General features: G+C 38.5%; 57 protein-coding genes, 1 other RNA gene and 3 pseudogenes (1 of these 61 running past the window's edge). 31 read left to right on the top strand and 30 right to left on the bottom strand.

The window, feature by feature from the left end; translation table 11 throughout:
- Together recN and ligA are read left to right on the top strand one after the other, a co-directional pair.
- Positions 1-1,587, top strand: partial view of a DNA repair protein RecN gene (recN, locus tag ACFIKQ_RS06640; protein WP_375636169.1) — the 3' portion only. Its footprint begins 75 nt before the window's first position; only the last 1,587 of its 1,662 coding nucleotides appear in the window; its start codon lies beyond the left edge, outside the window; its stop codon occupies positions 1,585-1,587.
- Between the two features lie 113 nt (positions 1,588-1,700).
- Positions 1,701-3,860 carry an NAD-dependent DNA ligase LigA gene (gene ligA, locus ACFIKQ_RS06635; RefSeq protein ID WP_375636170.1) on the top strand — a complete coding sequence of 720 codons (2,160 nt, stop codon included), beginning with the start codon at positions 1,701-1,703 and terminating at the stop codon, positions 3,858-3,860.
- Positions 3,861-4,464: 604 nt separating this feature from the next.
- Here ligA and ACFIKQ_RS06630 read toward each other — a convergent pair.
- Genes ACFIKQ_RS06630 through ACFIKQ_RS06620 form a run of 3 tightly spaced genes read right to left on the bottom strand, consistent with a single transcriptional unit; the run spans position 4,465 to position 7,792 of the window.
- On the bottom strand, positions 4,465-6,291 hold the full coding sequence (locus ACFIKQ_RS06630) for an aminopeptidase P family protein (RefSeq protein WP_375656166.1): 1,827 nt from the start codon (positions 6,289-6,291) through the stop codon (positions 4,465-4,467).
- 22 nt (positions 6,292-6,313) lie between these two features.
- Entirely contained in the window at positions 6,314-7,183 is an 870-nt protein-coding gene (locus ACFIKQ_RS06625; RefSeq protein WP_375656165.1) for a 50S ribosomal protein L11 methyltransferase, read from the bottom strand.
- 27 nt (positions 7,184-7,210) lie between these two features.
- Positions 7,211-7,792 carry an SCO family protein gene (locus tag ACFIKQ_RS06620; protein WP_015856628.1) on the bottom strand — a complete coding sequence of 194 codons (582 nt, stop codon included), beginning with the start codon at positions 7,790-7,792 and terminating at the stop codon, positions 7,211-7,213.
- A gap of 136 nt (positions 7,793-7,928) precedes the next feature.
- On the opposite strand from ACFIKQ_RS06620, the gene ACFIKQ_RS06615 reads away from it, so the two are divergent.
- The gene (locus tag ACFIKQ_RS06615; RefSeq protein WP_375656164.1) at positions 7,929-8,558 is read left to right on the top strand and encodes a chloramphenicol acetyltransferase; all 630 of its coding nucleotides are present in this window, start codon (positions 7,929-7,931) and stop codon (positions 8,556-8,558) included.
- A gap of 55 nt (positions 8,559-8,613) precedes the next feature.
- Here ACFIKQ_RS06615 and ACFIKQ_RS06610 read toward each other — a convergent pair whose 3' ends face one another.
- The 5 genes from ACFIKQ_RS06610 to ssrA form a co-directional block, all read right to left on the bottom strand.
- Positions 8,614-10,953: an ATP-dependent helicase gene (locus ACFIKQ_RS06610; RefSeq protein WP_375656163.1), complete on the bottom strand. Its 2,340-nt coding sequence runs from the start codon at positions 10,951-10,953 to the stop codon at positions 8,614-8,616.
- A gap of 121 nt (positions 10,954-11,074) precedes the next feature.
- Positions 11,075-11,326, bottom strand: coding sequence for a ribbon-helix-helix domain-containing protein (locus tag ACFIKQ_RS06605; RefSeq protein WP_273788067.1), 252 nt, complete (start codon positions 11,324-11,326; stop codon positions 11,075-11,077).
- Between the two features lie 10 nt (positions 11,327-11,336).
- A complete protein-coding gene (locus tag ACFIKQ_RS06600) occupies positions 11,337-11,519 on the bottom strand; it encodes a DUF4169 family protein (RefSeq protein WP_375647248.1) in 183 nt (60 codons plus the stop codon).
- Between the two features lie 8 nt (positions 11,520-11,527).
- Entirely contained in the window at positions 11,528-12,073 is a 546-nt protein-coding gene (locus ACFIKQ_RS06595; protein WP_375656162.1) for an SspB family protein, read from the bottom strand.
- A 181-nt stretch (positions 12,074-12,254) separates the two neighbouring features.
- Positions 12,255-12,611, bottom strand: a transfer-messenger RNA (tmRNA) gene (ssrA, locus tag ACFIKQ_RS06590).
- Positions 12,612-12,708: 97 nt separating this feature from the next.
- Here ssrA and ACFIKQ_RS06585 point away from each other — a divergent pair.
- Positions 12,709-13,014: a DUF2853 family protein gene (locus tag ACFIKQ_RS06585; RefSeq protein WP_015856622.1), complete on the top strand. Its 306-nt coding sequence runs from the start codon at positions 12,709-12,711 to the stop codon at positions 13,012-13,014.
- 75 nt (positions 13,015-13,089) lie between these two features.
- Here the strand turns inward: ACFIKQ_RS06585 and ACFIKQ_RS06580 are convergent, their stop codons facing one another.
- The 3 genes from ACFIKQ_RS06580 to ACFIKQ_RS06570 form a co-directional block, all read right to left on the bottom strand.
- Positions 13,090-14,397, bottom strand: coding sequence for an MFS family transporter (locus ACFIKQ_RS06580; RefSeq protein ID WP_375656161.1), 1,308 nt, complete (start codon positions 14,395-14,397; stop codon positions 13,090-13,092).
- A 677-nt stretch (positions 14,398-15,074) separates the two neighbouring features.
- Positions 15,075-16,385 carry an MFS family transporter gene (locus ACFIKQ_RS06575; protein WP_375656160.1) on the bottom strand — a complete coding sequence of 437 codons (1,311 nt, stop codon included), beginning with the start codon at positions 16,383-16,385 and terminating at the stop codon, positions 15,075-15,077.
- Between the two features lie 601 nt (positions 16,386-16,986).
- Positions 16,987-18,294 carry an MFS family transporter gene (locus tag ACFIKQ_RS06570; protein ID WP_375636179.1) on the bottom strand — a complete coding sequence of 436 codons (1,308 nt, stop codon included), beginning with the start codon at positions 18,292-18,294 and terminating at the stop codon, positions 16,987-16,989.
- A 194-nt stretch (positions 18,295-18,488) separates the two neighbouring features.
- Here ACFIKQ_RS06570 and ACFIKQ_RS06565 point away from each other — a divergent pair, with 194 nt between their 5' ends.
- The 7 genes from ACFIKQ_RS06565 to ACFIKQ_RS06535 all read left to right on the top strand — a co-directional run bounded on the left by ACFIKQ_RS06565 (position 18,489) and on the right by ACFIKQ_RS06535 (position 27,525).
- Positions 18,489-19,283, top strand: coding sequence for a thymidylate synthase (locus ACFIKQ_RS06565; RefSeq protein ID WP_015856618.1), 795 nt, complete (start codon positions 18,489-18,491; stop codon positions 19,281-19,283).
- On the top strand, positions 19,280-19,789 hold the full coding sequence (locus ACFIKQ_RS06560) for a dihydrofolate reductase (RefSeq protein ID WP_375636180.1): 510 nt from the start codon (positions 19,280-19,282) through the stop codon (positions 19,787-19,789). The genes ACFIKQ_RS06565 and ACFIKQ_RS06560 overlap by 4 nt, the downstream gene beginning before the upstream one ends.
- Before the next feature lie 112 nt (positions 19,790-19,901).
- Positions 19,902-21,047 (top strand): FtsH protease activity modulator HflK, encoded by a 1,146-nt coding sequence (hflK, locus tag ACFIKQ_RS06555; RefSeq protein ID WP_375636181.1) that lies wholly within the window; start codon positions 19,902-19,904, stop codon positions 21,045-21,047.
- 2 nt (positions 21,048-21,049) lie between these two features.
- Positions 21,050-21,985 (top strand): protease modulator HflC, encoded by a 936-nt coding sequence (gene hflC, locus ACFIKQ_RS06550; protein WP_375636182.1) that lies wholly within the window; start codon positions 21,050-21,052, stop codon positions 21,983-21,985.
- Positions 21,986-22,118: 133 nt separating this feature from the next.
- On the top strand, positions 22,119-23,645 hold the full coding sequence (locus ACFIKQ_RS06545; protein ID WP_375636183.1) for a Do family serine endopeptidase: 1,527 nt from the start codon (positions 22,119-22,121) through the stop codon (positions 23,643-23,645).
- 939 nt (positions 23,646-24,584) lie between these two features.
- Positions 24,585-25,457 (top strand): tRNA (adenosine(37)-N6)-dimethylallyltransferase MiaA, encoded by an 873-nt coding sequence (miaA, locus tag ACFIKQ_RS06540; RefSeq protein ID WP_375656159.1) that lies wholly within the window; start codon positions 24,585-24,587, stop codon positions 25,455-25,457.
- Positions 25,458-25,725: 268 nt separating this feature from the next.
- Complete coding sequence (locus tag ACFIKQ_RS06535) at positions 25,726-27,525, top strand: acetolactate synthase 3 large subunit (protein ID WP_375636185.1); 1,800 nt, start codon at positions 25,726-25,728, stop codon at positions 27,523-27,525.
- 628 nt (positions 27,526-28,153) lie between these two features.
- Here the strand turns inward: ACFIKQ_RS06535 and ACFIKQ_RS06530 are convergent.
- From ACFIKQ_RS06530 to ACFIKQ_RS06460, 15 genes are all read right to left on the bottom strand, one after another.
- A complete protein-coding gene (locus ACFIKQ_RS06530) occupies positions 28,154-28,486 on the bottom strand; it encodes a hypothetical protein (RefSeq protein ID WP_375636186.1) in 333 nt (110 codons plus the stop codon).
- Position 28,487: 1 nt separating this feature from the next.
- On the bottom strand, positions 28,488-28,850 hold the full coding sequence (locus ACFIKQ_RS06525; protein ID WP_375636187.1) for a hypothetical protein: 363 nt from the start codon (positions 28,848-28,850) through the stop codon (positions 28,488-28,490).
- Between the two features lie 326 nt (positions 28,851-29,176).
- The gene (locus tag ACFIKQ_RS06520; protein ID WP_375653035.1) at positions 29,177-30,385 is read right to left on the bottom strand and encodes an MFS transporter; all 1,209 of its coding nucleotides are present in this window, start codon (positions 30,383-30,385) and stop codon (positions 29,177-29,179) included.
- Positions 30,386-30,619: 234 nt separating this feature from the next.
- Entirely contained in the window at positions 30,620-31,339 is a 720-nt protein-coding gene (locus ACFIKQ_RS06515; RefSeq protein ID WP_375656158.1) for a D-2-hydroxyacid dehydrogenase family protein, read from the bottom strand.
- A 75-nt stretch (positions 31,340-31,414) separates the two neighbouring features.
- Positions 31,415-32,452, bottom strand: coding sequence for a tyrosine-type recombinase/integrase (locus ACFIKQ_RS06510; RefSeq protein WP_007552581.1), 1,038 nt, complete (start codon positions 32,450-32,452; stop codon positions 31,415-31,417).
- Positions 32,453-32,460: 8 nt separating this feature from the next.
- Positions 32,461-32,679, bottom strand: a complete 219-nt coding sequence (locus ACFIKQ_RS06505; protein ID WP_012755083.1) for a hypothetical protein — start codon at positions 32,677-32,679, stop codon at positions 32,461-32,463.
- 143 nt (positions 32,680-32,822) lie between these two features.
- A complete protein-coding gene (locus tag ACFIKQ_RS06500) occupies positions 32,823-33,311 on the bottom strand; it encodes a DUF488 family protein (RefSeq protein WP_375656157.1) in 489 nt (162 codons plus the stop codon).
- 69 nt (positions 33,312-33,380) lie between these two features.
- Positions 33,381-34,004: a lambda exonuclease family protein gene (locus ACFIKQ_RS06495; protein WP_375656156.1), complete on the bottom strand. Its 624-nt coding sequence runs from the start codon at positions 34,002-34,004 to the stop codon at positions 33,381-33,383.
- 1 nt (position 34,005) lies between these two features.
- Entirely contained in the window at positions 34,006-34,833 is an 828-nt protein-coding gene (gene bet / locus ACFIKQ_RS06490; RefSeq protein WP_375656155.1) for a phage recombination protein Bet, read from the bottom strand.
- Between the two features lie 71 nt (positions 34,834-34,904).
- Positions 34,905-35,627, bottom strand: coding sequence for a hypothetical protein (locus tag ACFIKQ_RS06485; RefSeq protein ID WP_375656154.1), 723 nt, complete (start codon positions 35,625-35,627; stop codon positions 34,905-34,907).
- A 444-nt stretch (positions 35,628-36,071) separates the two neighbouring features.
- The gene (locus ACFIKQ_RS06480; protein ID WP_252619730.1) at positions 36,072-36,503 is read right to left on the bottom strand and encodes a hypothetical protein; all 432 of its coding nucleotides are present in this window, start codon (positions 36,501-36,503) and stop codon (positions 36,072-36,074) included.
- Positions 36,504-36,508: 5 nt separating this feature from the next.
- A complete protein-coding gene (locus ACFIKQ_RS06475) occupies positions 36,509-36,970 on the bottom strand; it encodes a hypothetical protein (RefSeq protein WP_114647949.1) in 462 nt (153 codons plus the stop codon).
- 8 nt (positions 36,971-36,978) lie between these two features.
- Complete coding sequence (locus ACFIKQ_RS06470; RefSeq protein ID WP_375656153.1) at positions 36,979-37,530, bottom strand: hypothetical protein; 552 nt, start codon at positions 37,528-37,530, stop codon at positions 36,979-36,981.
- Between the two features lie 113 nt (positions 37,531-37,643).
- Entirely contained in the window at positions 37,644-38,024 is a 381-nt protein-coding gene (locus tag ACFIKQ_RS06465) for a hypothetical protein (protein ID WP_375656152.1), read from the bottom strand.
- A 227-nt stretch (positions 38,025-38,251) separates the two neighbouring features.
- Entirely contained in the window at positions 38,252-38,584 is a 333-nt protein-coding gene (locus tag ACFIKQ_RS06460; protein ID WP_375626997.1) for a hypothetical protein, read from the bottom strand.
- A 105-nt stretch (positions 38,585-38,689) separates the two neighbouring features.
- On the opposite strand from ACFIKQ_RS06460, the gene ACFIKQ_RS06455 reads away from it, so the two are divergent.
- The 3 genes from ACFIKQ_RS06455 to ACFIKQ_RS06445 all read left to right on the top strand — a co-directional run bounded on the left by ACFIKQ_RS06455 (position 38,690) and on the right by ACFIKQ_RS06445 (position 40,326).
- Positions 38,690-39,007 (top strand): hypothetical protein, encoded by a 318-nt coding sequence (locus tag ACFIKQ_RS06455; RefSeq protein WP_375656176.1) that lies wholly within the window; start codon positions 38,690-38,692, stop codon positions 39,005-39,007.
- A 10-nt stretch (positions 39,008-39,017) separates the two neighbouring features.
- Positions 39,018-39,800 (top strand): dATP/dGTP diphosphohydrolase domain-containing protein, encoded by a 783-nt coding sequence (locus tag ACFIKQ_RS06450; RefSeq protein WP_375656151.1) that lies wholly within the window; start codon positions 39,018-39,020, stop codon positions 39,798-39,800.
- A 64-nt stretch (positions 39,801-39,864) separates the two neighbouring features.
- Positions 39,865-40,326, top strand: a complete 462-nt coding sequence (locus ACFIKQ_RS06445; RefSeq protein ID WP_375656150.1) for a hypothetical protein — start codon at positions 39,865-39,867, stop codon at positions 40,324-40,326.
- 152 nt (positions 40,327-40,478) lie between these two features.
- On the opposite strand, the gene ACFIKQ_RS06440 is transcribed toward ACFIKQ_RS06445, so the two are convergent.
- Positions 40,479-41,171, bottom strand: a complete 693-nt coding sequence (locus ACFIKQ_RS06440; protein ID WP_375656149.1) for a hypothetical protein — start codon at positions 41,169-41,171, stop codon at positions 40,479-40,481.
- A 75-nt stretch (positions 41,172-41,246) separates the two neighbouring features.
- Between ACFIKQ_RS06440 and ACFIKQ_RS06435 the strand changes: the two genes are divergently transcribed.
- From ACFIKQ_RS06435 to ACFIKQ_RS06390, 10 genes and pseudogenes are all read left to right on the top strand, one after another.
- Positions 41,247-41,720 carry a crossover junction endodeoxyribonuclease RuvC gene (locus ACFIKQ_RS06435; protein WP_375656148.1) on the top strand — a complete coding sequence of 158 codons (474 nt, stop codon included), beginning with the start codon at positions 41,247-41,249 and terminating at the stop codon, positions 41,718-41,720.
- Entirely contained in the window at positions 41,710-42,828 is a 1,119-nt protein-coding gene (locus ACFIKQ_RS06430; protein ID WP_375656147.1) for a hypothetical protein, read from the top strand. The genes ACFIKQ_RS06435 and ACFIKQ_RS06430 overlap by 11 nt, the downstream gene beginning before the upstream one ends.
- The gene (locus ACFIKQ_RS06425; RefSeq protein ID WP_375645007.1) at positions 42,815-43,156 is read left to right on the top strand and encodes a hypothetical protein; all 342 of its coding nucleotides are present in this window, start codon (positions 42,815-42,817) and stop codon (positions 43,154-43,156) included. The genes ACFIKQ_RS06430 and ACFIKQ_RS06425 overlap by 14 nt, the downstream gene beginning before the upstream one ends.
- Before the next feature lie 184 nt (positions 43,157-43,340).
- Positions 43,341-43,670 carry a hypothetical protein gene (locus tag ACFIKQ_RS06420; protein ID WP_375656146.1) on the top strand — a complete coding sequence of 110 codons (330 nt, stop codon included), beginning with the start codon at positions 43,341-43,343 and terminating at the stop codon, positions 43,668-43,670.
- The gene (locus ACFIKQ_RS06415) at positions 43,657-44,118 is read left to right on the top strand and encodes a hypothetical protein (RefSeq protein ID WP_375656145.1); all 462 of its coding nucleotides are present in this window, start codon (positions 43,657-43,659) and stop codon (positions 44,116-44,118) included. The genes ACFIKQ_RS06420 and ACFIKQ_RS06415 overlap by 14 nt, the downstream gene beginning before the upstream one ends.
- A gap of 341 nt (positions 44,119-44,459) precedes the next feature.
- The gene (locus tag ACFIKQ_RS06410) at positions 44,460-45,215 is read left to right on the top strand and encodes a hypothetical protein (RefSeq protein ID WP_375656144.1); all 756 of its coding nucleotides are present in this window, start codon (positions 44,460-44,462) and stop codon (positions 45,213-45,215) included.
- 249 nt (positions 45,216-45,464) lie between these two features.
- Positions 45,465-46,933: pseudogene (locus ACFIKQ_RS06405) on the top strand (replicative DNA helicase).
- Between the two features lie 85 nt (positions 46,934-47,018).
- The gene (ssb, locus tag ACFIKQ_RS06400) at positions 47,019-47,462 is read left to right on the top strand and encodes a single-stranded DNA-binding protein (protein ID WP_375656143.1); all 444 of its coding nucleotides are present in this window, start codon (positions 47,019-47,021) and stop codon (positions 47,460-47,462) included.
- A gap of 14 nt (positions 47,463-47,476) precedes the next feature.
- On the top strand, positions 47,477-47,815 hold the full coding sequence (locus ACFIKQ_RS06395) for a hypothetical protein (RefSeq protein ID WP_375647930.1): 339 nt from the start codon (positions 47,477-47,479) through the stop codon (positions 47,813-47,815).
- Positions 47,802-48,332, top strand: coding sequence for a hypothetical protein (locus ACFIKQ_RS06390; RefSeq protein ID WP_375656142.1), 531 nt, complete (start codon positions 47,802-47,804; stop codon positions 48,330-48,332). The genes ACFIKQ_RS06395 and ACFIKQ_RS06390 overlap by 14 nt, the downstream gene beginning before the upstream one ends.
- A 306-nt stretch (positions 48,333-48,638) precedes the next feature.
- Here ACFIKQ_RS06390 and ACFIKQ_RS06385 read toward each other — a convergent pair.
- Positions 48,639-48,872, bottom strand: a pseudogene (locus tag ACFIKQ_RS06385) (DnaJ domain-containing protein); the annotation flags it as partial.
- Positions 48,873-49,086: 214 nt separating this feature from the next.
- Between ACFIKQ_RS06385 and ACFIKQ_RS06380 the strand changes: the two are divergent.
- The 6 genes from ACFIKQ_RS06380 (at position 49,087) to ACFIKQ_RS06355 (ending at position 55,245) form a co-directional block, all read left to right on the top strand.
- Positions 49,087-49,419 (top strand): hypothetical protein, encoded by a 333-nt coding sequence (locus tag ACFIKQ_RS06380; RefSeq protein WP_375653389.1) that lies wholly within the window; start codon positions 49,087-49,089, stop codon positions 49,417-49,419.
- On the top strand, positions 49,400-50,728 hold the full coding sequence (locus tag ACFIKQ_RS06375) for a PBSX family phage terminase large subunit (protein WP_375656141.1): 1,329 nt from the start codon (positions 49,400-49,402) through the stop codon (positions 50,726-50,728). The genes ACFIKQ_RS06380 and ACFIKQ_RS06375 overlap by 20 nt, the downstream gene beginning before the upstream one ends.
- Complete coding sequence (locus ACFIKQ_RS06370; protein ID WP_375656140.1) at positions 50,713-52,722, top strand: portal protein; 2,010 nt, start codon at positions 50,713-50,715, stop codon at positions 52,720-52,722. Before ACFIKQ_RS06375 ends, ACFIKQ_RS06370 begins: the two co-directional genes overlap by 16 nt.
- Positions 52,723-52,735: 13 nt before the next feature.
- Positions 52,736-53,629, top strand: a complete 894-nt coding sequence (locus tag ACFIKQ_RS06365) for a hypothetical protein (RefSeq protein ID WP_375656139.1) — start codon at positions 52,736-52,738, stop codon at positions 53,627-53,629.
- 91 nt (positions 53,630-53,720) lie between these two features.
- Positions 53,721-54,845, top strand: coding sequence for a N4-gp56 family major capsid protein (locus ACFIKQ_RS06360; protein WP_375647773.1), 1,125 nt, complete (start codon positions 53,721-53,723; stop codon positions 54,843-54,845).
- Between the two features lie 19 nt (positions 54,846-54,864).
- A complete protein-coding gene (locus ACFIKQ_RS06355) occupies positions 54,865-55,245 on the top strand; it encodes a hypothetical protein (protein ID WP_114648093.1) in 381 nt (126 codons plus the stop codon).
- A gap of 34 nt (positions 55,246-55,279) precedes the next feature.
- On the opposite strand, the gene ACFIKQ_RS06350 is transcribed toward ACFIKQ_RS06355, so the two are convergent.
- Positions 55,280-55,561, bottom strand: coding sequence for an addiction module antidote protein (locus tag ACFIKQ_RS06350; RefSeq protein WP_114648092.1), 282 nt, complete (start codon positions 55,559-55,561; stop codon positions 55,280-55,282).
- Positions 55,542-55,853 carry a type II toxin-antitoxin system RelE/ParE family toxin gene (locus ACFIKQ_RS06345; RefSeq protein WP_017196508.1) on the bottom strand — a complete coding sequence of 104 codons (312 nt, stop codon included), beginning with the start codon at positions 55,851-55,853 and terminating at the stop codon, positions 55,542-55,544. The genes ACFIKQ_RS06350 and ACFIKQ_RS06345 overlap by 20 nt, the downstream gene beginning before the upstream one ends.
- A 65-nt stretch (positions 55,854-55,918) precedes the next feature.
- Between ACFIKQ_RS06345 and ACFIKQ_RS06340 the strand changes: the two are divergent.
- A pseudogene (locus ACFIKQ_RS06340) lies at positions 55,919-56,233 on the top strand (hypothetical protein); the annotation flags it as partial.
- Positions 56,234-57,671 lie beyond the last annotated feature (1,438 nt).

Below are 57,671 nucleotides of genomic sequence, written 5' to 3'. Positions count from 1 at the left end.
GTTTTAACTGGAGAAACAGGTGCGGGGAAGTCTATTCTCCTTGATGCTTTATCACTTGCTCTAGGGGGGCGGGGTGATGCTTCGCTTGTGCGTCATGGTGCTGAGCGCGGGCAGGTCACAGCTGTTTTTGATGTGTCTGTTTCACATCCTGCACGTCAACTTATTCGTGAGAATGGTCTTGATGATGAGGGTGATATTATTTTACGACGTGTGCAATCAAGTGATGGACGCAGCCGTGTTTTTATCAATGATCAGGTGTCTAGTGTTGCATTGATGCGGAGTGTTGGCCGTTTGCTGGTTGAAATCCATGGACAACATGATGATCGTGCGCTTGTTGATGTTGCTACACATCGCCAATTATTAGATGCCTTTGGTGGTCTTGAGGATGAAGTGGAAAATTTGCGTCAGTGTTATTACACATGGCGTGAATTTGAGGAGCGTTTGCAACGGCAGCGTCTTAAAGTAGAGAGTGCTGTACGTGAGGTTGATTATCTTCGTGCGTGTGTAGAAGAGCTTGAAAAGCTTGATTTTAAAGTTGGTGAAGAGGATACTCTTTCTCTTCGTCGTGCCGATATGCTTAAATTAGAAAAAATAGCGACGGATATTAAAGAAGCGGATGATCTTTTAACGGGTCAAAAATCACCAATCCCAGTGCTTTCCAATTTGGTGAGGCGTTTGGAGCGGAAAATTCCTGAAGCACAAGAGCTTATTGCACCAGTGGTGAAATCTATTGATGAGGCATTGCATGCACTTGCAACAGCGCAAGAAGGTATTGAGACGGCAATACGAGCATTAGATTTTGAACCTGATGAATTGGAACGGATAGAAGAGCGTCTTTTTTCTCTTCGGGGTTTTGCTCGTAAATATCAAGTTTCTGCGGATGAATTGGTTCAGTTACACGATAAGATGGATGCTGAATTAGCTGATTTTGAAGAGGCTCAGACTATATTGACACGTTTTGAAGATGAAGCAAAACAAGCACAAAAAAATTACGATACGTTAGCACAAGCGTTGTCAATAAAACGTCAAGAGATTGCAAAGCACTTGTCTGAAAGCGTGATGACTGAGTTACCGGCATTGAAATTAGAGAGGGCTGAATTTATTGTTGAAATGCAAAGTGATATCGAAAAGCGGAGTGCAGAGGGATGTGATCGTATTGAATATTGGGTGCGAACAAATCCTGGAACACGTGCTGGACCAATGCTTAGTGTGGCTTCTGGCGGTGAATTGTCTCGTTTTTTGTTGGCATTAAAAGTTGTTTTATCTGATCGAGGATCAGCACCGACGCTGATCTTTGATGAAATTGATACAGGCGTTGGGGGTGCTGTTGCAGCTGCTATTGGGCAACGGTTGCAACGCTTATCAGAACATGTTCAGGTTTTCGCTATTACGCATGCTCCACAGGTTGCATCGAAAGCGCATGGTCATTTTCTTATTTCAAAAATTGAGAGTCATGATAAAGGACGCTTTGTTACTGCTATTCATAAAATGGAAGAGCATGAGCGTGCAGAAGAAATTGCTCGTATGTTGGCAGGAGAACAGATTACTGAAGAAGCGCGTGCAGCGGCTCAAAAGCTTCTAGCATGAAGGTAATTAGTCAGCGATAAAAATACTGGAAAGCTTGTATTTATTGAGATTCACTTTATGAGGAGGCGCGGAGATCATCCTTGTGGCAGTGCTCGTAACTTGGAATAGATTTTATGAACAAAGATGCAGATAAAAATCTCACAGCTGTTGAAGCAGAAAGTGAATTAGAGTGGTTGGCAAAAGAGATTGCACGTCATGATGTGCTTTATAATCGTGATGATCAGCCTGAAATTTCCGATGCAGAATATGATGCTTTGCGCCGCCGTAATGCAGAAATTGAAGCTCTTTTTCCAGAGCTTATTCGTGTTGATTCTCCTTCACATAAAATTGGGGCACCAATTTCTGAAAAGTTTGAAAAATCTGTTCATGCACAGCCAATGCTTTCACTGGATAATGCGTTTAGCTCTGAAGATGTTACTGAATTTGTTGAGCGTATTCGTCGTTTTTTACGGCTTCCAGAAACACAGGTGTTGGAAATAACAGCGGAGCCAAAAATTGATGGTTTATCTTTGTCTTTACGCTATGAAAAGGGGCGGCTTGTGGGGGCGGCAACGCGTGGGGATGGAACTGTCGGTGAAAATGTGACGGCAAATGCCCGAACCATTGCTGATATTCCACAAGTTTTGCAAGGTGATTTTCCTGATATAATTGAGGTGCGTGGTGAAGTTTATATGGGGCGGGAGGATTTCCAAGCACTTAATATCAGCCAACAAGAGAAGGGCAAGTTAACCTTTGCCAATCCTCGAAATGCGGCAGCTGGTTCACTCCGTCAGCTTGATTCACGGATAACCGCTAGCAGAAAGCTTCAATTTTTTGCTTATGCTTGTGGTGAGGTGAGTGAAATATTGGCAGAAAGTCAAATGGAGATGATGAAAAAGCTAAAAGAATATGGCTTTGTTATCAATCCATTAACAAAAGCCTTTAAGACGTTAGAAGAAATTATTTCTTATTATCACGATATCGAAGAATGCCGTCATTCTTTAAGCTATGATATTGATGGGATTGTTTATAAGGTTAATGATTTGATGCTCCAAAAGCGCTTGGGGTTTGTTTCTCGTTCGCCGCGTTGGGCAATCGCGCATAAATTTCCAGCAGAAAAAGCGATAGCGCTTTTGAAAGATATTGACATTCAAGTTGGTCGCACGGGAGCTTTGACACCTGTTGCACGTCTTACACCTATTACTGTTGGTGGAGTCGTGGTGACCAATGCTAGTTTGCATAATGAGGATTATATTAAGGGAATTGGTCATAAAGGAGAGCCTATTCGTGAAGGACGTGACATCCGTGTAGGCGATAGCGTGATTGTACAACGTGCTGGTGATGTGATCCCTCAAGTTATTGATGTTATTATTGAAAAACGCCCGAAAGATGCTTCTGTCTTTATTTTTCCTCATTTGTGTCCAGCTTGTGGGAGTCATGCTGTTCGTGAAGTGGGAGAAGCCGTGCGTCGCTGTACAGGGGGGCTTATTTGTCCTGCACAGGCGATTGAGCGTATTCGTCATTTTGTTGCGCGTAATGCTTTTGATATTGAGGGCTTGGGTAAAAAACAGGTAGAGTTTTTTTTCTATGCTCAAGATGAAGCGCTTTGTATTCATACACCAGCCGATATTTTTACTTTAGAACGTCGCCAAGAAAAATCTTTGATACGTTTAGAAAATATAGAAGGTTTTGGTACTGTTTCAGTTCGCAAATTGTATGATGCCATTAATGCACGTCGCGAAATTCCTTTAAGCCGTTTTTTGTTTGCATTGGGGATTCGTCATGTTGGAGAGGTGAATGCACGCCGCCTTGCGCGTACTTATAAAAATTATACAGCTTTTGAAACTGCGGCTATGGGAGCACTTATGCCATGTGATAAGGCAAATGAAAAAGGCAATGAAGCTTGGATGGAGCTTACCAATATCGAAGGAATTGGACCACAGGTAGGGAGCGCAATTGTTGATTTTTATCAAGAAGCGCATAATCGTGAGGTTTTGTCTGTTTTACTTGAAGAAGTAACACCTCTTGATGAAGAGCCTATCACGACAGCTTCTTCCCCAATAGCGGAGAAGACAATTGTTTTTACAGGAACTTTGGCGCATATGTCACGCGATGAAGCAAAAGCATTGGCAGAGCGATTAGGGGCCAAAACATCTGGTTCACTTTCTAAAAAAACAGATCTTCTTGTTGCAGGACCTGGAGCGGGCTCCAAATTGGCTAAAGCTGAAGAATTAGGTGTTGAGGTTATCGATGAAGAGACTTGGCTACAGTTGATTGAGGAACATGATGTTTAGAGGGCGTTTTCTAGAAGATGCGTATGCTGTTTGTATGGTTATCTCTCTTACATTTTGGGGGGCTGGAATCAAAAAGGGGATAATAGGGGTTGTTTTTTTTGCAAAAATAGAGCGCCATATATTTTGATATTTATTAAGTGATTAAAAAACGTTGAATTTAAATATTAAACTTAAACTCTTATGATTAAGAATATACAAGGTTATTATTAGTAAAAGATATACGGTATCACTGTGAATCAAGGTAAAAATTGTAACTAAATATGCAGAATTTTTGAATTTAAACAGTGTAATGAGCTGGTTATAATAGGCGTTTTAGAAATGAGACGCGGAGGATTACAAAATATAATGAAAATTTCTATACAGCAGAATAAGGCTATAACTCATGTGAAGATGGTAGAGGATAGTTGATAAGCATTATCTGTTATAAGTATATCCCGTTCTGTTTCAGTTTGGGAAGAGCTTTTATCCTATCGGTAAAAAAACTTGAAGTATTTTATAGAAGCATTTTTTGTGATTGCTGATGGTAAATATGCATTTCCCTCTTTAAAAGAGAAGGGTGTGGTGTTTTTATAAGAAGCGTTAGAAGATATTTGTGTTGCCTCATTTAAAGGGGTAGTGTTGCCTCTTTTGCCCATTTTTTATCTTCTTCATTTAAGTAAGGTGCATTCATCTGATAAACGCGCGCATGGTAATCATTGAGCCATTGCCGTTCTTCTTGTGTCAAAAGCTCTGGGAGAATGAGTTTTCGATCAATAGGGCAAAGTGTAAGCGTCTCAAACGAAAGCATTTCTATATCCCCGCCATCAATTTTTTGTGCTGGCTTTACAATTATCAAATTTTCAAGACGGATACCAAAAGCACCTTCGCGATAATATCCTGGTTCGTTTGAAAGAATCATACCGGAGATGAGTTCTTGGCATCCTTTGCGGGAAATATTTTGTGGTCCTTCATGAACAGAAAGATAAGACCCGACACCATGACCGGTGCCATGAGCATAATCAAAACCAGCCTTCCACAATGCAATGCGCGCTAGAATATCAATGTCTTGTCCGCGGGTTCCTTTTGGAAAGTAAGCAGTTGAAAGAGCAATCATACCTTTGAGGACAAGCGTGAAACAGCGTTTTTCTTCTTCTCCAATATTCCCAATTGCTACTGTACGTGTGATATCTGTCGTTCCATCACGATATTGTCCGCCTGAATCAACAAGATAAAGTTCACCCGCATTGAGTTGTTTATTTGTTTGTGTTGTTACACGATAATGAATAATGGCGCCATTTTCTCCTGCTGCTGAAATTGTATCAAAAGAAAGATCTTTAAGTTCTTCTCCCATTTCTTTTGCTGTATTTATGCGAAATTCTTCTAATTTTTGCGCAGCAGAAATTTCACTTATTGACCCTGGTATTTGTTTATCTAACCAGGAAAAAAAACGGGTTAGGGCAACACCATCGCGTAGATGCGCTTTGCGTGCGCCATTGAGTTCTGTGTCATTTTTAATGGCACGTGGTAGAGCGGCAGGATCGGTAAGTGTGATGAAAGAGCTATTTTTTTCTTCAATAACAGTTCGTAATTTTTCGCATGTTAGCTGTGGATCTAAGGCAAACACTGTCCCTTTTTGAACATACTCTTTGATCTTTGGAATAAGCTGTTCTGGTTCATATAATTTTGCATAACGTTCCAGATATTGTTTCTGTTCTACACCAAGTTTTTTGCTGTTAATGAATAAGGCTGGTGTTTCTTGGATGGGAATGAAAGCAAAACAAAGGGAAAAAGGTGTGTTGGAAACATCGTTGCCACGTATATTGAATGTCCATGCAATGGAGGAAGGGTCTGTAAAAATAAAAGCATTTGCATGAGTTTTCTGTATATCTTTGTAAATCAAAGCGAGTTTTTCATCCGTATTGCACCCAGCATATTTGAGAGGGTGAATTGATAGGGCAGCTTGTGGCAATGATGGCTGATCATGCCAAAGCAGATCAATGGGATTGGAGTGAATTGCTACAAGTTTTCCACCTGCTTTCATTTCTAATGCGTTTCTCAATGCATCGGTGGCAGTGATGGTGTGGAGCCATGGATCAAAGCCAATAGAAAGTTTTTGACCATTTTTTTCAAGCCATTGTGAGGGAGGGCAAGTTATGAGATTTTCATAATCAAAAATATTAGGATCAGTTTGTTGGCGAACTTGGAGCTTATATCGCCCGTCTGTAAATATGATGGCTTTGTTTTTTAAAATCAGTGCAATCCCAGCTGATCCAGTAAAGCCGGTTAGCCAGCTAAGGCGTTGAGCATGGGGAGGGACATACTCTCCTTGATGTTCATCGCACCGCGGAACAAGAAAACCATCGAGACCAAGGCGGTCAAACTCTTTACGAAGAGAGGCAATGCGTTCTAGAGCATGGGCTGGATTTGTTGTCGCCTCAAAAGATTGATACATAATGACGTCCTTTTCTTTTACTTTATTTCAGATGTATCGTAACCCATCCTTGACGGTGGTATGTTTCAATGTGTTTCAGCCCTTGTTTTACATAAGCCTTTAAAACATCTGCATGTTGTTCTTCAAGAATTCCAGAGAGTATCAGTGATCCACCTTTTTGGAGTGCCTTTACCATTTCTTGTGCAAGTGCGATAAGAGGATTGGCAAGGATATTGGCAACAATAAGATCAAAGGGAGCACGTGAAGCAATTTCATCATGGGCAAAATCTGTTGCTGTGACAGCTGTGATATATTTTTTTACGCCATTGAGCTGGATATTGTGTTGTGTAACTTGAATAGCGATTGGATCAATATCAGATGCAAGTATAGCAATAGGTTTGAGCATTGCGATGCCGATGGCGAGTACCCCACTGCCGGTACCAAGATCAAGTGCATTTTGGGGATTTTCATGTTCCATCACTTTGGCAATCATTTCTAAACAACCAGCTGTTGTTCCATGATGTCCGGTGCCAAAAGCTTGATTTGCTTCAATTTCAATAGGAAGAACATTGGCTGGAATGGCGTTTCGGTTGTGACTTCCATGAAGAAAAAAAGGACCGGCTTGCACAGGTTTTAGTCCTTCTAGGCTTTTTTGTACCCAATCAATGTTGGGTAAAATTTCACTGTTAATTTTATTAGGATCTATAGAAAGGATTTGGGCAAAACGTTTCGAAATATGCTCGTAGTTTTCTTGGTCTACATAGAGTGAAAGTTCATATACAGCATTTTGTTCATCTATCTCTGTAAGAGCAAGAGGATAACCTTCTTCGTCAAAGGCTGTGTCTATAAGGGTATAGAACCGTTCTGCTTCATTTTTAGAAGCAGTATAATAGAGGCGAATTTGTTGCGACATGCTGTTCTTTCTTTTGATCGGCTTTTTTTAGTTTAAGATGAGTTTTTTTAACCGTTCAATGGCGATTTCATCTTTTAATTCGCTATCGCTTTCTTTCGTGTCATAACGGATAACGCCAGCTAATTTTCCACCTTTTTTGAGTAAAAAAATTGCTGCTGTATGGTTATATGTATAGTTTCCATCTGTTCCAGGGACTTTTTCAGCAACGATGTTAAAGGAATTGACCATTTTATGAACTTTATCAGGATCTCCACTGATACCCATGATTTTATTGTTAAAATTACTGAGATATTCATGGAGCACTTCTGGTGTATCACGTTCAGGGTCAACAGTAACAAACCATATGCCTAATTTATCGGCATTGGGTCCAAGGGCTGTAAGCCATCGATCAAGATTCATCAATGTCGTAGGGCAGATTTCAGGACACATAGTGAAACCGAAAAAAACTATTGAAGGCTTGCTTCGAATATCAGCCTCAGTGATATTTTTTCCATTAGAATCAGTGAGTGTAAAATTATCACCTAAAGGCTTATTTGTCAGCGCATCATAAATAAAAATACCTGCAAGAAATATGATTGTCAGCCCCAAGATGCGTATTACATTTTTCATAGTTTGACTCTCTTAGATAGATCAAGAAATTGTAACATCGGCAGGTTTGTTTTGCAATCTCTGTTTCATGGTTGATTTTATTGGCTTGATTGGTATGTCTTTCCATATCTATTGATGAAACATTGGTGAGGGATGCATGAATATTGAGAACGATCTTCGATTTCATGAAAGTGAGCCTCGTATCCATACGACAGCACGGCTGCATGGTTGTAAATTAGGGCGCTATGTGGAAATTAATGAGCGGGTGATTTTACGGGATGTAACCGTTGGAGATTTTTCTTATTTAGAACGTAATAGTGAGGCTATTTATAGCGATATTGGGCGTTTTTGTTCTATTGCATCTCATGTACGGATGAATGCGTTGGAGCATCCTATGGAGCGCGTTTCAACGCATAAAATAACCTATCGTCCAAACGAATATTTTCGTTATATGGCTCTTGATCGTTCTTTTCGCGAAAGGCGTTGTGCAAAACGTGTTATTATTGGGCATGATGTGTGGATTGGATATGGCGCGGTTATTATGCCTAGGGTGACAGTTGGACATGGAGCAATTATTGGTGCTAACGCTGTTATAACGAAAGATGTTATGCCTTATGCGGTTGTCGCTGGTGTTCCTGCTAAACGGTTGCGGATGCGTTTTCCCAATCATGTCATAGAATGCCTTTTGGAGATGGCTTGGTGGGATTGGTCGCTTGATAAAATTTACGATGCATTGCCTGATATGCAAAATTTACCCATTGAAGTTTTTGTTCGCAAATGGAAATGATAATCAGAATAAACAAAATGGTCTCTTGCAAAAACTGATCGTGGTTTGCTTTTAGTTAAGCTTTGTTGACAAAATTATCCAGTACACGCTTTTCTCCGGCTTTTTCAAACATTATTGTCAATTTATGATCGTCTATTGCTGTAATATGACCATAACCAAATTTTATGTGAAAAATCCGATCATTGATGGAAAAATCTGATGATGCATGAGAGATTGATTGAGCGATAATTTTCCCTTCAATCGTCTTGTTTTTTTGTGCATGCTTTTGTCTTGCTGTTGCATAGCCAGTATAACAGGAATCGTGATTTTGAAAGGAAGATTTTCCATAACCACCATAAGATGTTTCCATTGCTATGGCTTCTATATGTTCTGCTGGTAATTCATCTAGAAAGCGGGAGGGAAGAGTAGATTGCCAAAGTCCATGAATTCTACGATTAGATACAAACCATATATGCAGGTGTTTTTTTGCTCTTGTGAGTCCAACATAAGCAAGACGCCGTTCTTCTTCTAATCCTGAACGTCCACCTTCATCTAATGAGCGCTGATGGGGAAAAAGTCCTTCTTCCCAGCCAGGAAGAAAAACTGTTTCAAATTCAAGTCCTTTGGCTGAATGAAGTGTCATGATGTTGACTGCATCGGTATTTTCATTGTTTTCAGCATCCATAACGAGTGCAACATGTTCCAAAAAACTTTGAAGATTTTCAAATTGTTCCATGGAACGGATCATTTCTTTAAGATTTTCTAGTCGTGTAGGAGCCTCTGGTGAGCGATCTTCTAACCACATGGTTGTATAACCAGAATCATCAAGGATAATCTCGGCAAGTTCTTTATGAGGAGTATCTTGAAGCATATTTTGCCAGCGGCGGAAGTTTTCAATAAGGCTTCGTAACGCACTGCGTGCCTTAGGCTTTAACTCATCTGTTTCAATGATGTCAGCGGCTGCAGAAAAGAGAGGAACAGCACGTGCTCGCGCACTCTCATAAAGAATGCGCAGGGTTGCATCGCCTATGCCGCGTTTCGGTGTATTAATAACACGCTCAAAAGCTAAATCATCAGCAGGTTGGACAACAACGCGTAAATAAGCCATAGCATCACGTATTTCCATTCGTTCATAAAAACGAGGACCACCAATGACGCGGTAGTTAAGACCAAGCGTTACAAAGCGATCTTCAAATTCACGCATTTGGAATGATGCACGCACCAATATAGCCATATGATTTAATGCATGACCTGTTTGGTGTGCTTGTTCAATTTCTTCTCCGATGGCACGGGCCTCTTCTTGCGAATCCCATGCTGAATGAATTTTTACTTTTTCTTCCTCACTCTTTATTTGTGCAGAAAAAAGGACTTTGCCCAGTCTTTCTTCATTATGAGCAATGAGATGGGAGGCGGTTTTAAGAATATGGGATGTTGAGCGATAATTACGTTCTAGACGAATAATTTTGGCAGAAGGAAAATCTTTTTCAAAACGTAATATATTCTCGACTTTTGCACCACGCCATCCATAAATGGATTGATCATCATCGCCAACACAACAAAGATTAACATGTTGACCTTGGGGATGTTGTGCCAAAAGGCGAAGCCAAAGATATTGTGCTGTATTTGTATCTTGGTATTCATCGACAAGAATATAGCGAAATTGAGAATGGTATTCGCGAAGAATATCTGGATTATGTTGGAAGATAGAGATAGAATGAAGCAGAAGATCACCAAAATCACAAGCATTAAGATCTTTTAATCGATTTTGATAACTGTGATAAAGTTTGCGTCCCATGCCGTTGCCAAAGGAATGAGCATCACTTTTTGAGATATGTTCTGGTGAAAGTCCTTGATTTTTCCAAGAATCAATCATCATGGCAAGGTTTCGTGCGGGCCAACGCTTATCGTCTAGTCCCTCAGCTTGAATAAGCTGTTTTAAAAGTCGAAGAACATCATCGCTATCGAGAATTGTAAAGTTTCTTTTTAAACCAACAAGCTCTGCGTGACGGCGTAAAATTTTAGCACCAGTGGAGTGAAAAGTTCCAAGCCAAGGCATACTTTCAACAACTCCTCCAATAAGTTCACCAATACGTATTTTCATTTCACGTGCTGCTTTGTTGGTGAAAGTAACAGCAAGTATTTGCTGAGGAGAGGCAAGCCCAGAGCGTAAAATATGAGAAATACGGGTTGTTAAAACGCGCGTTTTTCCTGTACCAGCACCTGCAAGAACTAAAAGAGGTCCCTCAGTATTCATAACAGCTTGTTGCTGTTCTGGATTGAGTTGTTTTAAATAGTCTGTGTTATATGATTTTTGTTCTTTTAGAGTATGGGAGGAAAAACCAGAGCTCTTTTTATCATGGTCTGGAGGGGAATCTTCTTCAAAGAAAGGTATGTTGTGATCAGAAAAATTACTCATTATATCTCTTTTGTAGTCTTTTTTTCATTGAAGTTCTAGATTAAAAAAACTTCTCTAAAAAAAGTCACAACAGATTCAGTTGAATAAACAAAAAGAGAACGTAAAAAAATAAGCATAAACATTAAAGGCGTTGGGTGAGAACGCTTTGAAGGGCATAAACGCGTAAAGAAGCCGAAAGATTGACTTGTTGTGGTCTTTTGCTATCAATATCAGTGATAATAAAGGCTAAAGATTGTCCTTTTTTGCGGGCTATATCTTTTAGAATATCTAAAAATGGCGGTTCTAAAGAGACGCTTGTTGCGTGCCCATCAACGCGAACAGATATTTTTCGTGGAATGACTTTTGACCAATCGATAGAATTATTTTCGTGCATTTTTCCACCTTTATTCGTCGTTTCGTAAACGATTTTGATCAAGAAATTTTTGCGTTTTTAAAGATTTTTGTTGCTCAAAAATTTTTTCAGTTTTTGTTCGTCCAAAACGATAACGATTTTGCTCAGCACGAAGAGATTTTTCTGTACGTTTTTTTTGTTTTCGAAATTGGCGAAGATTAATCAATTCAGTCATGAGAAAAATTATTTTTTCCGAAAAGAATCTAAAGAGACAACATCAGCACTTTGTTTTGTATCGTTATTTGAAGATTCTTTATTTGTACTGAAATTTTGTTCTTTTGTAAGCGTATTTTCTTTTTTTTGTGTGTTTGATAAGGTAATGGGCGTAGTTGAGGTATTTTCTGAATTTTCACTTTCTCCAGAGGTAAGATTTGAGGGTAGATCAAATGCTGCTTCAAATGCTGCTACAGGATCATAAAAGACCTGAATGGAAGTAAAAGGAATTACGAGCTTTTCGGTTATTTCCCTGAAGGAGAGGGTTACTTCGAAAGCTGTTTCTGAAACACTGAGATCTCTAAACTGATGTTGTAAGACGATTGTCATTTGCTCAGGATAGCGATTTTTTAGCCGAGGAGAAATTTTAACGCCTGGGGCATTCGTCAAAAAAGTTATAAAAAAATGATGATTTCCCGGAAGACCTGCTTTGCTAACTTCCGATAAAACTTTACGGATAACTCCACGAAGCGCATCCTGAACGAGAATATCGTAACGGATTTGATCTTTAACCATCGAAGTTTATTCCTTTTATTTCACGTAGCAGAATGGAGCGTATTGATGTTGTGTGATAGAATATATTTTAAAATTAGCAGTATTTTGTCTACGATGCACCTCAATAAATCGAATAAAAACGAAACTCTATGGTGAATAATGTCTGATAATGTCTGAAAGATCAATCAATAACATTTAAAAAAGTGAAGGCTTCTGTTGCCAGGTGCCTCCGAACCCCGCTTAAACCTGCGACGGTTTAAGACTTAAATTGAAACATTCGCACTGCATTAAGCAGCGAGACGTGCTTCCGCATAGTTGTCATTTGCAACTACTCATTTAGTCCGATAACGGTGGTACTATGCCGAGTAAAAGAGCAATCTTTACGCCCTTGTCGATCCTATTTCGCCCCCACCAAAATATAACTTTGGTCTCTTATATTTTGGTGGAGGCGCCGGGTACTGCCCCCGGGTCCAATGAGTTTATTTCATTGTCCATTTATTACCATAGCTGGTAAACCAGCTCCTTAAATATAGATGAAGAACAGTCTTAGGAAAAGGGGGGGTTGTTAATATTTTTAATCCTCTAATTATTTATGGAGCTATATGATGCGGCTGTAAAGTATAGGCCGCTCATTTTTGGAGAGGAGATGATGCAAAATGACCAATAATCTAGCAGATATTAAACTATATGATTCAAACCCCGATGAAGCAGCAGTAGAACGGCTTAGCCGTCGTTTAGCTTTGGTGATGAAAAAGCAGGATGCAGCGCTTGTTGCTACATCGGATCCAAAAGAGTTAGAACGCGTTGAAAAATGGGTTCAAGATGTATTAGGCGCGGATGAGCAGAGGGCTAAAATGGCTGTGTCAAAAGTTGCAGAAATGATGTCTGGAGATCGCAGAAAAAGTCGTATGACTTTCTATTATTTGGTAGCCAAACAATTAAACGCACTTGATAAAATTTAAACAATTTTAAAATTCAATTTTGCTCAATAAAAAAAGCCCAAAATTCTTTGGGCTTTTTTGTTTAGCATCGAAGGTTTAATCGGTTTCGTTTTCTTGAAGATATCCTCCTTTGCTCATATCCGGTATAAAGAGGGTGGCAATGAATGCAATGATCATTACGCCGATTACGTAAAAATAAAACAGTGATTCATGTCCTATATTTTTTAATCCAAGTGCTACGTATTCGGCAGAACCACCAAATAATGCATTGCCAATAGCATGAGAGAGACCAACTCCCAGTGCTCGTACTGAAGAGGGAAACATTGCTGATTTTACGACACCAGAGATGGATGTATACATGCTCATAATACAGAGTATTCCAATAATGGCTGATAGCGCAATCCATGGATTATGTGCGTGACCGATTATAAGAAGTCCAGGAATTGTAAAGAGAGTAGAGAGTGCACTCCAAAGGATAAGTAAAGTTCTTGTCCCAATTTTATCAGCTAGGATACCAAATATGGGTTGGAGTAATATAAAAATAAAGAGTGCCGCGGTCATTACAGTTGTAGCGGTATGTTTATCAAAACCGGTAGTTGTGATCAGATATTTCTGCATATAAGTCGTACAAGTGTAAAATGTGAGAGATCCTCCAGAGGCGAAGAGAACAATCACAAAAAATGCTTTTGTGTGTTTGCTTAGAAGTTCTTTAAGACTCCCAGTGTGTTTTTGAGAGCGGCTTTCTTTGGTGGTTGTTTCATGAAGTGAACGACGTAGATAAAGTACGACGAATGCTCCCAATCCACCAATAGCAAATGGAATACGCCAGCCCCATGTTCTTAATTGGTCTTCCGTTAGATAAAGTGCCAGAATAAATATAATAAAACTGGCTAAAAGTTGACCAGTAATAAGCGTACCAGATTGGAAAGAAGCGAAGAGACCGCGGTGTTTTTTAAGGGAAATTTCGCTTATATAAGTTGCAGCTGTACCATATTCACCACCTGCTGAAAGTCCCTGCATCATACGGATTAGGAGAAGAAGAATTGCTGCAGTTCTCCCTAAAGTTTCATAAGTGGGAAGTATGGCAATGAGAAAAGAGCCCCCACACATCATAAGAATAGATATGAGCATCGAGTTTTTTCGTCCATAACGATCAGCAATAAAGCCAAAAAGCCAACTTCCAATTGGGCGCATAAGAAAACCAATAAAGAAGATTCCTGCAGTTTTAAAAAATTGGGTAACAACATCGCCATCTGAAGGGAAAAATTGTGGTGCAAAGTAAATAGAAGCAAATGAGTAAACGTAAAAATCATACCACTCTACTAGATTTCCTGATGCGCTAGATATGATAGCGAAGATACGTTTTCTTGTATCATGTTGTACTAAAGTTGTTTCATTTTTCATGAAGTGCTCCCCTTTTAAATTTATAGTTGATATTTTCTAACCATAATTGTTTATGATTTCCAGAAAAATTCAATTGTATAAATGATTATTTTTATGAAAAATATTTAAAATAAAATACTTTTTCAATTTTAAATTATTTATTCTATAGTATAAATAGTTTTATTAATTAATATAAATAATAAAAATCGTTTTAATAAATTTATAATTAAATATAATATTATTCTTTATAAGAATTAAGTAAGTTTTTATTATATTTAAATACCTTTAAGTTCATGAAAATTTGTTAAATGTAAATTACATCAATAGATTTATACATTTTTTGTAATTTAAATATTTTGTAAAATGCTGTTTTATTCTTTTATTAAATAATTTTATTCATAGCATTAACTCTGTTTCTGAGTTGCAAGAGGTATCGTTATGAGGACGAGATATAAAAGGGTAGAAATGAAAAAATCTTATGGTATTTGGGTTTCTCAATTGAGATACAAAATGATAAACAACCATTACAAATCAATATGTTATGGAAGTAATATCTGTATGTCATAGAAAATATTCGATGACTTTCCATTATTGAGAGTAAGATAATGAAATGGGTTTCATAAATAAAAATTAAGTTTTTGTGTAAATAATGATAAAAAAAAGCCCATTTTCTTGGGCTTTTTTTCCGAAAAATAAGTTTAATGAAGTTTATCGTCTTTATCGAGATATCCTCCTTTATCTATATCGGGCATAAGGAGAATAGAGATGAGTGCAATGACCATCATACCAACTATGTAAAAAAAGAAAACAGATTCGTATCCCATATTTTTTAATCCAAGCGCTACATATTCAGCAGAACCGCCAAATAGTGCATTCCCAATGGCAAAAGCAAATCCAACACCAATTGCGCGGATTGAGGCTGGGAACAATTCTGCTTTTATGATACCAGCAATGGACGTATAAAAACTCATAACACAGAGTATTCCAATGATGATTAAGAGTGCTGCCCATGCATTATGGGCATTCCCAATCATTTTAAGTACAGGAATGGTGCAGATAATGGATAAGGTACTCCAACTAATGAGTGAAGCTCTTGCTCCAATTTTATCGGCTATGAAACCAAAAAGGGGTTGGAGTAGCACAAAAATAAAGAGGGCGGCAGTCATTATCGTTGTTGCGGTTTGTTTATCAAAACCCGTGGTTGTGATCAGATATTTTTGCATATAAGTGGTGTATGTATAAAATGTGAGTGATCCACCAGCTGTAAAGCCAACAACCAAAAAGAAAGCTTTTTTATGATTGCGAAAAAGTTCTCTAAGACTACCAGCATGTTGTTCAGAGCGGCTTTTGTGGGTTGTTGTTTCATGGAGCAAACTACGCAGATAAATTGCAACAATTGCTCCAAAGCCACCAATGACAAAAGGAATACGCCAGCCCCATGCTTTTAACTGATCTTCAGTAAGGTAAAGGGATAAAATAAATATTATAAAACTTGCGAGAAGTTGACCTGTGATCGTTGTTGCATATTGAAAAGAAGCAAAGAGACCACGACGATTTTTTGGTGCAACTTCGCTCATATAAGTTGCTGCTGTACCATATTCACCGCCAACGGAAAGTCCTTGAAACATGCGGACTAAAAGGAGGAGAAATGCTGCTGTTATTCCCAAGGTTTTATAAGTGGGAAGTATGGCAATGAGAAAAGAGCCCCCACACATCATAAAAACAGAAATAAGCATTGAGCGTTTACGTCCATAACGATCCGCAATGAATCCAAAGAGCCATGCTCCAATTGGACGCATAAGAAAGCCAATAAAAAAGATTCCTGCAGTTTTTAACAGTTGTGTAACGATATCTTCATCTTCAGGAAAAAATTGTGATGCAAAATAAACCGATGCAAAGGAGTAAGCATAAAAGTCGTACCATTCTACTAGATTCCCTGATGCACTGGATATGATAGCGAAGATACGTTTCCTTGTATCATGTGGATCTAAAGTTGTTTGATTATTCATGAAGTATTCCCCTTTTAGATCGATAACTTTTCTTCTCTTTAAGGTTGTTTACAGTTTAAGCCATAAAAATTCAATTATATTGCGATGTTTCTTAAAAAAAAGGGGGGGGAAACAGCTTATTTTTATGATGTTTGCAGTTTTTTTTGTCATAGAACAAAACGGTGCTCATATTTATAGGAAGGTATGTTTTGATTTTTATTGTATCTTTAACGGTATCATTGATTATTCAGATCAGAAAGGGGTGTTGAGAGAGGATTGATTGGTGATAATAGATGCGGTTTAATTTCCATTATTAGACAAATAAGGAAACGATGTTTTGCTTATTTTTGATAAAGAAAAGAGGATCTTAATTAAAACAGATCTGATGTTTTTAAAGCTAAGTATACTGGATTTATTGGGATCATGAAAAATATACGGTCATGACATGGGATAATTTATTCATCATGGTTCATATCAAAGAAGAGGACATTGCTCCTTTATGATACGAGAGATGTTTATGCTATGAAAGGCGTGTCTATAATAAGTTGTAAATATTGATTTTACAGTATTATCATAATCAAGAAGCCCGAAAAATCGGGATTCTTGATTTAGTTTAGAAAATTTAATGGATACTATCACCTTGAAGATAACCCTCTTTCCGGGCATCGGGCATTAAGAGAACAGAAATGAATGCAATAATCATCATGCCGGTTATATAAAAATAGAAGACAGATTCATATCCAAGATCTTTTAATCCAAGCGCGACATATTCAGCAGAACCGCCAAACAGTGCGTTGGCAATAGCATAAGAGAGCCCAACTCCTATTGCTCGTACTGAAGCGGGAAACATTTCTGATTTTACAATGCCAGAGATGGACGTGTAAAAGCTCATAATGCAGAGCATTCCAATAATGACTGATAAAGCAATCCATGTATTATCAGTACTACCAATCACATTAAGTCCAGGAATGGTAAAGATAATGGATAAGACACTCCAAATAAGGAGTGAAGTTCTTGTTCCAATTTTATCAGCCATAAAACCAAATGCAGGTTGAAGTAACATGAAAACAAAGAGTGCAGCAGTCATCACAGTTGTGGCTGTATGTTTATCAAAGCCGGTGGTTGTAATCAGATATTTCTGCATGTAAGTCGTATAGGTGTAGAATGTGAGCGATCCTCCAGCGGTAAAGCCGATAACTAGAAAAAAAGCTTTTCGGTGGTTGCTTAGAAGTCCTCTAATACTACCAGCTTGTGCACTAGAACGACTTTCTTTGGTCGTTGTCTCATGGAGCGTGCGGCGTAGATAAATCGCAACAATTGCTCCTAGTCCACCAATGGCAAATGGAATACGCCAACCCCATGCTTTTAGCTGATCTTCAGTGAGATAAAGCGCTAAAATGAATATAACAAGACTGGCTAGAAGCTGACCACCAATCAGTGTGGTGTATTGGAAAGAGCTAAAAAATCCTCGGCGATTTTTGAGGGCGATTTCGCTCATATAAGTTGCTGTTGTACCATATTCACCACCGACAGAAAGCCCCTGAAGCATTCTGAGTAAAAGTAAAAGAATTCCTGCTGCTACTCCAATGGTTTCATAGGTAGGAAGTAGGGCGATTAAGAACGAACCACCACACATCATAAAAACAGAGATAAGCATTGAGCGTTTGCGTCCGTAACGATCGGCAATGAAGCCAAAAAGCCATCCGCCGATTGGGCGCATAAGAAAACCAATAGCAAAGACACCAGCAGCCATTAAAAGTTGCGTAACGACATTGCCTTCTGAGGGAAAAAATTGTGATGCAAAGTAAATGGATGTAAAGGAATAAACATAAAAGTCATACCATTCTACTAGATTACCTGATGCACTGGACACGATAGCCCAGATACGTTTTCTTGTATCATGTGGTGCTAAAGTTGGTTCATTCTCCATAAATTTATCCCTTTTATGATCATACCTAACTTGTTTCTTTTAAAATTTATTTACGATTTGATTCATCAAAATGCAATCGTATAATAATGATTTCCTATAAAAGATGTTTGGGAGGAGGATTTTTTTGAATTGTATTTTTATAAATTTTGAAGTTTATATTTTCTGTAACGTTAAGAATCAACCATAATATTTATATGAAAATCTATCTTGATCTTTTATCGCATGTTTTAAATAACGGCATTGATCGTACAGATCGAACCGGTGTGGGGACACGATCAATTTTTGGGTATCAAATGCGGTTTGATTTGCAGGCTGGCTTTCCTCTGTTAACAACGAAGAAATTGCATTTGCGCTCGATCATTTATGAGCTTTTGTGGTTTTTGAGAGGTGATACAAATATTGCATGGTTGAAGGAACATGGTGTGTCAATTTGGGATGAGTGGGCTGATGAGAAAGGGAACCTTGGTCCTATTTATGGTTATCAGTGGCGCTCTTGGCCTGCTCCCGATGGACGGCATATTGATCAAATCAGTCATCTTTTGACGATGATTAAAGAAACGCCTGATTCTCGTCGCTTAATTGTATCTGCTTGGAACCCCGCACTGATAGAGGAGATGGCTTTGCCTCCTTGTCATTGTTTTTTTCAATTTTATGTTGCTGATGGGAAGCTATCCTGTCAGCTTTATCAGCGTTCAGCAGATATTTTCTTAGGTGTTCCGTTTAATATTGCTTCCTATGCGTTGTTGACGATGATGATTGCCCAAGTAAGTGGACTTAAAGCAGGAGACTTTATTCATACTCTGGGTGACGCTCATCTTTATTCTAACCATTTTGAACAGGCAAGATACCAGTTGTCTCGTATACCAAATGCTTTGCCGTTGATGCTTATAAATTCAGCGGTAACAGATCTTTTTTCTTTTAAATTTGAGGATTTTGAATTGCTTAATTATGAAGCGCAGCCACATATTAAGGCACCGGTAGCAGTATGACTTTTCCAGTTTGTTTAATTGCAGCTGTTGCAGAAAATGGTGTTATAGGTCGTGAAGGTGCGATGCCTTGGCATTTATCCACGGATTTGCAACGCTTTAAAGCTTTGACTTTTGGTAACCCCATTATTATGGGGCGAAAAACATGGGATTCTCTTGGGCGTCCTTTACTAGGGCGTACAAATATTGTTATTACCCGTAATTGTGTATTCACGGCTGAAGGCGCTGTTATTGCTCATTCTTTGTCGCAAGCCTGTTCGATTGCAAAAAGTGTGGCTTCTCAAAATGGTGCAGATGCAGTTTTTATTATTGGGGGTGGTGAAATTTTTCAACAAGGGTTGCATATGGCTGATAAAATATTCCTTACAGAAGTTTTAGCTTCTATAGAAGGTGATAGTTTTTTTCCTGTTTTTGATAAAGAAAAATGGACTATTGTAGAAACACAAGATATTCCAAAAGGAGAAAAAGATAGTCATCCGACACGTTTTGTGGTTTATGAACGAAAATAATCATAAGTGAAAAGAACCTGTCAGTTGTATTGTAATGAGATAAGATAATCCCTATAAGATCCAATTGAATGGTTGGTATTTGAATGAATGGTAGTCAGTTAAAGAGGTGATAATGCCCTGGACAAATCAAAATGGTGGTGGCCCGTGGAGTGGCGATAAAAACAAGAACAGTGGTGACAAAAAAACATCGACTAAGAATCTTTTTGGTTCTGGTGGCAATAATGGGGGCGGAAATGGTCCCAATTTTGATGATATTTTGCGTAAAGGGAAGGATCAGTTTAAACAATTTAGTAGAGGGGGAATTGTTGTTTTGTTCCTTCTGCTTGCTGTGTGTTTTTTGCTCTATCAATCACTTTATATCGTCCAACAAAATGAGCAAGCAGTGGAATTGCGTTTTGGTGTGCCTAAGGCGGGAATTATCGGGGATGGATTGCATTTTCACTTTTGGCCAATTGAGACCTATATGAAAGTGCCTTTAACTGAAAAAACAATTGCAATTGGTGGACAGACTGGACAGAGACAACAAAGTGAAGGTTTGATGCTGTCTAGTGATCAAAATATTGTTAATGTCAATTTTTCTGTTTACTATCGCATTTCACATCCAGGACAATTTTTATTCAATGTGAATGATCAAGAAGGGACAGTTCGTCAGGTTGCTGAAAGTGCAATGCGCGAGGTTATTGGTTCCAGACCTGTTGATGATGTTTTACGCGATAAAAAAGAGGAAGTTGCTAACGATGTGCGAAAGATTACCCAGTTGACTGTCGATAAATATCAACTCGGTGTCGAAATAAGCCGTGTATCGATTAGTGAAGCTGCTCCTCCGACAAAGGTTGCTGCTGCGTTTAATTCTGTTCAGCAGGCAGAGCAGGAACGTGGACGAATGATTGAAGAAGGAAATCGTGTGCGTTTTACGAAGATTGGTTTAGCAAATGGTGAAGCTTCACGTACACGGGAAATCGCAAAAGGTGAAAAAGCACAAATGGTTGAAGAGGCACGCGGGCGTGCTGAACGTTTTCAGGCTATAGCCCGTGAGGCGGCAATATCACCAGAGGCTGCGCGTTATCGTCTTTATATGGAAACGATGGGGCGTATTTTCTCTTCACCAAATAAATTGGTTCTTGATCAAATTAATTCTCCAGCGGTGCCTTATCTTCCTTTGAACGAATTGCTGGGTAACAATTTATCAGAAAAAGCAAAAGCGAAATCAGCACGTTCGACATCGCTCTTGGATGCTCATATTTCTGGAGGACGCTAATAATGCAGCAGTCTCGTTTTTTGTTTATTTTTAGTACCATAATGTTTCTTTTGATCATTTTGTGGATGTCACTTTTTATTGTCTATCCTCGTCAACAAGTGGCAATTAAGCGTTTTGGTCAAATCGTTAAGGTCGAGTCTAATCCTGGAATTTATTCGAAAATGCCCTTTGTGGATAAGATGATTGTGGTGGATAATCGCTTGTTGCGTTATGATGTTCCTACGCAATCGGTACAAGTTCGTGGGGGTGCTTATTACGAAGTGGATGCGTTCTTTATTTATCGTATTACGGATCCTAAATTGTTTTTACAGCGTATTGCTTCAGGGCGTCCGCAAATTGCGGCACGTGAAAATCTTGCACCACGGTTTATTGACGCTTTGCGTGCTGTTTATGGTAAGCGAGAATTTAAAGCTGCCTTATCGGATGAACGAGGCGCAATGATGGCTGAGGTGCAACGGCAATTTTCTATAGATGCAGGTTCGCTGGGTATTACGATTGTTGATGTGCGTATTCGAAAAACCGATTTAACGGATGCTGTTTCAGAAGATGTTTATCGACAAATGGCTGCTGAACGGGAGGCTGTTGCGGAAAATATCCGGGCTCGTGGTCAACAAGAACGAGATCGTATTGTGGCAGAAGCAAATCGTGAATATGAGGAAATTGTGGCAGCCGCAAAGCGTGATGCTGAAATTACTCGCGGTGAAGGACAAGCCGAAAGTATTCGCATTTTATTAAATGCGCGGGAAGCTAATCCATCTTTTTACGATTTTTGGTTAGCGATGGAACAGTATAAGAATTTAGAAAGAGTTTCGATGGTCATTTCACCAAATGAGGATTTCTTTTTTTATTTTCAAAATCCCCTGCAAGTAAAGAAAAAGCTTTCATCAACAATGAGTCCTAGTTTGAGCAAAACTGATTCAAAGTCTGGTGGAGAATAGATGTATACTATTTCATATGAGAAGTATGCTCTATAGCTGCTTTTTTATGATGCATGTAAGAGAGTGTTGAGCCATACTGATTTTGCATAATAAGTTGAGTAAGGCTCTTTGCAGCTTTGGTTAAAGGCATGTCATGGATAGAAGTATCGTGAGTAGAAATACGTTTTTGAAGTCTTTTATCACAAGAGTTGTTTTGTGTGTGATTTTGTTTTTATCAGGATCAGTGAATTTGTCTTGGGGCGCAGAGACAAACAAGACATTGCTTTCTGTTCCTGATTTAGCTTCTGAGCTTTTGGAGACGGTTGTGAATATTTCTACGGCACAGACTGTTGAAGGAACCGAACAGGATGAAAATACTTCGGTACCCGTTATTCCCAAAGATTCATTGCTGGAGGAATATTTTAATGATTTTTTTACACCCAAAGATGGTCAAAAAAATAGTCAATTTCAAAAGGTGCGTTCTTTGGGGTCTGGTTTTGTGATTGATGCGCAAAAAGGGATTATTGTTACAAATTATCATGTTATTGTTGATGCTGATGATATTGAAGTTAATTTTACAGATGGTACAAAACTCAAGGCGAAGCTTCTTGGCAAGGATAGCAAAACTGATTTGGCACTACTTCAAGTGGATGCGGGACGTAAAAAATTAAAAGCTGTGCGTTTTGGTGACTCAGAAAAAGCACGTATTGGTGACTGGGTTATGGCTATTGGTAATCCTTATGGTTTTGGTGGAAGTGTAACGGTTGGTATTATTTCTGCACGTAACCGTGATCTTAATGCTGGTCCCTATGATAATTTTATTCAAACAGATGCAGCAATTAATCGGGGCAATTCTGGTGGTCCGTTATTTGATAGAAATGGTGAAGTCATTGGCATTAATACAGCAATTGTTTCACCTTCTGGAGGATCTATCGGTATTGGGTTTGCTATTCCATCAGATATGGCCCTTTCTGTTATTAGTCAATTGCGTGATTTTGGAGAAATAAGGCGTGGTTGGTTAGCTATTCGTATTCAGCCGGTGACTGAGGATATTGCAAAAAGTTTAAAATTGGACAATGCGGTAGGAGCATTGGTGGCTGGTAAAATAGAACAGACGGAAGAAAATAATGTAGATAATAGCCAGTTACAAACTGGAGATGTTATTCTTTTCTTTGGCAATGCAAAAATTAAGCATGCACGTGATTTGCCGCGTTTAGTGGCGGAAAGTCCGGAAGGAAAAGTGGTAGATGTTACCGTTTTACGGGATGGACAAGAAAAAACAGTAAAAGTTAAGCTTGGACGTTTGATTGAAACAGATGCAAATGAAGATATAGAAGAAGAAGTTGATGATAAAAAAGATAATGATCTGTCGAAAAGCGTGACAATGCAATTTATGGGAATGACGCTATCTGAATTGACAGAGGATTTGCGTCATCGTTATTCAATTTCAGATAAACTTCGAGGACTAGTGGTAACATCTGTTGCACAAAATAGCGCAGCGGATAAAAAGCGTATTCGCGTTGGTGAAGTCATTATTGATATCAATCAGAGTGCTATCACAACAATCGATGAAGCTAAAAAACGGATTCATAAATTACGTGAAGCCGGACGCAAAAATGCTCTATTCATCGTAGCGCGTCCAGATGGAGAGTTACGGTTCGTAACGCTTCTAATGGATTGATACCCCAATAGATTGAGGCTTAAAAATTAATTTTTTGTTTTTTATCAGCCTTGGTATATGGGCTATTTTGTAGCTCAGCCATGTGATGTTCAATATTTTTCAAGCTCATTTCACGACAAAGAGCATGGATTGTATAACATAAAATCCGTTGGGCAGTTCTATTTTTGCATTAAATAAAAGTATAAGTTGGTACCATAATAGATTTGCTAGTTCCCAATATTGCAACAGCCTAGGCTTTGAAATGCTGCATAAGAGATCACTGTCTTGTGTTTAAGTCAATTTTTATCTCTGCTTTTGATGCACAAGTGAATGGTATTGATATGGCACTTTATGAGAAGGATAAAAATGAGAAAATCTTATGATATTGGGAGCTCTTATTCAGATTGCAAAACGCTCAACTATTATAAATAAAGGGTGCAATTATTATTATAAATAATGTTTTATCTAGTGAGACTTTTAGCACTTTGTGATTGTACTTTGTGTGCTATAGAGAACGTTTTTTTTCACTTCAGTTTGAAAAAAGTTATCCTAGAGAAAAATTATATTAGACTAAATTAGTTATATATATTTATACCTTTCTTGGTGATGGATGAAAAAATAGTTATAAAAAAGAGAGCGTGAAGAAGACAATTTCTGAATCTCTTATTATAAACCGGAGTAGCATGTTGTTTTTATAGGAAAAAAATAAAGCTGTCTGATTGTATAGGTTAAGCTCAGTATTATTTTGATAAATGATGACAAAGAATATGTTTATTTTTAATGGACTAACGGACAGAATGATTATGGATGTAGTTTATTATTGAATTATGATAGCAAAAATGCTTGGAAATTTCTTTGGTGTTGTTATTAAGTCCATTTTTTCTTTTTTTATAAGTTTCATAGGGGCTTTGGGGGGGCTGTGTGTTGCAATAAGTTATTGATTGGGAGAAATTGCTATTCATGACACAGAGAACAGTTACATTAATAGCGGGGCCTACTGCAAGTGGTAAGTCAGCGCTTGCTTTACAAATGGCTCAAGAAAAAAATGCTCTCATCGTTAATACTGATTCAATGCAGGTTTATGATGTTTTAAATATTTTAACAGCACGGCCTACGGAGGCTGATATTGCGATTGTTCCACACTATCTCTATGGCTATGTGAGTCCTACTTTGAATTATTCAGTAGGGCAATGGTTGTGTGATGTCGAGAAGCTATTGGCAACTTTTTCTTTAAGATCGGTTATTTTTGTTGGTGGAACAGGGCTTTATTTTCGTGCTCTTTTAGAAGGGCTTTCGGAAATACCTCATATTCCAGATGCTGTACGGCAGAAATGGCGACTTCGGCTTGATAAAGAGGGAGCTGAAAGCCTTTACCGCCAATTGTTGCAAGTTGATGCTGTTCTTGCTGAGAAAATTTCTTCGCAAGATGGTCAACGTATTGTTCGTGCTTTAGAAGTTTATGAGGCAACTGGTAAGAAGCTCAGTTGGTGGCAGAAGAAAAAAACGCTTCCTCTGATTTCGTCAGATTGTGCAGAAAAAATTCTTCTTATGCCACCACGTCCTCTGCTTTATGAACGTATTCATAAACGTTTGGATTCTATGATTGAAAGAGGAGCTTTAGAAGAGGTGATGATCATGAAGAATCTTAAGCTTTTCCCTTCATTACCAGCAATGAAGGCTATTGGTATACCTGAATTTATAGCTTATTTGGATGGATATAGAAGCTTTGAGAATGCTCTTGAAGCGGTGAAAATACAAACGAGGAGATATGCAAAAAGACAAATGACATGGTTTCGTAATCAATTTGATGAAGAATGGATGCTTACTTTTTGATAAAAGAGCTAGAGCTTTGTAAAGAAACTTTCGAAAGATAAAAGATAATTCGTGAAAAAGAATTTTTTAGAAAATAGAATTTTTTATTGACGAATGGTATCAATGGAATTAGAAATCTTTCTACAAGGAAATTTTTATATATTTTATACGTTGGAATAATGGGGGTGATCATACAGTGTGTGTTGTGTAATGGGCTCCTTTGGGGTCTTTTTTTATGGGCTCCGTTAGGGGCTTTTTTATTGTCCTATCAAGTAGGTGAGTGGGAAAAATGAGAAATGATCCAAGAAAGCAAGAGAGTGCAGATGGAAAAATAATGTCGGGGGCTGAAATAGTGGTTCAGGCTCTTATAGATCAAGGGGTTAAACATATTTTTGGTTACCCTGGTGGGGCTGTTCTGCCTATTTTTGATGTTCTCTATCACCAAGATACACTCCAGCATATTTTGGTGCGCCATGAACAAGCTGCAGGGCATGCTGCTGAAGGTTATGCACGCAGTACTGGAAAGGTAGGTGTTATGCTTGTGACTTCTGGTCCAGGCGCAACGAATGCTGTTACACCTTTGCAAGATGCTCTTATGGATTCTATACCTCTTGTTTGTTTTTCTGGTCAGGTAGCGACAACGATCATTGGAACAAATGGCTTTCAAGAAGCTGATACGGTTGGAATTACAAAGCCCTGTACGAAGCGTAATTGGCTGGTTAAAAACGTCAATGATCTTGCGGCTATTATTCATGAAGCTTTTTCTCTTGCTCAATCAGGTCGTCCTGGACCGGTTTTGATTGATATTCCTAAGGATGTTCAATTTGCTTCAGGAATTTATAGAGCGCCTCAAGTGCCGACATTTATGCATTCTTATTCAAAATCGAAAGGGAATGCGCAGGCTATTGAAGAGGCTGTTTCTCTCTTAGTAGAAGCAAAGCGTCCTGTTATTTATTCTGGTGGTGGTGTTATTTCATCGGGGATGGAAGCTGTAAAGCTTTTGCGCGATTTAGTTCAACTGGGTGATTTTCCGATTACATCAACACTCATGGGGCTTGGTGCTTATCCCGCTTCTGGCAAAAATTGGCTTGGAATGCTTGGGATGCATGGAACCTATGAAGCTAATATGGCCATGCATGATTGTGATGTCATGTTGGCTGTTGGAGCACGATTTGATGATCGTATCACAGGGCGATTGGATGCATTTGCACCTCATGCGCGTATTATTCATATTGATATTGATCCTTCTTCTATTAATAAGATCGTAAAAGCAGAAGTTCCACTTATTGGTGATGTGGCTTGTGTTTTAGGAGATATGACGCAACTCTTAAAGATACAGCAACCAGCGTTTAACAGTGAAGTCCGTGAGGCGTGGTGGACGCAAATTAATCGCTGGAGATCACGCAATTCATTGGCATATATGGAAAAAGAAGATGTTATCATGCCACAATATGCTCTTGAACGGCTTTATGCACTGACCAAAGATGCTCGTGCTTATATCACAACGGATGTCGGACAGCATCAGATGTGGGCAGCACAGTATTATCATTTTGATGAACCAAAACATTGGATGACTTCTGGTGGTCTTGGAACGATGGGGTATGGTCTTCCGGCGGCTATAGGTGTTCAAATAGCCCATCCTGATGCGCTTGTTGTGTGTATTTCTGGTGATGCTTCCATTCAGATGAATATTCAAGAACTTGCAACAGCTATTCAGCATGGCACACCTGTAAAAATTTTCATTTTAAATAATCAGTATATGGGGATGGTTCGCCAGTGGCAGCAATTGCTGCATGGTAATCGTCTTTCTCATTCTTATACGGAATCTATGCCTGACTTTGTGAAATTGGCACAAGCTTATGGAGCCGTGGGAATTCATTGTTCAAAACCCGATGAACTTGATGATAAAATTCAGCAGATGATTGACAGTGATAAGCCTGTTCTTTTTGATTGTCGTGTTTATCATTTAGAAAATTGTTTTCCTATGATCCCATCAGGATGTGCCCATAATGAGATGTTATTACCCGATGAGGCAAGCGAGGAAGCTGTTGCAAATGCTGTTTCTTCCGAGGGAAAGATTCTTGTATAAAATTAATATGTTAACAAAATAGTGAAAGATGGTGATGATGAAGTCTTTGAATTCTTTGAAGTCTTCATCTCTGTCTCTTCTTTGTGGAGAGTTCCTATTATCCTTAGAGCTCATTTTATGATTTTCATTCTTTGTTTAAAGACATGGGGTGTATTATTATTTGTACGCGATGTTTGTTTTTTTAATTCATATGTTCACATTAATAGCTATTTCGTTGCATTTTTTAGATAATACATTGAATTATCTGTTATAAATTAATTATGTTGTCTCATATATGAAAGATTCCATCGTGCAAGAAAAAAAGCCACCGTGCTTGAAGGGTGCGACCATGCAAACCGTCATGCCTATGAAAACAATAGAAAAGTTTGTCACTATGTTTTGGTTTCGCATTATGAAATTGCTCCAAATCGCTCTTTCAAGGGATTGATAGGAAAATCCCCCTAGCGGCTTGAAAGGAAGGGCAAAAATAACGAAGATCAAATGCAGCCATAGAAAATCAATTATCCACCATAGCTTATAATCAGGTAGTAATCTCACCTGATTATGCGGGGGAGATCTATATATATGAGATGTGTAGTCAATATATATAAACCGGAATAATACTCAACATCGTATCATTATCAGGACATTAACATTGAAAATTAAATATTCTTTCTTTTATTTGTTCTACATATTTATGATTCCATAAATCTACAGACACAAACACTCTTTGAATCCACCGCATTGGATTTTCATAACTATCAAATGATCCAAAAAATTTATCTCTAGAGTGTAGAGCCATTTTGTTATCAATGTATAATAATCTTCTTGGTTGTACATCAATTCCAAAAGATACAGCCTTCATAGCTTCATAAAAATGATTTAAAGCTTCCTTAGCTTTTTTTGACTGTGGCTCTAACATGCCCGGATAAAAAACAGCGCTGATATCTGGGAATTCACCGTCCCCTTGAACTAGGGGCACTTTACTTGTAGAGGTTACCCCATTTTTCTCCTCTATAAGGAATATTAATTATATATAAATTATCGCTTAAGCTACTCAAATCCTTCTCAATTAAAAGTTTTAAAGCTAGACGTGCACCAGATATTCTCGTTAACGGGCCATCAACATCATTGCGAACACCAGATAAAAATATCCCTTTAGGAGATAAATTTAAACCCTTTATAAATTTTAGTGCAGCATTTTCTATATGAAAATCTAACTCAACTTCAGATCCTAATCCTGTATAATCTTTTTTATTATCTTCTAAAGGAACTAGGTTATTTACTATATATTCGCCTTCAAACTTAATTGAATAAGGCTCTCCGATCAATAAAGAAAACATCATAATTAAATTTTTGCTAATATAGCCACTTTTACAAGACGCATCTAAATTATAAGGATTAGGTGACGTATTAATTGGTCTATCAATTGGAAGGTTTTCAAAGATTAAATGGTCTCGGGGTAATAGACACCTTTTGATTCATAAGAATTGTCAATATTCTATGTGATAGCAGCGAAAATGCTATTTTTTAGTTCAACCGAATATTCAATACACCCGTATGGATCATAAATAACGTGGTCTAAAGTCTACCAAAGTTTATCTCTTTCGACATTGCTTAATTCAAAAGCATTTTCATTTATCATTATAATTTCTTCCCCAATTATATTTCCCTATTTTTTTATTAAGAAAAGTGAAAAAACAATAATTAAAATTAAAATCAGCCATGTTAGCAAATAAGTGTCTGTAAAATCTTGGATTAATCCAAATAATGGTGGAGCAGTAATAATTGCGATTTGATTTACAGACATTGCTAAACCCAGAGAAAAGCCAACGCTTTCTTTCGGCGAAGAGTCTACAATATAAGCAACCCAAGGGCCATACCATCCTATTCCAAAAAAACCTAACCAAGCAGATAAAATAGTTAAATAAATTATGGATCCACTCATGCCTAAAATTAATATTAAAAATCCAAAAATTACTGCAATCATGCAAAACAAGACAGGAAAAAATCGTCCTTTTCTACAATGATCACTCCACGCTGCTAAAATAATTCTTCCTAAGGCACCAGAAGCCTGTAAAACAAAAAACAAATAAGCACTTTTATCTAGAGACAGGTGATAGATTCTATAAAAATAGATCGTTATAAAAATGGTTAAAACATATTGAACGATCACAAGTGAAACGCCTGAAAAAATAATATTCTTCATATGCGGTGCAGCCAACATCGCAAGACGAGATCTTATATTTGCATAGAACGAAACTCTTGCCTTGCTTTTTGGAACGATAGCTACAACTTTTGCTGGTGAGTGATAAAAAATAATAAATATACATCCACCTAAAAAAGAAACTATGGCACCGACCAAAAACGCACCTTGTATGCCATAAACAAGCGCACTAGCAGGAAGAACTATCCCAGCTAATGCCCCACCTAATGGTAGTCCCGCCTGCCTTATTCCCATTGCAAATCCGCGCTGCGATTGTGGAAACCATGAAGAAACAGATTTAGCGCCACCGGGTTGAGCAGAACTATAAAATCCCCCTACAATGAGCAAACAGACCAAAAGAGAAATATAGTTATTTGCGATTGCTCCCAACAAAAGAGCGACAGAAACGCCGACCGCGCCAACTCCAACAATATAGCGCTCGTTAAATTTGTCTAGTAATTCACCAGCTACAAGTAACCCAATAATAGGTAGGAACTGTGCTGCTGAAGACAGCAAACCTATCTGAGAGTCACTGAGCGAGAAATTTTTCTTAAAAAATTCAGCTAAAGGACCAATCCCTTGAACAAAGAAGCAGGCTGATGCTTGAGCGATAGTGGCAACAAGCAATACAATCCATCTATAATAATTTTTTTCTATAAATTTATTATTGCTCACTATACTCTCCCTCCAATTAAAGTGTATTCCAATAAAGTGGACTTTTTTCTAATAATGATTGCAACAATAAATCAGGTATTTTATGCTGATTACATAAAAATCTGTCAATACGATTGGTATTAATATGAAAGCTAAGGAATATGCTTAATTTAAGGAAATAAGCTATTATGTGTCGTGCAAATTTGATAGGCTAGCGATATAAGATAAATTTTACAAACATTGGTTCAGCTGGCATTAAACGCTCTTCATAAAAGATGCTATATTTTGGCAAGCTTTTTCAATATAATTCTCAAAGCTTTCTTCAGTCACATAGCCCAGATGCGGCGTGCAAAGAGCTCTATCTGATTGCAATAATTTGCTCTCATATACCGGCTCGCTGTCATAAACATCCAGTGCAAAGTAAGTTGAATTTTCCAAACTTAGTATTTTTTCTATCGCCCCTTTTTCAACCAAAGCTGAACGCGCTGTGTTGACAAAAATAGCATGAGGTTTCATGCTCAATAGACCATCTAATTGAATGATTTCTCTGGTTTTATCGCTTAAGCGTAAATGGATGGATATAATGTCAGGACGTGTAAAAAATTCATCTTTTGAATGCGTAAAATGATAACCTAAATTTTTTGCTTCTTGCGTTGAACGCTCGCTCCCATAAACCAAAATGGACATGCCAAAAGCTTGAGCATATTGAGCAACCATTTTACCAATACGCCCAAACCCGAATATTCCAAGAGTAGCCCCTTTCATTTGGTTGCCAAATGTTGTTTGCCATCGTCCTTTTTTCATATCAGACACAGATTTACAGAGTTTTCTACGCGCAGACATAATTAAGAGCCACGCAAATTCAGCAGCAGAAGTTGGATCTCCACCACCGTCTAATATTTCAATTCCTAAGTCTCTACAAGCTTCTATATCAATATGTGAACCTATAGGGCCTGTTTGGCGAATACAGTACAAATAAAATCAAATAATTATGCTTAATGTAAGGGATTGGGCGGTTATTGATTCTATTACGTTTTTTTGCTCCTATCCCTAACTTTTTTGGAGCTTTTTTATCGATTCAAGAGCAAGTTTTTTACGATCTGCACTCTTTGTATAAAGAGATGCCATGTTGTCGTCTGTCCATCCAAAAAGTGCTTTCAATTGTGAAACTGTTGCACCGGAATTAGCGGCGCGTGTTGCTGCTAATTTTCTCAAACCATGTGCTGATTTTTTTATACCCGCTTCATTGCATGCTTTGTAAAATAAAACCCCGAAGCTTTCTTTGGGTATTTTGTTTCCACGTCTACCACAAATGAATGTTTCATTTCCAATAGGACCAATTTTAAGGGTTTCGGCTAGTTCAGGCAAAATTGGTAGAAAAACATCTGTTTGGAATTTACTTTTCTCTGTCTTAAGATGAATGATATTATCTTTCACATCTTTCCAACCAATTCGTACGGCATCACCACGACGCAAACCCGTGTAAAGAAGAACATCAATCCAGACACGTTCATGGGTTCCTAGAGCCCATTTTTGATAATATTTCTCAACATCTTCTTCTGTCCAAACAGGAAATCCCTCTTTATTTTTAAGTGGAGGTTTTTTAACGCCTAAAGTTGGATTACTTTCCAAAAGTCCTTGATCAATCGCCCAATTAAAAAGACCATTAAGTGCCTTCAGAAAATTCCTAGCCATTGCTGGTGTTTCTTTACGCCTCTCAACACCGGCTATGATATGTTTTTTCTCGATTGCTTGATATGGAATATTTCCTATTGCATCGCACACCTTTATAAGAATGAGTTGATTTTGTTTCTTTGTAGCTTTAGCAAGGTTATGCCAATTGGAGCTGTTAAAGTATTGTTTAAGTAGCCATGCAAATGACCCTTCAACAAGTTTACCGGTTTTGGATTTAGGAAGTATAAGCCCTTGTAACTCGGCAAGTGCGCTTTTGTAGTTGTCAACAAACTCTTGCGTTCCATAGGTACCGCGTATTCTAATACGTGGTCCATGACCAATACGTACATACCATATAATTTTACCATGGCGCGTGACTTCTTTGACAAGATGAGGGGGGCGTGGTTTTGGCATAAGCAATTTTACATCTTAGAGAGCGCGGTTTCGTAATATTCATTCTTTGACAAATCTAAAAGTTTGTCTGGGTGGTTAACTGAATTTGGTATTGGGATATCGGATTTAAGATAGATAAGCAGTTCACCGGTAGGTTTGATTTCTACGAGTTCACATCCTTGTTTTTTAGCTTCTCTTAAAGCGCGTGCAATGGCTGGTTGCGTTATAGCAGCTGGACGAGGCGCCATATCTTTTCTCCTTACATTGAGATGCAATTCACGTGTGGCGTGAATCACGCTTGTGTTGAAAGTTGTTAGGAAAGGGTGGGGGTGCTAGGAGGTATTTGTGAAGAGAAGCACCCCCATATGTAAAAAATCTGTAAGTTTATTTTTTAGATGTGCTTAATTTCATATTTCCAATCAGGCAATTGAGTGAGAGCTAATGCGAGTTGTCCTCTGTGACATATGCATACATTGGCTTCAAAACAGGTGATTGCAACACGCTTTTTGTTTAAAAAAATTTGATATAATTTGTTTATTGCACAAGAATTATTCTTGAGAGTTGTCTTTTGATAATCTTCAAAAAGGCGGTCATAATCTTTTTGTGTTTTCAAATTTCTTCGTTTTTCAGAAGTAATTCCAAGTTCAGGCATATGCATATATTCAATATCAATGTTGCTTACAGCTTGCTCTAATTGTCTTTTCGAAAATCCCTGTTTTCTACTTATTGGATTTTTACGAACATCACATAAAGTTTTGATATTGTTTTCTATGAGACAACTAAGATAATTCTCAAGGGACCTACCTTCATAGCCAATGGTAAAAAAACAAAATTCCTCATCTTTAGCAGGCTGTATGATAATATGTTTGATGTTACACACGTTTAATTTCCTTATGTAAAAGGGTGGGGGTGCTCGTAGATATGCGGGGAACAAAACACCCCCATAAGGTTAAGCAGCTTTTGTTGAGAGTTGTTGTATCTCTCGTTCTATCTCTGCTAAAAAGGCTTCAACAGCTTGATTGATCTGTTCAATTTGTTGATCATCACGGAGAACACGCTTGACTTTCATGCGTAAGTGAAAGAATTCCCCCGTAAAACGTGGGTCATAGCTTACGAAATCACACCATTTTCGTTCTGTACAAGCCATTTGGAATTGCATTTGTGCGTGATATTCTGGTTTGATTTCGTCACCTATACAAAAGCGCATATGTGTTACTGATCTCGGACATTTGACTTCGATTAAACCGTCTTCTCCAATGAGACCATCAGGGCTAGCCCCCGCCATTTCTATTGTGGGGTGTTGGATAAAGCCGCACTTTGTTATATCGGCATCATAAATGAAGCCATATTCTCTCAAAGCATCATCTTCATGTTCGATACCCCATCTCATATCTTCAGTTTCATAATAGGGGCTTGTTTCGCCTGTTAAGCGCTCTGTTATGAGTTTGATTTTGTAGTCTTCATATTTGCTTGTAGGCAATCCTTTTGCTGTCTTACTGAGTATGTTGTAAACATTAGATGCGGTGACTTTACCCAAGCGCGCTTGAAACCATTCTGCTGTTCTTTGTTCCATCTCACACCGCCGTTCTTTGTTCTTGTGGTGCATATTCTATATCTTGGACGTGAATATATTCGGCATCTTGTATAGGCGCTTCTATTTGCTTTTGTTGTAGGAAAGATTGTTCTTTTTCATGCTGTCTCTTTTGCAAAACATCCAAAATCCTTTGTGCTCTTTCATCAGGAAGATCTTCAAGCTTTTGGACTCGTCCATACTCAAGCACTTTTTCTTCTTCTGTTTGAGTGATGTTTATTAATTGTTTGATTTGCGTAAGCACGTCATAAGAAACTAACTTCGTTTGTACGTTATGGTTTGCTTCATGGATACGTGCGGCTTCATCTTCTTCATAAATACCGGAAAGCCCGAAAGCATAGCGAGCACATTGTATAGTGGCTTTATGGCGCAACATACGTGCGGGGTATTTTTTCCAAGGTTCACTGTGGGCTTGTTCGCATTCTTTGAGATATTCGGTGACTTCGATAGGATCTTTAATCCCTTTGAGACGAATAGCACATTTGATAGCAATGATATTCCCATTCTCATTGAGTTGATCTTGAAAGGTCATGCCATCAAAGTCAGGATTTGATTTGATGATCTTTATCCAACCGTCGATAGAAACAACGGGTATGATGCCGCCGCCTTTTTTAGGGAATGCATAGATTTCTTTTGTTAAAGGGTTAAGTCCATAAGTATTGGCAACAAAAAGAAAAACGGCAAATTCTGCATCAGTGATGACATTAGCATTTTTATCTCCAATACAAGTTTTTATGATTGTGGTTCGAAATTCTTCAGCAGAAAATCCATATTTTTCTGCCATTTCTTTTAAAAAAGTAGAATTTGTCATCTTGATTTCCTACATTGCGCGCAATTCACCCGTGGCGTGAATCACGCATCTGTTAAAAGGCTGGTTGGTTGTTAAATTTTTATGTCTTGAGGAATTCTCGTGTTTCCGCGAATATTAGCTAATCCACGAATTTCGGCATTTCTAAAAATCTTGACTGCGTCATAAATGCGAGCACTATCATAAACTTTTGCATCTCCAAAAATCTCAACATTTCCATAATTAACATCATCCTCATACGTGAAATTGGAGCATGATATAATGACATCACCATAAACTTTAGCATTGTTATAAATGAGAGCAGGACCACAAATTATTGCGTTCCCATATACACGAGCATTGTCGTAAACCTTGGCACTATTCTTTATTCGTGCATTCTCAAAAACTGCTGCGTCACCATAAATACGTGCGTCATTGTAAACTTCTGCATCACCGCAAACATGAGATTTGTCGCGAACAACAGCATCACCAAAAACATGTGCACTACCAGAAACCTTGGCATTACCGTAAACAACAGCACGACTGTAAACTTGTGCATCAGAATAAACTGAAGCATTTCCACTAATACAAGCGCCATCAAATATCTTAGCATTATGAAAAATGGTAGCGCTTTCATACACCTTGGCATCATCATACACCCAGCAATTACCTTTAGGACCTAAGTTATATTCCTTTTCAATAAAACCACCAAGATCTCCTTTTTTGACATCATCAAAATCCCTTAAAGCACGAATACGGTGAAGAGTTTTTCCATCAAACTGAATTGTTTCATCAGTAAGTTTGTATTTCTTTTTCATGGTTTATTTCCTTGATTTGCGTACAATTCACCCGTGGCGTGAATCACGCTGGTGTTAAAAGACTGGTTTTGGGGTGTTAGAGTTTTGTCTTTACAGGTTGTACAATCCGATCAATTGGAATGCGTTTTATATATGCACAATGATCAGAATATAGCGTCAACAAGAAAGATTCATCTGAATTGGGTGGTATCATTTCAAATCTAGTGCATGCAAACGGTCTGAATTCGTATGAAAATGCAAAGCATTGCGATCCTATGAGTTCCATTGGCACGATATTCTCTTCACTTAAGAAGGCATCTATTTTGTCTTTAGAGATTATGGTATCTACATAGGGCTCGCCCTTATCTCCAGAGATCGTTATACAAAGTTCACCTGGATTGTGGGTATTTCTCACAACTAACTGCGAACACAAAGTAGGTTTAATTTCATATCTATACATAATAATTATCTTCTCTCGCTCGTTGTGATAATACTGCCTCCACGAACCTCTGAATCTCCGTAAATGTGTGCGTTACCATACACTTCTGCATTGCAATGAACACTTGCATTTTCGTAAACATGTGCTTTTCCAAAAATACGACCACCATATATTTTTGCGTTATGATGAATTGTTGCATTTTCATAAATATTTGCAAAATAACAAACTTTTGAGTTATCAAATACCTTGGCATTGTTGTAAACTTTTGCACCGCTATAAACCATGGCATCATCATAAACCCAACAGTCTCCTTCATGACTTAAGTTGCTCTCACCTTCTATAAAGCCGCCTAGGTCACCTTTCTTGATTTTTCCGAAGCTTCTCAATGAACGTATGCGGTGGAGAGTTCTGCCATCAAACTCAATTGTTTCATCAGTAAGTTCATATTTTTTTTCCATGATTACTATTTCTCACGTTCTACGATTACGGTGGAGCCACTAATTTTACAATTTCCAGCAATGTTTACACGACAGCAAATATATGCTTGATTGTAAATTTTAGCATTTCCGTAAACGTGTACACTTTCCCCTATAACAGAATTCCCATAAATCCGCGCATAGTCAAAAACCTTGGCATTATCTCCAACAGAAGCACCACCAACTTCGGCATAATCAGAAACTTGTGCATTGCCATAAATTTGTGCATTCCCATAAACCCGCGCATCATCATAAACTTTGGCATTACCGTAAACTTGTGCATTGCCAAAAATCCAACAGTCTCTCTTATGGCTTAAGTTGCTCTCTTTTTCTATAAAACCGCCTATGTCACCTTTTTTGACATATCCAAAGTCTCTTAATGCTCTAATTCGGTGAAGAGTTCTTCCATCAAACACAATTTTTTCATCAGTAAATTCGTATTTTTTCATCTGGTTTGTTACCTAGTTGAGATTCTTTTATCGCCATCAATCCAGTCGTCCCAACATACACATGCTTCACCGTAAATTTTTGCATGACCGTAAACATGCGCATCACCGGAAACTTCTGCATTGCCGTAAACACGCGCCCTATCATAAATGTATGCCTTTTCGTAAACTTGTGCATTGCCATAAACTTCTGCATTATCAAAAACGTGCGGTTCACCGCAAATATATGCATCACCGTAAACTTCTGCATCACCGTAAATGCATGGTTCATCGCAAACTTCTGCTTTGCCATAAATACGAGAATTGTTGTAAACATGTGCATAACCGTAAACTTGTGCATTTTCGTAAACCAAGGCATCACCAAAAACCTTGGCATAACCATAGACTTTTGCATAATCCCCAATCCAGCAATTACCACGATGCGATAGGTTGTCTTCTTTCTCGATATAGCCTCCTAAATCACCTGCTTTAACATCACTAAAGTCTCTCAGTGCACGAATGCGGTGAAGTGTTCTGCCATCAAACTCAATTGTTTCATCAGTAAGTTCATATTTTTTTTCCATTATTTTACTCCTTTAAGTTAGACTCTGCCTTTGTCGTTCTTGCAAAAGAACGGCATTGCATTGTGTGGTGAATTTTTTGAAAAGGAGGCGTCTTTTAAAAACGCCTTTAGCTTTTAAAGCACATCACAAGGACGCAAACGGTGTTGTTTTTCGTAAGAACCATACATTGCATCATCATATTCGCGCTGTTTTATATCATCTAAAAAAAAACCGTATGCTGAACTATGCGTAACAAAGTCGTGAGGAATGTTTCCGTTGAAACACTGCTCTTCACATTCTTTAAGATAGAATTCGGCAATATCTTCAGAGATGTCTTCGCAACGATTAGTCGTTGGTTCAATACGCAAGATTTGGACAGCATTATCGGCTTGGTCGATAAAATTGATCATGTCACTTTCTTCTAAGAAAGGACCAGATTTAGCGAGATTTTGCTCTTCATTTTCGCACATCACTAAGAGAATTTCATCAGAATTTATAAACACTGGTTTTGTCACAAATGCCTCCATAGAGCCTATTGGCAAAAGTTATTTTCTAAGATATGGAGTGAATATATTTTCGCTTTACGGTAATATCAACATAAAAATACCGTATAACGAAAATTATTTTATGAGTATTCATCTAAAGATTAGTGTGTTTTTATAGATATTTGGAGATTTTATGAAAGGTTATAAGACTGCCAAAAGAAAATTTTTACAATTGTCAAATGAAGAAAAAATAGCAGTTATCGCTTTTTTGATTCGATTAAAGTATGAAGAAACGCTAAAACTGCCCTCCGTTCTTCTTCATTGCAAGACGAATATAGATCATAAAAATCTTGATCTATCTTGCTTAAAGCCGGATACGGAGGATACTCCTTAAAGAAACTGTGTAGCTTCACTAGCTCTTCTGCGGTGATATCACGGTAGGCTTTAGAGTCAGAGTCATCAATCGATAATAAGCGCGTAATAGATGATGGACTCAATCCTAAATGTTGCCCTAAAGCCTTACGGCTTCCATGCCCCATTTCATTTAATTTTTCATTAATCCACATTTTTATTAGCTTTTGAAAATCCATTTTATTTTTCTCTCTTAAAATTATTAAATAATCAATATTGCGTATTACGAAAATTTTGCTTATATTTGCGTAATACGTAAATATATGACAGAAATTTTGGATTACATGATTACTCCAGCAGTTATGATTATAAAATATTTAGGTGGTGCAAAACGTGTGTCGTTGATTTCTCAATGCCATGTGTCTGCTGTTTATAAATGGACTTACCCCTTTGAAAAGCGAGAGGGTAAAGGCGGCATCATTCCAGCTAAATACCAAATTATGCTTTTGAACTATGCACGTGAGCATGGGATAGATTTGCGTCCAGAAGATTTTTTTTATCCCGAGCGCTTGCAGAGATTAATGCAAGAGCAACACCCCCCAATTACGAAAATTTGCAAAAGTTCCAGCGTTGATAGCGCGGGTGAGACTTTGCAGCATTAAGGAGGTGATGATGGCTGTAGAAAAGAAATACGAACTTACTGATGAAACAATTGAGTTTGCTGGAAAAACTCTTCACCGCATTCGTGCATTGAGAAGCTTTGGAAAAGTTAAAGCAGGTGATGTTGGTGGTTTTGTAGAGAGTGAAGGCAACCTCTCTCATGAGGGCGATTGTTGGGTTGGGAATAGGGCATGGGTTTATGGTGATGCACGTGTTTTTGGCAATGCCAATGTTCTTTTAGCAGCTGCGATTTATGGCAACGCCAAGGTTTGTGGTAATGCGCATGTATTTGGCAATGCTAGGGTTTACGGTCAAGCCGCGGTTTTTGGTAATGTTTACGTTTACGATAATATCCATGTTTATGGCAGCGCCAAGGTTTATGGCAACGCCAAGGTTTGTGGTTATGCCAAGGTTTGTGATGCTGCTAAGGTGTTCGGTCATGCCGTGGTTTATGGTAAGGCCAAGATTTATGGAAATGCATATGTTTGCGGCACTGAAGAATATGGTGGCGACAGAGTTTATATGTGTTCACATAATGCAAATGAAGCGCATAAGAATGATGATGGTAAGCCTCGTGTAGAGCTTATACCGCCGTTGGCACTGCTTGAAATTGGTAAAGTTTTAGAGTTTGGGGCAAAGAAGTACGGAGCAAACAATTGGCGTAATGGCATGCACTGGAGCAGGTTACACGGTGCTGCTTTACGTCATTTATTAGCATGGTTTGGTGGAGAGCATAAGGATGCTGAGAGTGATTTATCACACTTGGCACATGCGGCTTGTTGCATTCTTTTTTAATGGAATGCGAAGCACAACAGATTGGTCATGATGACCGCCCTCATAAAAATTAAAGGAGATAAAGATGAGTTCGAATGAAATTTTATGGATAGCAGTGGTTTCAGTTTTGCTCTTAAGCGGAGTGATGTTTCGTATTGCATTGCATTATCGCAACCAAGTTAAAGCACTTAAAGAGCAGGTTCAAGATCTTAAGAAAGAAATGAGAGAGAATGAGTTTAGGTATTTAAAGGAAAGCAAGCAGACAATTGATCAATGTGATGCGGATCTTGAACAATGCGACAAGCTAATTGAAGAACTGAAGCAAGAGATTGAAGAACGTGACGAGGAAATTGAAGAACTTAAGCAAAAGATAGATGCGTACCGAGAAGAGTTTAAACGGAAAAGTGAAAAGATACAGGCACTAAAAGCAGATGTTCAATCACGCGACGAGGAAGTTGAAAGACTAACACAAAAGCTTAAGCCGCGTGATGAAGCAGTAAAAGCGCCGGCTCATAAGAGTAAAAAGAGTAATAAGCAGGGTAAGTGAGGAGAGAAAGATGAGTTTAGTAGCAACAGTTCTTTCTATAACTACCAATCTATATTTGCTTTATGAGGTTTATCACTATTTTAAACAGGCAGGAGAGCTTAGGGATGAGATAATTAAACAAAAAAGAATAATATGGGATCTAGAGGATAAACTTAGGAAGAATGAGGGGATAAGAAATAGGTCCAAAAAGAAGCTTTAATTGTTTTTTGAGGATTACTTGAGGAAGTATGTTCCATAATAAAAAGCGGAGTATCTGATTTATTCAATTTTGAGGAACAAATGAAAAATTCTAATTTAATTTCTTGTCCACCGATTATATTATTAAAGGAATTAAGACCATTTTGTAAGGTTTGTTCTGTTTCGAGTTTTATTAGGTCTATATGTTTCGGAGATGTGGGGTTGATAGTTATTTGGCCATTTCCGCTAATAAATGTACCGTTGCTATAAACTATTTTATCAAATTCGAATTGGCATTTTTTCTCTATCCATATGTGATTTATTTTAATCATTCTTTCTGTAGGATTTTTAATGTATAATATGACACTAAATTTATTAGGATCATGTTTGTCTGGAGTAGGACTATGTACATTGAACTGTAGCGGTGGTCCTAAGTCCAGTTCTTCTTTTGTTTTTAGTAAAAAATTGACATGTTTTTCTGATGATGTGGCTTGCTTTTGCAATGATTTATTTTGCTCTTCTAGATGGTTAAACTGTTTTTCTACATTGCATACATCTTCTCTTCGAGTCTTTTCTGCTTTTTTGAGATCTACGTATCTTAAAAACAACGATAGTATTAGGGAAAAGATACTAATAATTATAGCTATAACATCTTTATCTATTTGCATACTTCTTACACCCTTCTTTCCTTCATTTTCGGAAAAAAACACTTCTATAAAACACATTTTGTATGGAGAGGAGCGGTGAATAACACGATTCTTTGTTTTGATCTAGGTACGAAGATGGGTTGGGCGTTTCGCAATGCCGAGAGTGACATATTCAGTGGTACCGTGAATTTTCAATCACGCCGTTTTGAAGGCGGTGGAATGCGTTACTTGCGTTTTAAACAATGGCTATCAGAAATAAAGCAGACAGCAGGTCAAATTGACGCGGTGTATTTTGAAGAGGTGCGTCGGCATGTTGGTACAGATGCAGCGCATGTTTACGGTGGTTTGTTAGCAACGTTAACGGCGTGGTGTGAACAGCATCAGATACCGTATGAGGGTATACCAGTAAGTACGATTAAGAAAGCGACGACAGGCAAGGGGAATGCGTCGAAAGAAGAGATGATTAAGGCGGTGCGTGCAAAAGGGCACAATCCGAAAGATGACAACGAAGCAGATGCTTTAGCAATTTTATATTTAGTTAAAGAAAGGGAATTGGGGTATGTCCAGTAAATTACCATGGACGAGGCTTTTTGCAGACAGATGGCTTGTTACTCTTGGTTGTTTGTCGCCGACCGAGAAATGTATCTATGTCATGTTGCGACTTCTAATGCTCCATACTGGTGAGCCTATTTTAAAGGACTTAAGGGTATTAGCTTTTTGGGTTGGTTATCCAGTAGAAGAGTTTGAAACAGCTTTGAATTCCTTGATTGAAGGTGGATTCATCATACGTTTAGACAATGGTGGGTTGTGGAACCCAGATGTTGAATTAGAATTAAATGATAGCAAAGAGAAATCAGAAGCAGCAACAAAAGCAGCTCATTCTAGATGGCATAAAACAAAAGGTAAAAATGACAATAATCATATAAAAGAAAACGCATATGCGGATTGCATGCAGAGCGCATACGATGCGCATAGTGTTGCGCAATGCGAACGCAATGCCATTAACAATAACATTAACATATATAAAAAAAATAAAACTAACGTTTTATTAAAAAAAGAAATTGATTTTGAAGATTTAGAAACAATAGATTTGGTTGACGAGCCAATCGAGTGTGATGTTGAAAGCCAATCAGAGCAAACCAACCAACCTCCCATTCACGAGCAGACAAGCGTTCCTAAGAAAGCCAAGCGAAGTAAGGGGAAAAAAGAACTTGGAAGCGTACCAGAAGATTTTGAACCCGATTTGCAATACGCAATCGATAAAGGCTTAACGCATGATGAGGCGTTATTAGAATTCGAAAGATTTAAACTTCATTGGAAAGCCAACCCATGTCGAAATGCAAACAATCGCGATTGGCAAAGTGCTTGGTGTGGTTGGATTATTAACCAGAATGGAACGCTAGCCAAGAAATTAGAACAGGAGAAACGATATGCAAACGAACGCTATAAGCTCTCAACAAATAACTTCACAAACAGCCTTTCACAAAGCTTCAGTACACTCAAAGCAGCAATCACCACTAGCAATTCTTATGGATCAGAATGCAGCAGAGATACAGAGGCTATCAGTTCATTTGCAAGCACTTGCCAAGAGAGTGGACCGGAGTGTGTACCCTCCAACCTCTATGCATGGAAAGCCGTTGACGCTGGAGGAGAGATCGCAAGTTTTGCAAGACTGTAATCGCTTACACGCACTGCTTTCACGGAAAGTTACGGTTGAACATATCGAGGCGGTTGCTTATTTGCTTTCTGGTCTAAAAATACCGGCAAATATAGACCCTAATGTTATCGCTTTAAATTACAGCATAGCCTTATCAGATGCTTCAGAATACGCTCTAAAGCAGGCTGTTAAGGATATCATATGCGGAAAAGCAAAAGGATTATCGAAAACCTTTATGCCAACAGGAGCAGAGCTTGCAGAGTATTGCAGAAATTTGAAAGCAGAGCTTTTGTCGGGAGCATCAGTCATGAAATCGTATTTAAAAGCATCCGAAAAAACAGCAAAGTAGTGAAATTTGCTGATGCTTTTGAGAATAGACATGCGTTTAAATTGACAGAAAGGCACCGTACAGAGCGATTTAAAGATTTTATGATAAAAACCACATTGAAATTAAAAACGCTTCTGTACAGTCCATTTTGAGGCAAATAAACCCATTGGTAAAGTTATGGATTTAGATAGGGGATATTAAACAGATGTTTTTAAAAAAACGTAAACAGAAGGGGGGAAAAAAGTGGGTTGCAACAGCGGTTGGATATGCACCATGGGGATTAGGGGTAGCTGAGTATTTTTACAATCTTTACGAATATGATGATGGCACAAGAGAATACGAAGAATTTGACGGTGGTCAGTATCATGAGATGCCTGAGAAAGTTGATTACAGTACCAAGGCGCAAGTGAAAGCATGGGTTTATGGGGGTGGTATTCCGCAAAGCGTTCTCAATTACGAACCTCTTATAGACGAGATCAATAAAGAGATCAAAAAATTATCAAAAACCGCAGGAAATAAATATGTTTACAGATAAGCAGCTAAGAGCCTTGTTTGGTATTATAATTTTTATATTTTTATGCTTTTTAGGAATTAAAAAAAATCCCTACTTTATCCAAGGTATTTTGATATTTGCATCTTTTGGTTTGATAATAATAACAAATATTTTTGTAATTTTATGCAATTCTCATATTCCTTTTGAGTTGCAGAACAATCCAAAATATAAAAAAGATGATGATACAACAGGTTGGAAGATATTAACACGTGATTTACAACAGTATATGCACCGACTCTTAAAGCTAATAAGTTTAGCACTTGTCGTTTTAATTTTTCCAAATAGTTATACTGTATTTTGGTATTTAGATATCGTTATTTGGTACTTTTTTTTAGTTTATTCATTCTTTCTCATGTTGCATACACGCAGTTTAATAAACATGTCCATTTACGCACTACATTTTATACTAAAAACCAAAAGTAAAATTTAAAAGCACTTGGTATTCAATTAGGTATGTATCAAAATGGAAAAAATTGAAAAAAATAAAAAATACGTATTGACTTTAATGAAAGGTTCGTTTAGAAAGGCATCAAGTGTGTAGAAACACTTAGCGAATAGCGGATAGGTTACGATACAGCCTCTCCCATGCCTTTTAAAATACTGACTTTCTTTTATGCTATCATTGGCATATAACGATTTATGTCGGGTGTAGTGTGTTATACAATACCCTTTTTAGGGGAAAGCACACAGCGGACTATTCGCCGTGTTTCTAGCGCCCGGCGCCCTTATAGGGTGTCAATAGAAACCTTCTTTACGAATAGGATTACTAGCATGAGTGCTACAGTTAAAAAACAAGCAACTTCTCTATTAGTTGCAAATGATAACATTCCCCTTCAAAAGCAGAATTTAGATAAAAAGTATGAATTAACAAGTGAAATGAAAACAGTGAAAGATCTTTTGAGTGATCGTGTTCGCACTGTTTATCGTATACGCGCTTTAAGAGATTTTGGTAATATCAAGGCAGGCGATTTGGGTGGTTTTATACAAAGTGAAAGCAACTTGTCACATGATGGCAATTGCTGGGTTGGTGATAATGCGCGGGTTTTTGATGATGCTAGGATTTCTGATGATGCTCAGGTTTTTGGTCATGCTGATGTTTTTGGTAAGGCACGTATTTGTGACAATGCTCAGGTTTTTGAATATGGTAGCGTTTATGATAATGCCAAGGTTTATGATAATGCTAAGATTTGTGGTTCTTCTTATGTTTACAGGCGCGCCCGCGTTTTTAATAACGCCGAGGTATGCGATAAAGCAGTTATAAAGGGTAATGTCAAGGTTTATGATAATGCTTTTGTTACTGGTTTTGCTAAAGTTTTTGGTAATGCCCGTGTTTATGGGAATGCTAATGTTTGGTTTGGAGCACTGATTTATGGCAATGCATGGGTTTATGGGAATGCACAGATTACTGGTTGGACAAATGTTTATGATAAGGCAAGTGTTAGCGGTAATGCGTATATTGATACAAAAGAGCTGAATGGCGATAGCAAAATTAGTGGTGATGAAAAGATTGTAGATAAAGCAGCGTAAATAACGGCGCGGGGGGCGGCTTTATAGCAAAAAAGCCGCGTCCTTTAAGACACGGCTTTTATTATCAAAACAGCTAGCGATCTAAATAAACGATTAAAGTAACCAATCGAAATATAAAAGAACGTCCCCTTATTGCACAAAACGTATCAAAATGCAAGCTGTTAAGTAAAATAAAAATGGGATTCACACTGTAGATTCAGTGATTTATAATTATCATTTATCAAATCAATTTAAATCATAATGAATAAAATGAACGCTGTTAAATTACCTTCTTTTCAAACAGAAGAACAATCTTCTTTTCGTCACCCCCCCCCATAATATTGAGGCAGAACAAGCTTTGCTTGGTGCTATCATTATCAATAATAATGCTCTTGATAGCGTTTCTGATTTTTTAAAAGCAGAGCATTTTTTTGAACCGTTGCATCAAAGGCTTTTTGATATCATTTCAAAAATTATCCAAAATGGAAAAGTTGCAGATCCCATTACTATTAAGCCCTTTGTTGACAATGATGAGAAAATTGCAGACATCACTGTATATAATTACGTGGTGCGTTTAGCTACAGAGGCAGTCACAATCATTAATACTAAAGATTATGGGAGCGTCATTTATGATCTGTTTATCCGCCGCTCTTTAATTAACCTTGGCACTCAAGTTGTGAATAGAGCTTATGATGCTTCTGTAGAATTTACAACATCACAACAAATTGAAACTGTTGAAAATCAGTTGTTTGAATTGGCAGAGAAAGGGAAATATGGAGGTGGATTTGAAAACTTTAATACAGCCATTACAAAAGCACTTAACATGGCAAGTGCAGCGAAAAAGCGTTCCTCAAGGCTCTCAGGGATAGCTACCCATATCAAAACACTTGATGAGAAAATGGGGGGACTACAGCCATCTGATTTGATTATCATAGCGGGGCCGTCCTGCTATGGGGAAAACCTCTCTGGCGACCAATATTGCCTTTAATATTGCCAATGCTTGCAAGCGTCATGATAACAGCCAAGCCAATGAAGGGGGCATTGTTGGTTTCTTTTCACTTGAGATGTCATCTGAACAGCTTGCAACTCGTATTATCTCAGAGCAAATAAAGGTTTCTTCTTCTGATATGCGCCGTGGTAATATCTCAGAAGAGCAATTTGCAAAAATTATTCACGCAATGCGCTCCTTACAAACAATCCCTCTTTATATTGATCAAATGGGTGGTGTGTCTATTGCACAATTGTCCGCCCGTGCAAGGCGTCTCAAACGACAACATGGTCTAGATGTCTTGATTATTGATTATATCCAACTCATGACAAGCGGTTCAAAGCGTTCATTAGAAAATCGCGTTCAAGAAATTACAGCCATTACCACCGGATTAAAAGCACTTGCAAAAGAACTCAATATTCCCATCATTGCTCTGTCACAACTTTCGCGTCAAGTTGAAAATAGAACAGATAAACGTCCACAACTCTCCGACTTACGTGAATCTGGTTCAATCGAGCAAGATGCCGACATTGTGTTGTTCGTCTATCGCGAAGAATATTATCTCAAAAATGAAGAACCAAAAGAAGGCACTGCTGAGTATAGCAAATGGCAAGATGCAATGGAGCAAGCCAAGAGTAAAGCCGAGGTTATTATAGCAAAACAACGCCATGGTCCGACAGGAATCGTTCCCCTTGCATTTCAATCCGATTTTACACGCTTTAGTGATTTAGAACATAATGTAAAACATTAAATAATTGTTATTAGCTAACTGAAAATATTGTAAAAACACATAAAACATGTTATGATCTTTACATCATTTAATGGGACTTACAAACATGCTTAATAAAGTGATTTTAATTGGTCATTTAGGTGCCAATCCAGAAAGCAAAACAATGTCATCTGGCATCGAGGTGGTCAATTTTCGAATGGCAACGTCTGAGAGCTATACAGACAAGGCAACCAATAAGAAAGTAGACAAAACTGAATGGCATTCCATTGTGGTGTTTAATCCACATTTGGCAAAAGTAGCACTTCAGTATCTCAGTAAAGGTAGCAAAGTTTATATCGAGGGGCGACTACAAACTCGTAAATGGCAAGATAAAAACGGTGTTGAACGGTATGTAACAGAAGTCATATTGCCTCAGTACAAAGGCGAGTTAAAGCTTTTAGATGGCAAAAATGATGATAATCAAGAGCCGTCATCATCTGCTTATGACAGAAGCATTTACAGACCTCTTGATACGCCCCATACCGTTATGAATGACAGTGTTCCTTTTTAATAGAGAGTATTTAAATGTCTGATAAGCCGCCGCTCCATACCTTTAGTGCAATCTGTAAATCTAAGCCAGTTTATAACTATACTATTACAGATCAGGAGATAAAATCATTACAACATAATAATAAGATTGAGACACTCTGTAATATATCAGCAGGCTTTCTAATTGTAATGATGGTCATTATCATCGGGTGGATGATACGTGATGATGATGATTGGAAAAAAATACCAGTCATTTGTATATCAATAGCGTTACTGTTATTTGTAGTGCTTTTGGGTGGAGAGACACGGTCAAACTCAAAGGAAATTTGGGAAAACGTTAAACAGGTGTCTGAGGTTATCTGTGAAAAAAAATAAAAAAAGGGGACGCCCTAAAATAGCAGGGCAGGTAAGAGAACCAAATGGACGTATATCACGTGCAAAAGCACTACGTGAAGCCGTTGATAAATTGGCAATAGAAATGCGTGCAAAGCGCTTCGGTTTAACGCTACAAGAGGCAAAAAATCCACTTTCTGGGTCTTACATAGGGCGACTTTGTTTGCAAGGTGTGCTTACTCAAGAGCAATATGACGCCGCCCAGCAATATCTACAGATAAGGAATAATTACCTTTGTGCAAAGGGCTTGCCTAATGCTATTTATGATGATGTGTCTACAAATTCAGATCCAGATAGCTTTGAACAATGGGTTCAAAAAGCAACAAATCACTATCAAGCCGTGAAAGAGGCAGTAAAAGAAGCCCAATGCCTCTATAGACAGTATAATCTTCATGCTGCGCTACAGTACCTCGTTATAGAAGATCAAATGCTACCCCACCTTGTGAATTCATTGCGCGTTGCTCTCAATATGCTTCAGAAGCACTTTTTGCAAAAATAACTATCAATAGAATATGAAGGGAATGGCAATAACAGCTAAGGTGGTCATTATTGCAAATAAAAACGCAGGAATCTTTAACCTAAATCGCCAGAGTATGTTAATCGGAAGAGACATTTACAGACCACTCTATTATCATTGCTTCATTAAGTTCCTCTAATCAAAATACCGAAATATAATAATGGTACCGCCAACATATGTTACGAAAAATAGTATTAGAGCAATGACAAAGAAAGCTATTTTTTTAAAAGGTGATATTAACACTAAACCTATATTATCTCGGCTTTTATTACTTGCAAAAGTTTTGTGATTATATTTAAAAGTTTCATGATAGAATTGATTGTAAGCAGCTCTCTTTTCAGGATTTTTAAGAACTTCATAAGCTTCGCAAACTTTTTTGAATTTTTGTTCAGCGTCGTTACTGGAATTATGATCAGGATGGTATTGCATAGCTAACTTACGAAAAGCAGATTTTAGCTGCTTATCATTGCATTCGTAGCTTACACCAAGAATTCCATAGTAATCATCTTCATTTACTATCATTACGTACTACCATGTGTATTGTTAATATTTCTACATTGCAGTTTAATTGATTCCCTTTTAATGTATCAATGTGTGTCATTTTAGTGTTGACAATGTGTTGCAAATCGTATTTAATGACAAATACGGCACTGGTCGTACTGTATCTAGACGAGGGGCAGTGCAGTTTGAAATCCCCGCAAATGCGGGGTTTTTTATTATCTGGAGGGCGTATTTTATGACATCAGAAAATACACAGCAGGCTCCACAACCCATTAAAAAGCGTATACCCCCAAAGGCAGGTCAAGGGCGTGTCAAAGGTATTCCCAATAAAATGACGCGCATTTTAAAAGAAGCAGTGGTTAAGGCTGCTGAGAATGCTGGGAATAAAATTGGCAATGATGGTTTGATCTCCTATTTGGAAAAGCAGGCTATGGAATGTCCAGCGGCTTATTTAGCGTTGCTTGGTAAGGTGTTGCCTTTACAGGTGACTGGGGAAGATGGGGGAGCCGTTAAGGTGATAACGCGTGTAGAAATCGCGCCTTTGGTCAATGACAACACGACAGATTAATATTGTTCCAAAGCTTATACCGATTTTTACAGATAAGGCTTTGGTGCGTGCGGCTTGGGGTGGACGAGGGTCTGGAAAGACAAGATCATTTGCCTTGATGGCTGCTTTAAAAGGCTATCAATTTGGTATGCAAGGGATATCGGGCACTATACTTTGTGCACGGCAGTTTCAGAATTCTTTGGCAGAAAGTTCATTGGAGGAAATTAAGCGCGCCATTGAAGCGCATGACTTTTTAAAGGACTATTACAAGGTTGGGGAGTCGTCGATTAAGTCGATAGATGGTCGTATAGCCTTTCAGTTTTCTGGTCTTGACCGCAATATAGCTAGTATCAAGTCTATGGGGCGTATTTTGCTTTGTTGGGTTGATGAGGCGGAGCCGGTGACAGAGACGGCTTGGCAAACGCTTATACCGACTTTGCGAGAAGAGGGAGAGGGGTGGAGAGCAGAGTTATGGGTGACATGGAACCCGTTGCGTGAGAATGCCCCCGTTGAGAAGCGGTTTCGCTTTTCAGACAATGAGGCAATTAAGCGTGTGGAGATCAACTGGTCAGACAATCCGAAGTTTCCGAAGATTTTGAATGAAGCGCGGCTTGATGATCTTAGAAACCGCCCCGAGACTTATAAGCATATTTGGGAGGGGGCTTATCTTACAGCGGTTCAGGGTGCTTATTATCAAAAGGAAATGTTGGCAGCCGAGCAAGAGGGGCGGATAGGGCGTGTTGCTCGTGACCCCTTGATGCAAATACGCGCCTTTTGGGATATTGGGGGCACGGGCGCCAAGGCAGATGCCACAGCGATATGGATAGCGCAATTTGTTGGTAGAGAGATCAGAGTGCTTAATTATTACGAAGCACAGGGACAGCCTTTATCGGAACATATAGGCTGGTTACGTCAAAATGGTTATGAGAAGGCATTGATGGTTTTGCCCCATGATGGTGCGACCAGAGACCGTGTGCACAATGTGAGTTTTGAGAGTGCTCTTAAACAGGCAGGCTTTCAAACAAAAGTTATCCCTAATCAGGGAGCAGGGGCTGTTAAGATACGTATAGAAACAGTCCGCCGTGTTTTGCCTTCTGTTTGGTTTAATGAGAAGACGACGGTAGCAGGGCGCAAGGCACTGAACTGGTATCACGAGAAATGGGATGAGAAGCGCAATATTGGCTTGGGAGCAGAGCACGATTGGTCCAGTCATGGGGCAGATGCCTTTGGACTGATGTGTATTTCATACAAACCACCAAAAGAAATACAAAAGCGACCAGCTTATAGCGGCAGAACGGAATATGAGAGCACGTCATGGATGGCAGAATGATGTATGATGAAGAGCATTTAGACAAAGAAAGTAACGCATCAGATCTGTCGACAGAAGGCTTATTTCGTAAGCTTGTGAGCTGGTACAAAGAAGATGTGGAGCATGTGAACAAATGGCGTGAACATGCGCGGGAGGATTTTGGTTTTTACAATGGTGATCAATGGAATGAAGAAGATTTATCGGCGTTAAAAAAGCAACGCCGCCCCGTTATGACCTTTAATCGTATTGCCCCATTGGTCAATGCCGTTGTGGGGTCAGAGCGTAATAACAAGCGCGAAGTGCAGTTTATTCCCCGTCAAGTAGGGAAGGCATTGCCTAGTGAATTGCTTACCGGTGCGGCAGAATGGTTTCGGGACATGGCGCATGCCGAATACGCTGATAGTGATGCTTTCCAAGATGCGGTTATCTGTGGCATGGGGTGGACTGATACACGGCTTGATTATGAGAACAGCCTCGATGGTGAACCGGTAATTACCCGTTTAGACCCGTTAAAGATGGTTTGGGATAGTGCAGCGGTGCAACCGAATTTAACCGATGCGCAACGTTTGTGGTATGTAGACCGCAAGCCGTTAGAAGTAGCTAAGCAGATGTTTCCCAAATCTCATTGGACAGAGCTGAGTGCAGATTGGGCAAGGGATGGTAGCTCTCATGAAGGTGTTCACCATAATGATCTTGATTATTACAGTGATGAAGGGAGCATTGATGTTGAAAACGGTCGTCGGATGGTCACGCTTGTTGAATGCCGTTGGTTTGAAAGCGAGAGGTATTACAAGGCAGCTGATTTAGAAACGGGTGAACTTCGTGACTATAGCGAAGAGGAATTTAAGCAGCTCCAATGCATGATGCCTAATATTCAAGGGGCGGCTTTCAATAAAAAGGTTGTAAGACGTGTTTTTTTAGGGAGGAAATTGCTTGAATCCCCAGATCAACCATTGGTTCCAGCTGGTCAATTGGGTTGGGAGTGTATAACGGGATATTTTGACAAGATAGAACGTCAGTTTTACGGTGTTGTACGTCCGACGAAAGACCCGCAACGGTGGGCGAATAAATATTTCAGTCAAGTGATGTATATCCTTAATAGCCAATCCAAAGGGGGGCTTATTGTCGAGGAAGGGGCGTTTAAGGACATCAGGCAGGCTATGCAAGATTGGGCGCGGTCTGATGCGTTGCTAGTTGCTGAAGATGGCGCCCTTGCACAAGGAAAGATCCAACCCAAACCCGTAGCAGAATTTCCAACGGGGTTTTTCCAGCTGTTTAATGAAGCTAAGGAAGCAATTAATCAGGTGACGGGTTTATCCCCCGAATTCATTGGCACAAGGGAAGTGACACAAGCGGGTATTTTGGAGGCACAACGACGCCAATCCAGTTTAAATCTGCTTGCTTGTCTGTTTGATGGCTTACGTTTGTATCGCAAGCGGCAAGGTAAGATTATTTTACACCTTATACAGAATTATTTGTCTGATGGTCGTTTGGTACGGATATCTGGTGAGGAGAATGCGCAATATATTCCATTGACGCGTGAAGAAGTAACGAGTGTTGAGTATGACATTGTTGTTGATGATGCGCCAACCAGCCCGAATGAGAAAGAGCGCACCTTCGGTATCATCACACAGCTTCTTCCATTGCTCCAAAATGCCATTACACCGGATATTATGCTTGATCTACTTCGTTATTCTCCATTGCCGGCGTCATTGCTTAATCGTGTCAGTGAGAAGTTCCAACAGCAACAAATGGCACAACAACAGCAGATGGACCCCGAGCAGGAAATGAAGTTGCAGGAAAAGCAACAAGACTTAGAGACGAAAGCACAAATGCATCAGATGGATTTGCAACAAAAGCAGATTGATCTGTTTATGCGTCAAAAGAAAGCGGAATTAGAAGCAGAAATGATGCAACAGCGCCATGACATTGAACGGCAGAAGCTTCTCAATACTCAGGCACACAATCAGATCATGCGAGAGCGAATAGCATTACACAGAGGTATGCATAGTTAAGAGAGGTGAAAGAATGAATGCAGAAATGAATGAAGCTATGAATGAAGATTACAGAGTTGGAGCACCGGTCTTTGATGATGAGAGCTCTTTTGATGCTGGCACTTATGATGCTGAAACGATTGATAATGATGACATTACGTCTCCAAAGCCGGTTTTAGAGACCGTTGAAAAGCCTTCAGAGATTGTTCCTAGTATAGAACAGCAGCGTATGGAGCAACAAGCCAAACAAGCTCGTGAAGCGCTTGTCAAGCTTTATGAACCCCAATCCCAGACGCCAATGGTTGAAGGTGAAAATGCACCCCCAGACCCTACACAAGACATTATTGGTTATATGGGTTGGATAGGAAAAAAGATTCGAGAGCAGGATGCGTATATTAGGGAACAGAAAGAAGCGCTAAGACAAGCTGAGGAACAGCAGCAGCATGATATACGTCTTGGTCAGTTTTTCAACAATTCTGTTAAGTCGTTTCAAAATAAATCCAGTGATTTTGGTGATGCGGCAAATTTTCTTTATGAGAAGCGTGCGAAGGAATTGAGTTCTTGGTCGTCACTTTATCCTGAGTATGCAGATACAAACACAATTTCTGAGATCATAAGGAATGAATTGCGTACGATTGTAGCGACTTGTGCACAAAGAGATCTCAATCCGGCAGAAGAGATTTATAGAATAGCGCAAAATCTTGGCTATCAGAACCAAGCATTACAAGCGAATAATCAAGTTGCAGAACTTCAAAGCCGTCAGAATTCTGCGAGAACCTTAACGGCGTCTGGTGGAGGGGGGAGTACAGGTCCACTTTCATGGGAAACGATGGACGCTATGACGGATAAAGAGTTTCAAGCATGGTACAGCAATCCAAAGAACCGAGTGCTTATACGCAAATTGAGTGGTGCGGATGATGAAGATTAAGTGAAAGACTTGTAGAGAATAAGCCGCCTTTGGTGCGGGTTAGTAGTCCGGCTTTAAGCCGGTTTTTTTATAGCAAAGAAAGGTGAAATAAATGGCAACAACACATATAGGGATTAATGATCCCCATGCGTTAAAAACATGGGCGAGAATGCTTGATGCGGAGGTCTCCAAAGCAACTCCTATTGCTCCTTTGATGGGGCAGGATTCCAATAGCATTATTCAGGTGAAAACAGAGACGCAAAAAGGCAAAGGGGATTGTGTAACATTTAGTCTGCGAGCTCAGTTATCAGGACGTGGTGTGAGTGAGGGTGAAACCCTTGAAGGCAATGAAGAGGCACTCCAATTCCTTCATGATAAACTGTATATCAATGAACTTTATCATGGAACAAGAATTGCCAATGAAGGCACTATTGATAATCAGCGCACATTGTTTAATTTGCGCGAAGAAGCCAAAAACAGTTTATCAGATTGGTATGCGGACCGTTTGAGTTTGATGTTTTTCGTTCACGCTTGCGGTTATACAGCCAACAGGCTTAATTTTGAGGGAGAACTGGTTGATCTTGATCCTCTTTTTTGGGGCTTTAATGCACCGTTAGCTCCAAGTAGTAAGCGCATTGTGCGACCAGAAGCAAAAACCAAGGATGAAGATCTTACAGAAAAAGCCAAACACAGCTTTAATCTTAAATTGATAGATGAAGCGGTTCAGTGCGCTAAGCTAGCGAATCCTAAAATTAGACCGGTTCGTGTGAATGGCGAGAGTGTTTATGTGTTGTATTTGCATCCCATTCAGGTGACGCAATTGCGCACTAATACAGAGACGGGTCAATGGCTTGATATTCAGAAAGCCGCTTATACCGGTTCGCGTTCCAAAAACCCAATCTTTGATGGTTCTCTAGGCATGTATAATGGTGTGATTTTACGTGAATCAGAGCATGTCACCAATGGTGTTAAATCCACGGATAGTACACGTCTTGCAGGTGTGCGCCGTGCTGTTTTGCTTGGAGCGCAAAGTGTCGTTATGGCATTTGGTAAGAGTTACGGTAAGACCCGCTATAAAATCGAAGAAGAAACCTTCGACTACAAACGCGAATACGGTTTTGGAGTGCATACAATTATGGGCATGAAGAAAACGCGTTTCCAAATGCCCGGAAGAGCACAAGGAGCCCAAGATTTTGGAACGATAGTTATCCCCACCTACAGCGGTGAAGTTGAGTGATGAGGAAAGGAAATAGGACATGGTAGATGGCGTAACAGGACACTTACACGGCAGAGATCTTCATACACATCAGGTCAGTTTTTTGCGTTTGAATATCTCGCATAAAGATAAGCATTTGACACGCAAAATCGGGACTTTACCGCGTGGTGCAATGATCCTTTCGATTAAAGCGTTTGTGAAGACAGCGTTTTCGGATGCGAAATTAAAGATAGGTAGCACCTATGGGGGTAATGAGTTTAGTGAAAAGGATATCAAAACCCAAAGCACTCAAGATTTTACATCAACCAACCAAAAAGAGTTTGTTTCAGAAGATCAAGAGCTTACGCTTTATGCAACACGGGATAAAACAACTGCGGCTGGTGAGTGTGTTGTGGTCGTGCAATTCGTGACCAATCGTTGAGAGGTATAGGGGAAGGCTTAATTCCCCTCACGATTTATGGAGCAGATTGTACAGAGAGTTGCAAATTAAGGGCAGATAAGACAGCGACTAAGGTAGAAAGTTTAGGGTCACCTGTTTTGCTTAAAGAGCGGTATAATCCACTGCGTTCGCGATTGGTTTCTTTTGCTAAAGCACTCATATTTTGTGCTCTAGCAACAATACCAAGGGCATCCGCTATATGAGCAGCATCACCTGTTTTGAAGGCTTCATTTAAAAAGACTTCTTGAGATTCTGGTGTTGTGAGGTGTTTTTCAAAGTTAAAGGTTTTCAATTTCATTTTTAAGATCCTCTAAAAGAGATAAGGCTTTTTGAATATCACTGGATTGTGTGGATTTGTCACCACCACAAAGCAATATAATGATTTTATCGCCTTTTTTTGTAAAATAAATTCGGTAACCAGCACCATAGTGGATACGTAATTCACCTATACCATTAAAAAACTTTGCATCACCCAAAAGCCCTGAACGAATTCTATGAAGCCTTGCAAGAATTATATTAGCAGCTTTTCTGTCTTTAAGTTTTTCTAACCAGTTATCGAATTCATCTGTTGTTTTTATTATCGCTACCATCAGTGCACTATACTACACAAAATACATAATATCAATAGTAATAATTTTTACAGAAAGGTATTTTGATGACACGTCATTATATTCGGGTTAAGACCGGAGGACCGATACCAGTAAAGCGAGATGTTTATCGCCATAAGAGAACACTTTCGCACCTTGTGTCGGTCATCCAAGATGAGATTGATGACATAGCGGATGAGTATGTTCATCAAATCCAAGAAAGTATTTTTGCAGCCATTCGTTTTTGTGAACGAGAGACCTTTTACTTTAACGAAAGCCGTGATGTGGTGTTTGAGACACGGGCGGGACAAGGTGTTTATGATGCAAGCACTACCAGCCATATCGAAAGTGCTGTTAAAATCAAAAACGTTTATCTGAGTTCGATAACATATTATGCATAAAAAACTAATAAAGTCAATAGGTTGTGTGAAATTATTTTATATGAATCCACTTAAGAATCCACACTTTTATGCATGATTCATTTGATCATTTTTTATATAAGATTGCCATGCATGAATAGACCATAAAAAGCAAATCATGATGTAAATGTTATAACGCATGTAAACGTTCAAATGAAATGAAAAGCAGCTATCATTCATAACAGTTCATAAATTTTATGATACGTTTTTATCACTCAAATCGCATTGTTTAAAATTTAGTCGTTTGGAATTATCGATAACATACGTTTAAAGAATGGTATGAGTTTTGCTCTTTTTTGAGCGAAACCTTAAAAAGGAATAATCGTTTGAAACTGTCATAAGCTTATAGGTTTAATTTATAAAGATTGCATAAAAAGATTTAAAGATAAGATCACTTTTAAAAACGCTTTCTAAAAGTTTAGAAAATGATAAGTAATCAGCATAAATATAGTATCATTACATATAGAATGAAAATCACAATGTTATGTCTTATGAAAGAGAAAGCTTTTTAATGATATAACGCAAGCAAGAAAACTTCAAAACCATTGTAACATCATAAGGTATGGGATTTTATTCAATTTTGAGTCAAAAGCTGTAATGTTTAAAGAATGCTCTATTCTAAGATAATGCCCCCAAGAATGGACCGGCTAATTTTTAAAGAAATTAGGTTTTAATGAAAAGTACAAATACGCTTATGAGAACCTCTTTAAATGCACGTTTAAACGTTTGAAACATAAAATGAGATCTTTATAAGAAACGTTAAAACTTCTTTTTATCACAGTTATAACTTAGTTATCATTTGCTCTTAAGAACGTTTCATTTATGAAAAACGAAGATCTAGATTTCACAGCAGAGCAAAATCTTGAAAACCTTACATTTTATAAAAGCGTTTGTTTATTTTTCTTATGAGAGATTGTTTTGAAAACCAATGCTCGTAAATGTAAAAATGGACTTTGTTACAAACTTTCACTTAATACACATTTGCTTTATTTACGTTTCTTTTGATAGGTTTTCATATCTCTCATAGAGCGCTTGCAATATGATACGTTTTGTATATATGCATTCATTACTCCATTGTGGATGATTCATTTTAATCAATAAGAATCGCTATTTGAAAGCCGCGTCATATCATTTGGCACGGCTTTTTTTTATTTTACTCTCTCTTTTATGATATGTTTATAACAATGCATTTTATATGCGTTTATAACCATAAAGAATGCACGCCCCATGCGTGTTTTTATTCTGTTTTATCAGGTATATTGACAAGCTTATCGCCTTCATAAACCTCACAATTTTTTGGAACCAACCTTACTGTGCTTTTTTTGTTGATTTTTGCATTGCCATAAGCACGCCCCCAGATCGTTGCACAATATGAGATTTTAGCATTGCCATAAACAGAGCC

Source organism: Bartonella sp. MR63HLJHH (assembly GCF_042194155.1).
Lineage (GTDB): Bacteria > Pseudomonadota > Alphaproteobacteria > Rhizobiales > Rhizobiaceae > Bartonella > Bartonella grahamii.
Note: the sequence above shows the minus strand (reverse complement) of the source record. Positions and strands in the feature narration are given on the sequence as shown.

What these genes read in the sequence shown, in the direction of transcription:
- ACFIKQ_RS06495 (WP_375656156.1), bottom strand. Translation starts at nt 34,004, where the DNA reads ATGGAACAAAGAACAGCAGAATGGTTTCAAGCGCGCTTGGGTAAAGTC.
- ACFIKQ_RS06380 (WP_375653389.1), top strand. Translation starts at nt 49,087, where the DNA reads ATGACATCAGAAAATACACAGCAGGCTCCACAACCCATTAAAAAGCGT.
- ACFIKQ_RS06360 (WP_375647773.1), top strand. Translation starts at nt 53,721, where the DNA reads ATGGCAACAACACATATAGGGATTAATGATCCCCATGCGTTAAAAACA.
- ACFIKQ_RS06575 (WP_375656160.1), bottom strand. Translation starts at nt 16,385, where the DNA reads ATGAATAATCAAACAACTTTAGATCCACATGATACAAGGAAACGTATC.
- ACFIKQ_RS06430 (WP_375656147.1), top strand. Translation starts at nt 41,710, where the DNA reads ATGTCCAGTAAATTACCATGGACGAGGCTTTTTGCAGACAGATGGCTT.
- ACFIKQ_RS06595 (WP_375656162.1), bottom strand. Translation starts at nt 12,073, where the DNA reads ATGGTTAAAGATCAAATCCGTTACGATATTCTCGTTCAGGATGCGCTT.
- ssb (WP_375656143.1), top strand. Translation starts at nt 47,019, where the DNA reads ATGCTTAATAAAGTGATTTTAATTGGTCATTTAGGTGCCAATCCAGAA.
- ACFIKQ_RS06610 (WP_375656163.1), bottom strand. Translation starts at nt 10,953, where the DNA reads ATGAGTAATTTTTCTGATCACAACATACCTTTCTTTGAAGAAGATTCC.
- ACFIKQ_RS06585 (WP_015856622.1), top strand. Translation starts at nt 12,709, where the DNA reads ATGACCAATAATCTAGCAGATATTAAACTATATGATTCAAACCCCGAT.
- ACFIKQ_RS06485 (WP_375656154.1), bottom strand. Translation starts at nt 35,627, where the DNA reads ATGAAAAAGAAATACAAACTTACTGATGAAACAATTCAGTTTGATGGA.
- ACFIKQ_RS06370 (WP_375656140.1), top strand. Translation starts at nt 50,713, where the DNA reads ATGGATGGCAGAATGATGTATGATGAAGAGCATTTAGACAAAGAAAGT.
- ACFIKQ_RS06480 (WP_252619730.1), bottom strand. Translation starts at nt 36,503, where the DNA reads ATGGAAAAAAAATATGAACTTACTGATGAAACAATTGAGTTTGATGGC.
- ACFIKQ_RS06460 (WP_375626997.1), bottom strand. Translation starts at nt 38,584, where the DNA reads ATGGATTTTCAAAAGCTAATAAAAATGTGGATTAATGAAAAATTAAAT.
- ACFIKQ_RS06355 (WP_114648093.1), top strand. Translation starts at nt 54,865, where the DNA reads ATGGTAGATGGCGTAACAGGACACTTACACGGCAGAGATCTTCATACA.
- ACFIKQ_RS06560 (WP_375636180.1), top strand. Translation starts at nt 19,280, where the DNA reads ATGACTTTTCCAGTTTGTTTAATTGCAGCTGTTGCAGAAAATGGTGTT.
- ACFIKQ_RS06630 (WP_375656166.1), bottom strand. Translation starts at nt 6,291, where the DNA reads ATGTATCAATCTTTTGAGGCGACAACAAATCCAGCCCATGCTCTAGAA.
- ACFIKQ_RS06345 (WP_017196508.1), bottom strand. Translation starts at nt 55,853, where the DNA reads ATGGTAGCGATAATAAAAACAACAGATGAATTCGATAACTGGTTAGAA.
- hflC (WP_375636182.1), top strand. Translation starts at nt 21,050, where the DNA reads ATGCAGCAGTCTCGTTTTTTGTTTATTTTTAGTACCATAATGTTTCTT.
- ACFIKQ_RS06570 (WP_375636179.1), bottom strand. Translation starts at nt 18,294, where the DNA reads ATGGAGAATGAACCAACTTTAGCACCACATGATACAAGAAAACGTATC.
- ACFIKQ_RS06395 (WP_375647930.1), top strand. Translation starts at nt 47,477, where the DNA reads ATGTCTGATAAGCCGCCGCTCCATACCTTTAGTGCAATCTGTAAATCT.
- ACFIKQ_RS06565 (WP_015856618.1), top strand. Translation starts at nt 18,489, where the DNA reads ATGAAAATCTATCTTGATCTTTTATCGCATGTTTTAAATAACGGCATT.
- ACFIKQ_RS06365 (WP_375656139.1), top strand. Translation starts at nt 52,736, where the DNA reads ATGAATGCAGAAATGAATGAAGCTATGAATGAAGATTACAGAGTTGGA.
- ACFIKQ_RS06625 (WP_375656165.1), bottom strand. Translation starts at nt 7,183, where the DNA reads ATGTCGCAACAAATTCGCCTCTATTATACTGCTTCTAAAAATGAAGCA.
- hflK (WP_375636181.1), top strand. Translation starts at nt 19,902, where the DNA reads ATGCCCTGGACAAATCAAAATGGTGGTGGCCCGTGGAGTGGCGATAAA.
- ligA (WP_375636170.1), top strand. Translation starts at nt 1,701, where the DNA reads ATGAACAAAGATGCAGATAAAAATCTCACAGCTGTTGAAGCAGAAAGT.
- ACFIKQ_RS06620 (WP_015856628.1), bottom strand. Translation starts at nt 7,792, where the DNA reads ATGAAAAATGTAATACGCATCTTGGGGCTGACAATCATATTTCTTGCA.
- ACFIKQ_RS06475 (WP_114647949.1), bottom strand. Translation starts at nt 36,970, where the DNA reads ATGAAAAAATACGAATTTACTGATGAAAAAATTGTGTTTGATGGAAGA.
- ACFIKQ_RS06580 (WP_375656161.1), bottom strand. Translation starts at nt 14,397, where the DNA reads ATGAAAAATGAAACAACTTTAGTACAACATGATACAAGAAAACGTATC.
- ACFIKQ_RS06420 (WP_375656146.1), top strand. Translation starts at nt 43,341, where the DNA reads ATGTTTTTAAAAAAACGTAAACAGAAGGGGGGAAAAAAGTGGGTTGCA.
- ACFIKQ_RS06440 (WP_375656149.1), bottom strand. Translation starts at nt 41,171, where the DNA reads ATGCAAATAGATAAAGATGTTATAGCTATAATTATTAGTATCTTTTCC.
- ACFIKQ_RS06525 (WP_375636187.1), bottom strand. Translation starts at nt 28,850, where the DNA reads ATGATGTTTTCTTTATTGATCGGAGAGCCTTATTCAATTAAGTTTGAA.
- ACFIKQ_RS06375 (WP_375656141.1), top strand. Translation starts at nt 49,400, where the DNA reads ATGACAACACGACAGATTAATATTGTTCCAAAGCTTATACCGATTTTT.
- ACFIKQ_RS06470 (WP_375656153.1), bottom strand. Translation starts at nt 37,530, where the DNA reads ATGGAAAAAAAATATGAACTTACTGATGAAACAATTGAGTTTGATGGC.
- ACFIKQ_RS06605 (WP_273788067.1), bottom strand. Translation starts at nt 11,326, where the DNA reads ATGCACGAAAATAATTCTATCGATTGGTCAAAAGTCATTCCACGAAAA.
- ACFIKQ_RS06415 (WP_375656145.1), top strand. Translation starts at nt 43,657, where the DNA reads ATGTTTACAGATAAGCAGCTAAGAGCCTTGTTTGGTATTATAATTTTT.
- ACFIKQ_RS06350 (WP_114648092.1), bottom strand. Translation starts at nt 55,561, where the DNA reads ATGAAATTGAAAACCTTTAACTTTGAAAAACACCTCACAACACCAGAA.
- ACFIKQ_RS06445 (WP_375656150.1), top strand. Translation starts at nt 39,865, where the DNA reads ATGAGTTCGAATGAAATTTTATGGATAGCAGTGGTTTCAGTTTTGCTC.
- ACFIKQ_RS06545 (WP_375636183.1), top strand. Translation starts at nt 22,119, where the DNA reads ATGGATAGAAGTATCGTGAGTAGAAATACGTTTTTGAAGTCTTTTATC.
- ACFIKQ_RS06615 (WP_375656164.1), top strand. Translation starts at nt 7,929, where the DNA reads ATGAATATTGAGAACGATCTTCGATTTCATGAAAGTGAGCCTCGTATC.
- ACFIKQ_RS06505 (WP_012755083.1), bottom strand. Translation starts at nt 32,679, where the DNA reads ATGGCGCCTCGTCCAGCTGCTATAACGCAACCAGCCATTGCACGCGCT.
- miaA (WP_375656159.1), top strand. Translation starts at nt 24,585, where the DNA reads ATGACACAGAGAACAGTTACATTAATAGCGGGGCCTACTGCAAGTGGT.
- ACFIKQ_RS06510 (WP_007552581.1), bottom strand. Translation starts at nt 32,452, where the DNA reads ATGCCAAAACCACGCCCCCCTCATCTTGTCAAAGAAGTCACGCGCCAT.
- ACFIKQ_RS06455 (WP_375656176.1), top strand. Translation starts at nt 38,690, where the DNA reads ATGATTACTCCAGCAGTTATGATTATAAAATATTTAGGTGGTGCAAAA.
- ACFIKQ_RS06410 (WP_375656144.1), top strand. Translation starts at nt 44,460, where the DNA reads ATGAGTGCTACAGTTAAAAAACAAGCAACTTCTCTATTAGTTGCAAAT.
- bet (WP_375656155.1), bottom strand. Translation starts at nt 34,833, where the DNA reads ATGACAAATTCTACTTTTTTAAAAGAAATGGCAGAAAAATATGGATTT.
- ACFIKQ_RS06600 (WP_375647248.1), bottom strand. Translation starts at nt 11,519, where the DNA reads ATGACTGAATTGATTAATCTTCGCCAATTTCGAAAACAAAAAAAACGT.
- ACFIKQ_RS06535 (WP_375636185.1), top strand. Translation starts at nt 25,726, where the DNA reads ATGAGAAATGATCCAAGAAAGCAAGAGAGTGCAGATGGAAAAATAATG.
- ACFIKQ_RS06450 (WP_375656151.1), top strand. Translation starts at nt 39,018, where the DNA reads ATGGCTGTAGAAAAGAAATACGAACTTACTGATGAAACAATTGAGTTT.